At 60.8% G+C, this 55883-nt stretch carries 58 protein-coding genes and 4 pseudogenes (2 of these 62 running past the window's edge); 31 read left to right on the forward strand and 31 right to left on the reverse strand.

What is annotated here, in order from left to right:
• Nucleotides 1-580, reverse strand: the 5' portion of a protein-coding gene (locus tag AU465_RS14710) for a CBS domain-containing protein (RefSeq protein ID WP_312891254.1). Its footprint begins 467 nt before the window's first position; 580 of the gene's 1047 nt are visible here — the first part of the coding sequence; the start codon lies at nucleotides 578-580; its stop codon lies off the left edge, out of view.
• Between the two features lie 131 nt (nucleotides 581-711).
• Between AU465_RS14710 and AU465_RS14715 the strand changes: the two genes are divergently transcribed.
• Both AU465_RS14715 and AU465_RS14720 read left to right on the forward strand, forming a co-directional pair.
• Complete coding sequence (locus AU465_RS14715) at nucleotides 712-1725, forward strand: zinc-dependent alcohol dehydrogenase family protein (protein ID WP_192248592.1); 1014 nt, start codon at nucleotides 712-714, stop codon at nucleotides 1723-1725.
• 85 nt (nucleotides 1726-1810) lie between these two features.
• A complete protein-coding gene (locus AU465_RS14720) occupies nucleotides 1811-2299 on the forward strand; it encodes a cupredoxin domain-containing protein (protein ID WP_192248595.1) in 489 nt (162 codons plus the stop codon).
• Between the two features lie 159 nt (nucleotides 2300-2458).
• On the opposite strand, the gene AU465_RS14725 is transcribed toward AU465_RS14720, so the two are convergent.
• From AU465_RS14725 to AU465_RS14745, 5 genes are all read right to left on the reverse strand, one after another.
• Nucleotides 2459-3049 (reverse strand): NAD(P)H-dependent oxidoreductase, encoded by a 591-nt coding sequence (locus tag AU465_RS14725; RefSeq protein WP_192248598.1) that lies wholly within the window; start codon nucleotides 3047-3049, stop codon nucleotides 2459-2461.
• Nucleotides 3050-3077: 28 nt separating this feature from the next.
• Nucleotides 3078-3464: a hypothetical protein gene (locus AU465_RS14730; protein ID WP_192248601.1), complete on the reverse strand. Its 387-nt coding sequence runs from the start codon at nucleotides 3462-3464 to the stop codon at nucleotides 3078-3080.
• Between the two features lie 85 nt (nucleotides 3465-3549).
• Nucleotides 3550-3999 (reverse strand): thioredoxin TrxC, encoded by a 450-nt coding sequence (gene trxC, locus AU465_RS14735; protein ID WP_192248604.1) that lies wholly within the window; start codon nucleotides 3997-3999, stop codon nucleotides 3550-3552.
• Nucleotides 3996-5885 carry a heavy metal translocating P-type ATPase gene (locus AU465_RS14740; protein ID WP_246506100.1) on the reverse strand — a complete coding sequence of 630 codons (1890 nt, stop codon included), beginning with the start codon at nucleotides 5883-5885 and terminating at the stop codon, nucleotides 3996-3998. Before AU465_RS14740 ends, trxC begins: the two co-directional genes overlap by 4 nt.
• Nucleotides 5885-6271 carry a DUF302 domain-containing protein gene (locus AU465_RS14745; protein ID WP_192248607.1) on the reverse strand — a complete coding sequence of 129 codons (387 nt, stop codon included), beginning with the start codon at nucleotides 6269-6271 and terminating at the stop codon, nucleotides 5885-5887. Before AU465_RS14745 ends, AU465_RS14740 begins: the two co-directional genes overlap by 1 nt.
• 139 nt (nucleotides 6272-6410) lie before the next feature.
• Between AU465_RS14745 and AU465_RS14750 the strand changes: the two genes are divergently transcribed.
• Nucleotides 6411-9092 carry a bifunctional acetate--CoA ligase family protein/GNAT family N-acetyltransferase gene (locus AU465_RS14750; protein WP_192248610.1) on the forward strand — a complete coding sequence of 894 codons (2682 nt, stop codon included), beginning with the start codon at nucleotides 6411-6413 and terminating at the stop codon, nucleotides 9090-9092.
• Between the two features lie 13 nt (nucleotides 9093-9105).
• Here AU465_RS14750 and AU465_RS14755 read toward each other — a convergent pair whose 3' ends face one another.
• Both AU465_RS14755 and AU465_RS14760 read right to left on the reverse strand, forming a co-directional pair.
• On the reverse strand, nucleotides 9106-10665 hold the full coding sequence (locus AU465_RS14755; protein WP_192248613.1) for a bifunctional aminoglycoside phosphotransferase/ATP-binding protein: 1560 nt from the start codon (nucleotides 10663-10665) through the stop codon (nucleotides 9106-9108).
• A gap of 63 nt (nucleotides 10666-10728) precedes the next feature.
• Nucleotides 10729-11130, reverse strand: coding sequence for a c-type cytochrome (locus AU465_RS14760; protein WP_246506102.1), 402 nt, complete (start codon nucleotides 11128-11130; stop codon nucleotides 10729-10731).
• 167 nt (nucleotides 11131-11297) lie between these two features.
• On the opposite strand from AU465_RS14760, the gene AU465_RS14765 reads away from it, so the two are divergent.
• On the forward strand, nucleotides 11298-12134 hold the full coding sequence (locus AU465_RS14765) for a universal stress protein (protein WP_192248617.1): 837 nt from the start codon (nucleotides 11298-11300) through the stop codon (nucleotides 12132-12134).
• A gap of 503 nt (nucleotides 12135-12637) precedes the next feature.
• Nucleotides 12638-12748 (forward strand): annotated as a pseudogene (locus AU465_RS14770) (transposase); the annotation flags it as partial.
• A 137-nt stretch (nucleotides 12749-12885) separates the two neighbouring features.
• Here the strand turns inward: AU465_RS14770 and AU465_RS14775 are convergent.
• The 8 genes and pseudogenes from AU465_RS14775 to AU465_RS14810 form a co-directional block, all read right to left on the reverse strand.
• Complete coding sequence (locus tag AU465_RS14775; RefSeq protein ID WP_192248620.1) at nucleotides 12886-13617, reverse strand: SDR family oxidoreductase; 732 nt, start codon at nucleotides 13615-13617, stop codon at nucleotides 12886-12888.
• Between the two features lie 44 nt (nucleotides 13618-13661).
• A complete protein-coding gene (locus AU465_RS14780; protein ID WP_192248623.1) occupies nucleotides 13662-14390 on the reverse strand; it encodes an SDR family oxidoreductase in 729 nt (242 codons plus the stop codon).
• Between the two features lie 24 nt (nucleotides 14391-14414).
• Nucleotides 14415-15179: an SDR family NAD(P)-dependent oxidoreductase gene (locus tag AU465_RS14785; protein ID WP_192248626.1), complete on the reverse strand. Its 765-nt coding sequence runs from the start codon at nucleotides 15177-15179 to the stop codon at nucleotides 14415-14417.
• A gap of 39 nt (nucleotides 15180-15218) precedes the next feature.
• Nucleotides 15219-16487: a D-tagatose-bisphosphate aldolase, class II, non-catalytic subunit gene (locus AU465_RS14790; RefSeq protein WP_192248629.1), complete on the reverse strand. Its 1269-nt coding sequence runs from the start codon at nucleotides 16485-16487 to the stop codon at nucleotides 15219-15221.
• Nucleotides 16487-17476 carry a tagatose kinase gene (locus AU465_RS14795; protein WP_192248632.1) on the reverse strand — a complete coding sequence of 330 codons (990 nt, stop codon included), beginning with the start codon at nucleotides 17474-17476 and terminating at the stop codon, nucleotides 16487-16489. The genes AU465_RS14790 and AU465_RS14795 overlap by 1 nt, the downstream gene beginning before the upstream one ends.
• Nucleotides 17477-17510: 34 nt before the next feature.
• Complete coding sequence (locus tag AU465_RS14800) at nucleotides 17511-18728, reverse strand: ROK family transcriptional regulator (protein WP_192248636.1); 1218 nt, start codon at nucleotides 18726-18728, stop codon at nucleotides 17511-17513.
• A gap of 124 nt (nucleotides 18729-18852) precedes the next feature.
• A pseudogene (locus AU465_RS14805) lies at nucleotides 18853-19077 on the reverse strand (ATP-binding cassette domain-containing protein); the annotation flags it as partial.
• 110 nt (nucleotides 19078-19187) lie between these two features.
• Nucleotides 19188-20075, reverse strand: a complete 888-nt coding sequence (locus tag AU465_RS14810) for a sugar phosphate isomerase/epimerase family protein (protein WP_192248639.1) — start codon at nucleotides 20073-20075, stop codon at nucleotides 19188-19190.
• Nucleotides 20076-20368: 293 nt separating this feature from the next.
• Between AU465_RS14810 and AU465_RS14815 the strand changes: the two genes are divergently transcribed.
• The 6 genes from AU465_RS14815 (at nucleotide 20369) to AU465_RS14840 (ending at nucleotide 26047) form a co-directional block, all read left to right on the forward strand.
• Nucleotides 20369-21820, forward strand: coding sequence for an extracellular solute-binding protein (locus AU465_RS14815; RefSeq protein ID WP_246506104.1), 1452 nt, complete (start codon nucleotides 20369-20371; stop codon nucleotides 21818-21820).
• 76 nt (nucleotides 21821-21896) lie between these two features.
• Nucleotides 21897-22820, forward strand: a complete 924-nt coding sequence (locus AU465_RS14820) for a carbohydrate ABC transporter permease (protein WP_192248645.1) — start codon at nucleotides 21897-21899, stop codon at nucleotides 22818-22820.
• 3 nt (nucleotides 22821-22823) lie between these two features.
• On the forward strand, nucleotides 22824-23660 hold the full coding sequence (locus AU465_RS14825; RefSeq protein ID WP_192248648.1) for a carbohydrate ABC transporter permease: 837 nt from the start codon (nucleotides 22824-22826) through the stop codon (nucleotides 23658-23660).
• 4 nt (nucleotides 23661-23664) lie between these two features.
• Complete coding sequence (locus AU465_RS14830; RefSeq protein WP_192248651.1) at nucleotides 23665-23916, forward strand: DUF2160 family membrane protein; 252 nt, start codon at nucleotides 23665-23667, stop codon at nucleotides 23914-23916.
• A 4-nt stretch (nucleotides 23917-23920) separates the two neighbouring features.
• On the forward strand, nucleotides 23921-24967 hold the full coding sequence (locus AU465_RS14835) for an NAD(P)-dependent alcohol dehydrogenase (RefSeq protein ID WP_192248653.1): 1047 nt from the start codon (nucleotides 23921-23923) through the stop codon (nucleotides 24965-24967).
• Nucleotides 24968-24985: 18 nt separating this feature from the next.
• A complete protein-coding gene (locus AU465_RS14840; RefSeq protein ID WP_192248656.1) occupies nucleotides 24986-26047 on the forward strand; it encodes an ABC transporter ATP-binding protein in 1062 nt (353 codons plus the stop codon).
• A gap of 430 nt (nucleotides 26048-26477) precedes the next feature.
• Here the strand turns inward: AU465_RS14840 and AU465_RS14845 are convergent, their stop codons facing one another.
• Together AU465_RS14845 and AU465_RS14850 are read right to left on the reverse strand one after the other, a co-directional pair.
• Nucleotides 26478-26774 carry a PfkB family carbohydrate kinase gene (locus tag AU465_RS14845; protein ID WP_192249195.1) on the reverse strand — a complete coding sequence of 99 codons (297 nt, stop codon included), beginning with the start codon at nucleotides 26772-26774 and terminating at the stop codon, nucleotides 26478-26480.
• Between the two features lie 216 nt (nucleotides 26775-26990).
• Nucleotides 26991-27329, reverse strand: a complete 339-nt coding sequence (locus AU465_RS14850; protein ID WP_192248659.1) for a hypothetical protein — start codon at nucleotides 27327-27329, stop codon at nucleotides 26991-26993.
• A 143-nt stretch (nucleotides 27330-27472) separates the two neighbouring features.
• Between AU465_RS14850 and AU465_RS14855 the strand changes: the two genes are divergently transcribed.
• Nucleotides 27473-28474 carry an MBL fold metallo-hydrolase gene (locus tag AU465_RS14855; protein ID WP_192248662.1) on the forward strand — a complete coding sequence of 334 codons (1002 nt, stop codon included), beginning with the start codon at nucleotides 27473-27475 and terminating at the stop codon, nucleotides 28472-28474.
• 78 nt (nucleotides 28475-28552) lie between these two features.
• The gene (locus AU465_RS14860; RefSeq protein WP_246506106.1) at nucleotides 28553-29152 is read left to right on the forward strand and encodes an S-adenosylmethionine:tRNA ribosyltransferase-isomerase; all 600 of its coding nucleotides are present in this window, start codon (nucleotides 28553-28555) and stop codon (nucleotides 29150-29152) included.
• 194 nt (nucleotides 29153-29346) lie between these two features.
• On the opposite strand, the gene AU465_RS14865 is transcribed toward AU465_RS14860, so the two are convergent.
• From AU465_RS14865 to AU465_RS14885, 5 genes and pseudogenes are all read right to left on the reverse strand, one after another.
• Nucleotides 29347-29835: a recombinase family protein gene (locus AU465_RS14865; RefSeq protein ID WP_312891256.1), complete on the reverse strand. Its 489-nt coding sequence runs from the start codon at nucleotides 29833-29835 to the stop codon at nucleotides 29347-29349.
• A gap of 154 nt (nucleotides 29836-29989) precedes the next feature.
• The gene (locus AU465_RS14870) at nucleotides 29990-31828 is read right to left on the reverse strand and encodes a type II toxin-antitoxin system HipA family toxin (protein WP_192248665.1); all 1839 of its coding nucleotides are present in this window, start codon (nucleotides 31826-31828) and stop codon (nucleotides 29990-29992) included.
• A gap of 239 nt (nucleotides 31829-32067) precedes the next feature.
• Nucleotides 32068-32532, reverse strand: a complete 465-nt coding sequence (locus AU465_RS14875; RefSeq protein WP_192248667.1) for an SRPBCC domain-containing protein — start codon at nucleotides 32530-32532, stop codon at nucleotides 32068-32070.
• Nucleotides 32532-32861: an ArsR/SmtB family transcription factor gene (locus tag AU465_RS14880; protein WP_192248670.1), complete on the reverse strand. Its 330-nt coding sequence runs from the start codon at nucleotides 32859-32861 to the stop codon at nucleotides 32532-32534. The genes AU465_RS14875 and AU465_RS14880 overlap by 1 nt, the downstream gene beginning before the upstream one ends.
• Before the next feature lie 158 nt (nucleotides 32862-33019).
• Nucleotides 33020-33350: pseudogene (locus AU465_RS14885) on the reverse strand (dihydrofolate reductase family protein); the annotation flags it as partial.
• Nucleotides 33351-33717: 367 nt separating this feature from the next.
• On the opposite strand from AU465_RS14885, the gene AU465_RS14890 reads away from it, so the two are divergent.
• From AU465_RS14890 to AU465_RS14915, 6 genes are all read left to right on the forward strand, one after another.
• Nucleotides 33718-34494, forward strand: a complete 777-nt coding sequence (locus AU465_RS14890) for an amino acid ABC transporter ATP-binding protein (RefSeq protein ID WP_192249199.1) — start codon at nucleotides 33718-33720, stop codon at nucleotides 34492-34494.
• A gap of 89 nt (nucleotides 34495-34583) precedes the next feature.
• A complete protein-coding gene (locus AU465_RS14895) occupies nucleotides 34584-35357 on the forward strand; it encodes a transporter substrate-binding domain-containing protein (RefSeq protein ID WP_376774858.1) in 774 nt (257 codons plus the stop codon).
• A 54-nt stretch (nucleotides 35358-35411) separates the two neighbouring features.
• The gene (locus tag AU465_RS14900; protein ID WP_192248674.1) at nucleotides 35412-36125 is read left to right on the forward strand and encodes an ABC transporter permease; all 714 of its coding nucleotides are present in this window, start codon (nucleotides 35412-35414) and stop codon (nucleotides 36123-36125) included.
• Between the two features lies 1 nt (nucleotide 36126).
• The gene (locus AU465_RS14905; protein WP_192248677.1) at nucleotides 36127-36846 is read left to right on the forward strand and encodes an ABC transporter permease; all 720 of its coding nucleotides are present in this window, start codon (nucleotides 36127-36129) and stop codon (nucleotides 36844-36846) included.
• Nucleotides 36834-37187: a cupin domain-containing protein gene (locus AU465_RS14910; RefSeq protein ID WP_192248680.1), complete on the forward strand. Its 354-nt coding sequence runs from the start codon at nucleotides 36834-36836 to the stop codon at nucleotides 37185-37187. Before AU465_RS14905 ends, AU465_RS14910 begins: the two co-directional genes overlap by 13 nt.
• 48 nt (nucleotides 37188-37235) lie before the next feature.
• Entirely contained in the window at nucleotides 37236-38567 is a 1332-nt protein-coding gene (locus AU465_RS14915) for an NAD(P)/FAD-dependent oxidoreductase (RefSeq protein ID WP_192248682.1), read from the forward strand.
• 204 nt (nucleotides 38568-38771) lie between these two features.
• Here the strand turns inward: AU465_RS14915 and AU465_RS14920 are convergent, their stop codons facing one another.
• A complete protein-coding gene (locus tag AU465_RS14920) occupies nucleotides 38772-39446 on the reverse strand; it encodes a FadR/GntR family transcriptional regulator (protein WP_192248685.1) in 675 nt (224 codons plus the stop codon).
• Between the two features lie 138 nt (nucleotides 39447-39584).
• On the opposite strand from AU465_RS14920, the gene AU465_RS14925 reads away from it, so the two are divergent.
• The 6 genes from AU465_RS14925 (at nucleotide 39585) to AU465_RS14950 (ending at nucleotide 46290) form a co-directional block, all read left to right on the forward strand.
• Nucleotides 39585-41081, forward strand: a complete 1497-nt coding sequence (locus tag AU465_RS14925) for an NAD-dependent succinate-semialdehyde dehydrogenase (RefSeq protein WP_192248688.1) — start codon at nucleotides 39585-39587, stop codon at nucleotides 41079-41081.
• A gap of 468 nt (nucleotides 41082-41549) precedes the next feature.
• Complete coding sequence (locus AU465_RS14930) at nucleotides 41550-42821, forward strand: ABC transporter substrate-binding protein (RefSeq protein ID WP_192248691.1); 1272 nt, start codon at nucleotides 41550-41552, stop codon at nucleotides 42819-42821.
• Between the two features lie 158 nt (nucleotides 42822-42979).
• Nucleotides 42980-43852 (forward strand): branched-chain amino acid ABC transporter permease, encoded by an 873-nt coding sequence (locus tag AU465_RS14935; protein ID WP_192248697.1) that lies wholly within the window; start codon nucleotides 42980-42982, stop codon nucleotides 43850-43852.
• Between the two features lies 1 nt (nucleotide 43853).
• On the forward strand, nucleotides 43854-44846 hold the full coding sequence (locus AU465_RS14940; RefSeq protein WP_192248700.1) for a branched-chain amino acid ABC transporter permease: 993 nt from the start codon (nucleotides 43854-43856) through the stop codon (nucleotides 44844-44846).
• Entirely contained in the window at nucleotides 44843-45580 is a 738-nt protein-coding gene (locus AU465_RS14945) for an ABC transporter ATP-binding protein (protein WP_210325106.1), read from the forward strand. Before AU465_RS14940 ends, AU465_RS14945 begins: the two co-directional genes overlap by 4 nt.
• Nucleotides 45577-46290: an ABC transporter ATP-binding protein gene (locus tag AU465_RS14950; RefSeq protein ID WP_192248703.1), complete on the forward strand. Its 714-nt coding sequence runs from the start codon at nucleotides 45577-45579 to the stop codon at nucleotides 46288-46290. Before AU465_RS14945 ends, AU465_RS14950 begins: the two co-directional genes overlap by 4 nt.
• 63 nt (nucleotides 46291-46353) lie before the next feature.
• On the opposite strand, the gene AU465_RS14955 is transcribed toward AU465_RS14950, so the two are convergent.
• Nucleotides 46354-46593: a hypothetical protein gene (locus AU465_RS14955; protein WP_192248706.1), complete on the reverse strand. Its 240-nt coding sequence runs from the start codon at nucleotides 46591-46593 to the stop codon at nucleotides 46354-46356.
• A gap of 490 nt (nucleotides 46594-47083) precedes the next feature.
• Between AU465_RS14955 and AU465_RS14960 the strand changes: the two genes are divergently transcribed.
• Entirely contained in the window at nucleotides 47084-47716 is a 633-nt protein-coding gene (locus AU465_RS14960) for a hypothetical protein (RefSeq protein ID WP_192248709.1), read from the forward strand.
• 36 nt (nucleotides 47717-47752) lie between these two features.
• Here AU465_RS14960 and AU465_RS14965 read toward each other — a convergent pair whose 3' ends face one another.
• The 5 genes from AU465_RS14965 to AU465_RS14985 form a co-directional block, all read right to left on the reverse strand.
• A complete protein-coding gene (locus tag AU465_RS14965) occupies nucleotides 47753-47893 on the reverse strand; it encodes a hypothetical protein (protein ID WP_192248712.1) in 141 nt (46 codons plus the stop codon).
• Nucleotides 47893-48225, reverse strand: coding sequence for a beta-galactosidase trimerization domain-containing protein (locus AU465_RS14970; protein ID WP_192248718.1), 333 nt, complete (start codon nucleotides 48223-48225; stop codon nucleotides 47893-47895). The genes AU465_RS14965 and AU465_RS14970 overlap by 1 nt, the downstream gene beginning before the upstream one ends.
• Before the next feature lie 124 nt (nucleotides 48226-48349).
• Entirely contained in the window at nucleotides 48350-48520 is a 171-nt protein-coding gene (locus AU465_RS37150) for a beta-galactosidase trimerization domain-containing protein (protein ID WP_192248721.1), read from the reverse strand.
• Between the two features lie 145 nt (nucleotides 48521-48665).
• Nucleotides 48666-50210, reverse strand: coding sequence for a Fic family protein (locus AU465_RS14980; RefSeq protein ID WP_192249207.1), 1545 nt, complete (start codon nucleotides 50208-50210; stop codon nucleotides 48666-48668).
• 251 nt (nucleotides 50211-50461) lie between these two features.
• Nucleotides 50462-50662, reverse strand: a complete 201-nt coding sequence (locus tag AU465_RS14985; RefSeq protein WP_246506142.1) for a hypothetical protein — start codon at nucleotides 50660-50662, stop codon at nucleotides 50462-50464.
• Between AU465_RS14985 and AU465_RS14990 the strand changes: the two are divergent.
• A pseudogene (locus AU465_RS14990) lies at nucleotides 50636-50892 on the forward strand (cold-shock protein). The gene AU465_RS14985 and the pseudogene AU465_RS14990 overlap by 27 nt on opposite strands.
• Nucleotides 50893-51668: 776 nt before the next feature.
• On the forward strand, nucleotides 51669-52823 hold the full coding sequence (locus AU465_RS14995) for a sulfite oxidase (RefSeq protein WP_192248728.1): 1155 nt from the start codon (nucleotides 51669-51671) through the stop codon (nucleotides 52821-52823).
• Between the two features lie 539 nt (nucleotides 52824-53362).
• On the opposite strand, the gene AU465_RS15000 is transcribed toward AU465_RS14995, so the two are convergent.
• The gene (locus tag AU465_RS15000; RefSeq protein WP_192248731.1) at nucleotides 53363-53860 is read right to left on the reverse strand and encodes a PTS sugar transporter subunit IIA; all 498 of its coding nucleotides are present in this window, start codon (nucleotides 53858-53860) and stop codon (nucleotides 53363-53365) included.
• Between the two features lie 423 nt (nucleotides 53861-54283).
• Between AU465_RS15000 and AU465_RS15005 the strand changes: the two genes are divergently transcribed.
• The 3 genes from AU465_RS15005 to AU465_RS15015 all read left to right on the forward strand — a co-directional run.
• The gene (locus AU465_RS15005; RefSeq protein WP_192248735.1) at nucleotides 54284-54697 is read left to right on the forward strand and encodes a DUF5602 domain-containing protein; all 414 of its coding nucleotides are present in this window, start codon (nucleotides 54284-54286) and stop codon (nucleotides 54695-54697) included.
• On the forward strand, nucleotides 54694-55218 hold the full coding sequence (locus AU465_RS15010) for a plastocyanin/azurin family copper-binding protein (RefSeq protein ID WP_192248738.1): 525 nt from the start codon (nucleotides 54694-54696) through the stop codon (nucleotides 55216-55218). The genes AU465_RS15005 and AU465_RS15010 overlap by 4 nt, the downstream gene beginning before the upstream one ends.
• A gap of 256 nt (nucleotides 55219-55474) precedes the next feature.
• Nucleotides 55475-55883, forward strand: the 5' portion of a protein-coding gene (locus tag AU465_RS15015) for an ATP-binding protein (protein WP_246506108.1). Its footprint extends 272 nt past the window's final position; only the first 409 of its 681 coding nucleotides appear in the window; it begins with the start codon at nucleotides 55475-55477; its stop codon lies off the right edge, out of view.

A 55883-nucleotide genomic window follows, 5' to 3' on the forward strand; every position in this document is an offset into this window, starting at 1 on the left:
TGTTTCCGGGGCCGACGACAAATTCCAGCCAGCGAGGGCGAACGCGCTGGGTGCCGAGCTCTTCACGGCGAAGGAAGTCGCCCTCGCTGATGATGCCGACCATTGCGCCATCGCGTGTGACCGGGAGGCAGCTGATTTTCTTGGTGAGCATCAGGCCGGCCGCGTCGGCGATCGAGGCCGAAGCATCGATTGAGACCACCGGCGTTGTCATGATGTCCTGGGCTTGCATTGCTATCTCCCGCTCTCCGCCAGGACTCTTTGGGACGCCGGGAGCGACTACGCTTTGATCTGCATCAGTTTGATCGCGAAGCTTCGTTGCTGGGCGATCAGTTTGCCTGCACGCCAGCTCGTGCGAGTCAGTTGTTCCCCGCGATTGATCACGATCAAGGTCGGCATGAACTGGCTCGGCAATTATTTGGTCAGAACCAACCAGGGGAATCTGACCATGACCTCCGACATTATCGCCATCTGGGCTGGGATGCTCGGCCTTGCTTATCTTGCCGGCGCGGGGCTTTATTTCGAGGTGATTTCGGCCGGGAAGCGCAGCCGCGTTTCGGCGGGCCATGGCTTCGGTCGTCATGCCCGGCTGCAACCGGTCAGGATCAGGCACTCGCGATAGGAACGGGCACCAGCCTACCGCGTTTTCCATTCTCGTTTGCCGAATGGAAGCGGGTCGGTTCCCGTTCGCTTTATAAGAAATGGGGAAGCGCGATGAAGGCAATGGTGCTGGAAAAGCCCGGCACGCCTCTGAGCCTCGTCGATCGTCCCGACCCCATGCCGGGACAGGGCGAGATCAGGCTGAAGGTAGAGGCTTGCGCGGTCTGCCGGACCGATCTGCATGTCGTGGACGGTGATCTGCCGCGGCCGAAGCTGCCGCTTGTACCGGGTCACGAAATCGTTGGCGTCGTCGATCTTGTTGGCGAAGGCGTGTCGCGGTCCCGGCTTGGGCAGAGGGTGGGTGTCCCTTGGCTCGGGCACACTTGCGGGCACTGCCCTTACTGCACCTCCGGCGCCGAAAATCTCTGTGATCAGCCCCTCTTCACCGGCTACACGCGGGATGGCGGCTTCGCCAGCCATGTCGTTGCCGACGAGCATTTCGCTTTCGAGCTCGATGCCAACGCAGATCCGGTGTCGCTGGCACCGCTCTTATGTGCAGGGCTGATCGGCTGGCGCTGCCTCAAGAAGGCCGGCGACGGCCGGCGATTGGGTATCTTTGGCTTCGGCGCCGCCGCCCATATCATCACGCAGGTGGCGATCTGGCAGGGACGCGAGATCTTCGCCTTCACGCGGCCTGGCGATATCCAGGCTCAGGATTTCGCGCGTTCGTTGGGTGTTGTGTGGGCAGGAAACTCGGATGAACTGCCCGCCGCCGAGCTTGACGCCGCGATCATTTTCGCACCCATCGGTGCACTGGTGCCGGCGGCGCTGCGGGCTGTGCGCAAGGGCGGCCGCGTGGTCTGCGGCGGCATCCACATGAGCGACATTCCTTCGATGCCCTACAAGCTTCTCTGGGAAGAAAGGGAATTGGTGTCGGTCGCGAACCTGACCCGCCGTGACGCGGAGGAATTCTTCCCGATCGCGCAGCAAGCCCAGGTGCGCACGCATACGAAGACATATCCGCTGGAACAGGCCAACCGGGCGCTGGACGATTTGCGGATGGGCAGGCTGAGCGGCGCCGCTGTTCTGACGTCATGGCGCCACGAATGGTTGGCGCTGCCGGTTTGATTTGGCGCAAGGACCGTGGACGACTTCGCGGCCAGTATGCATCGGGATGTGAGCGATTGTGCTGGCGCCCTGAAGGAGGATTGCCATGAAGACCGCGTCAACGTTCGGACTTGCCATCTCTATGCTTATGGCTAGCAGTACCGGGGCAGTCTGGGCTGCATCGCTTGTCCAGGTCTCCCTATGGGACAAGGGCGCGAATACGGAGATGGCAACAGGCCTCGCCTATGCAGCGCCAAGCCTGGATATCGCCAAGGCAACTATGGGCATGAAGGTTTTGCCCGACGCCGTGAAGGCCGGAAAGGTTACATTTAATGTAAAGAATGACTCCGAGGATACCGTTCACGAAATGATTGTGATGTTCCTTGCGAACCCGGGCAAGCCGCTTCCTTACATTGATGCCGAGAACCGGGTCGACGAAGACAAGGCTGGAGACAAGGGCGAGGTTTCGGAGCTCGATCCCGGCAAATCAGGTTCGTTGACGGTTGACCTCAAGGCTGGAAAATACCTGCTGATCTGCAACGTGCCAGGTCACTACGGTGCCGGCATGTGGACCGAATTTACTGTCGATCCATAGGCTGGTCGGCTTCTGGCCGGAAATCCGCGGCTGCCGCAAGTTCGAAGCTTATCAGGTTGGCCCGTGCCGAAATTTCGGCGCTGTACCAGGATTGTTGGCTCCCGCTTTTGTTTGCCGCGCCAGCAATCCAAATTGCCGGCGCGATCCGGCTCAGCGCCCTCAAAACCCTCGCTGACCAAGCTCGCGCATTTGCCCGATCCACTTTGCCCGCCTTGCTTCACTCGCGTTCGCGACCATGCCGAATAAGGTCTCGCGCACCGGCTTGATGCCGACGAAGTTGAGAATGCCGCGTCGCATGCCGGCAATCCCGTGGCTGAAAAACCAGATCCGGTAGACCGGCGCGGGCATGCCCATCGTCACGACCAAGCGCGCGGATCGGCCGCGCAGCAAGGATTTTGCGAAACCTTCACCTTTTTTCGGGTAGGCGAATGCCGTACCCGGCCGCATGACCTGTTCCAGGAATGCCTTGAGCATGGCCGGCATAGTGCCCAGCCAAAGCGGGAAGATAAACATCAAATGCTCCGCCCAGGCGACTGCCTCTGCGGCTTCCTTAAGACTGTCGGGGATCACCCCGTGCTCGAACTCCTGCATTGTCCGAAGCATCGGAAAGTCCAGCAAGGCCAGGTCGATCTTGCGCACGATATGGCCGGCGCGTTCCGCGCTGTCAGTATATGCGGAAGCCAAGGCCCGGCAGAGCCGGTCAGGAGACGGGTCGGGATGGCCGACAACAACAAGTATGCGGCGTGACATGGCTCGCTCCTGCCAGCTTAGAGAGGCGCTATGGCTGCTCGACCCGGGCAACCTGATAGGTGTGCATGGCTCCGTTGCGCTTTATGGAGACATACTCGCCGGTGACGAAGCGTTCCTCGCCGAGATGAAAGCCGACCTCGTCGTCACGGTCGCCCTCGGCATAGTCGAAATACCATTGCCCGCCTGGCTTGCGGCGCAAGCGGCCAACAAGATCGTCTTCGCCGGTACGGAAGCGGCGGACACGACAGACCGCCCGGTGCGACTTCCATTCCTCTGCGTCCAGCCGTCCTTCGTTGGTTAGCGGCGCCAGCACATCGTAGCCTTCTTGGCGGTCTCCTTCCGGATGATCTTTCTCGCGAGCGAGAAGCAGGCGGATGTTCCTGAATTTGGGGGTGAGGTCGTGCAAAGTGGTCATGGCGAACTCCTTCGAGGCCATTCCTATCGCAGCGATCGGATGTGACCTTGATCAGGGTCAAACGGTTCCTAATTCGGCGGGAGGCTCAGCTGGTGCCTGTCGGCACATGACCGCGAGCCCAGCTGACGATCTGGCTGGTGCTCATAGCCCCCGAGATGCGCGCGATCTCCTGCTGGTGGTGAAACAGGATCATGGTGGGGATGCCGCGAATGCCCAACCTCGCAGCGAGGGCCTGCTCCTTATCGGAATTCAGCTTGATCAGCCGAAAGTGGGGTTCAAGCGCTTTGGCGGCGGCTTCATAGGCCGGCGCCATCATCTTGCAGGGACCGCACCACGGAGCCCAGACGTCGACGAGGACTGGTAGGCTGCCGCGCCCGATCTGACGATCGAAGTTCACCGCGTCGATATCCTGTGGGGATCCCGAAAACAGTCGGGCGCCACACTTTCCGCATTGCGCGTCGGCGCCATTTCGGTTGGGCGGCAGGCGGTTGACCACGCCGCATTGGGTGCAAACCACCAGATTCTCCTGCGTCATGATCGCTCAATTCTCCTGTCTCGGTTGTGTTCGAAACGCCCGTCGCCAAGGGTACGCAGTGCATTGAGGATGACAGCGACGTCTATGCCCTCCTGAAGCAGCGCTCCCGCCACTGGCGTTATGTGCCCCGCTGCGGCCAAGACCATGGCAGCGCCTGACAGCGTCAGTCCGACAATGATGCTCTGCAGGGCGATCCCGCGCGTGCGTCTGGCAATCCGCAATGCTTCCGCAACAGGCTTCAGCCTGTCGGTCAGCACGACCACGTCCGCCGCCTCCGATGAAGCTGTTCCGCCGCGAGCGCCCATCGCGATGCCCACGGTCGCAGCGGCAAGGGCAGGGGCATCGTTAATGCCATCGCCGACCATCATTGTCGGCGCCGTCGCCTTCTCGGCCTTGACGGTTTCCACCTTGGTTGCCGGTATCGCATCGGCAATCACAGCATCAAGATCGAGCAAATCTGATACTCTCTCAGCCGCTGCGCTGTCGTCTCCGGTGAGCATGAGTATCCGGCTTACGCCAGCCGAGCGCAAAGCCCCGACGGTGTCGCGTGCATCCTGTCGTATCTGATCTCCGAAAGTGAAGATACCGGCGAGCCTTCCATCGAAAGCCAGAAATACCCTGAGCACCTGCGCATTGCGGTGTCGTTCTTCACCACCTTCCGCCCAGTGAGGCAGCGGCCGATCACCAAGGACGAGCGACTTCGACCCGGCCGCGACCGAAACTCGGTCTACCTCACCCTTCAGCCCTGTTCCTCGATATTCGCGGACATCATGAGGGTGTGAAAGCGCGAGGTTTCCACGGTGAGCAATACGGACAATCGAGTCCGCAAGGACATGATGCGACGCCTGTTCCAGCGAAGCCAGCAACCGCAGCAATTCATCGGCTTGCTGGCCCGGAGCGACGTCGATCTCGATCAACTCGGCGCCGCCGATCGTCAAGGTACCGGTCTTGTCGAAGATTGCGGTGCGTATCTGGGCGAGTGCCTCCAGCGCTGTGCTGCCCTTCATCAGGATGCCTGCGCGGGCAGCGCGTGATATGCCGCCGATGAATGCAACCGGCGCCGCGAGGATCAGCGGACAAGGTGTTGCGACCACCAGGACGGCGAGGGCACGGATCGGGTCATCGGAGAGATACCAGGCAGTGCCGGCGACCAAGAGCGTAAGTGGAAGGAGCAGCAGAGCGAAGCGATCCGCTATGCGGATAAACGGCGCCTTGGCGGTTTGCGCGGCAGCGACCATGCGTACGATCGTGGCATAGGTGCTTTTGTCGGCGACAGCGGACGCTCGCATGACGAAAGCCTCACCGGCGTTGACGGTGCCGCTGCGCAAGGCATCGTCGGCGCTTCGCCACTCCGGCAGGGGCTCTCCGGTAACAGTCGACTCATCGAGCAGGGCCGAAGCGTCAAGCAAGATGCCGTCGACGGGCAGCAATTCGCCTGCGCGCACCAAAAGGTCGTCGCCGACCGTTACCTGACTGACCGGAATGGTCTCGGTGCCGCTCCCGGACTTTCGATGCGCTACACGCGGTGCGCGGTCAGTCAGAGCCCTGAGGTTCCGCTCCGCTCGGCCGCGCGCCAGATCTTCGAGCACTGTGCCACCGGCATACATGATGGCGACAACCGCCGCCGCCAATGCCTGGCCAAGCAGCAACGCCGCCGACATCGAAACGAGCGCGATAGCATCGACGCCGATCCGACCGATCCAGAAATCCCGCAGGATCGAAATGGCAAGAACCATAACAACAGGCAGGGCCGCCGCCGTCCAGATCGCATCAGGTTCCACGGAGCCAATGCCGCTTCGCCAGACACCCAGCCCAAGCACAAGGCCTAGAATGGCAATGGCCAGCAAGACGCGCCGCAGCACGAGCTCATTCATGGCAATCGCCATCAAAGTTCGCCGATCATTTCCTGCAGCAACAGCCGAACATCCTTTGCCGTAGCGACAAGCTGGGGGTTGTCGATGGCTCCCATTGCCGCCATAGGATCGACAGCCGCTACCTCGACCTGACCGGGGGCAGTCTCGGTCACGATCACGTTGCAGGGCAGCATGGCGCCGATCTTGTCCTCGGCCTGCAGCGCGCGCCATGCGAAATGCGGATTGCAGGCGCCAAGGATCATGTATGGCTTGAAGTCCACGCCCAGCTTGACCTTCATCGTGTGCTGGACATCGATCCTTGTCAGTATGCCAAAGCCCTTGCCGGCAAGCTTCTTGGTTACGTGTTCGATCGCCGCGGCGAACGGCATTTCGAGGCTTTTGCTGAGATAGTAGCTCATCGGATTCTCCTTCGACGGCGATCTTTGCCGGAACGGACAGCTTCGCTGTAGTTAGGCGCAAGGGTACGAATGATGCTTTGATTCAGCGCAATGAATGCTCGGCGCCTACGGTGAATGTGGCGGCAAGGAGTTTTCCAGGATGACAATCCGAAATCTTGAGTACACGGTCTCACCGAAATCCGTCGTTGTCGTCGGCGCTACCGAGCGCGTTGGCTCAGTCGGTCGCGTTGTCTTCGACAACATCGTCGGCGGTGGCTTCGAGGGGGAGATTTGGCCGGTCAATCCCAAACATTCGCACCTGGCCGGCCACCGCTGCTACGCAAAAGTTGCCGATCTTCCAGGCATTCCGGACCTGGCCGTGATCGTGACACCTCCCGACACCGTCCCCAGAATCGTACGCGAACTGGCCGAGAAGGGAACGCGTGCCGCCGTCGTCATCACCGCCGGGCTCAATCACAAAAACGGTCTGCGTCAGGCAATGCTCGATGCGGCCAAACCCTCGCTCATGCGGATCATCGGGCCGAACACGGTCGGGTTGATGGTTCCTCCAGTAAAGCTGAACGCCAGTTTCGCCCATATGGCGGCCAGGCCGGGGAACATCGCCCTCATTTCGCAGTCCGGCGCGATTGCCACGTCGCTGATCGACTGGGCGGCCGAAAACAATGTCGGCTTTTCCCGGATCATCTCCCTCGGCGACATGGCGGACGTCGACGTCGGCGACTGCCTCGACATGCTGGCTGGCGATTTTCACACGCGCGCCATCGTGATGTACCTCGAGACGATACCCAATCCGCGTAAATTCATGTCCGCCGCGCGGGCCGCGGCGCGCCTTAAGCCGGTCATCGCCATCAAGCCCGGCCGGCACGAACAGGCGGCGAAGGCGGCGGCGACACACACCGGCGCGCTTTCGGGCGCCGACAGGGTCGTGGAAGCAGCTTTGCGTCGGGCAGGGGTGCTGCGCGTCGAAGACCTCGCCGAACTGTTCGATGCCGCCGAAACGATCGCGCGCTACTCTCCGCTTGAACGTGGCCGCGTCGGTATCCTCACCAATGGCGGCGGCGCCGGCGTTCTTGCCGTCGACAAGCTCGTCGACCGGGGAGGCGAGCTGGCTGAACTCGCGCCGTCGACGATCGAGCGGCTGAATCATGTGCTGCCCCCGACCTGGTCGCATGCAAACCCGGTCGACATCGTCGGTGACGCGGCGCCGGAACGCTACGGGGCGGCGCTCGAAGCCCTGGCAGGGGATCCGGGAACGGACGTCATCCTCGTCATCAACTGCCCCACCGGGCTTGGTTCCTCTCCCGACGCGGCCAGAAAGGTAGCCGAGCTCGGCGACGAGGGCGAGATCGGGGGAAAACCGCTTCTCGCATGCTGGCTCGGCGAGCATACCGCGCGCCAAGGCCGGCATATCCTGACCGAAGCCGGCATTGCCGGCTTCGAAACGCCCGAGGACGCCGCGATCGCGGCGTCCTATCTCAGTGAGTGGTCGCGGGCCCAGCGGTCCCTCCTGCGGACGCCCTCGAGTCGGGTCGAAGACCGGGCCGACGGCAAGGCGTCGGTGCATGCCATCTTCCGGCAAGTGGCAGGCGAAGGGCGGCGCATGCTGACGGAGCCGGAGGCAAAAGCGGCGATAGCCGCCTACGGCATTCCCGTGCCGCGAACCATCGTCGCCGGATCCGTTCAGGAAGTGGCGGAGGCAGCCGACCAGCTTCTCGAAAGCTCCGGAAGGGTGGTCGTGAAATTGTTGTCGAAGGTGGTTTCACACAAGTCGGACGTCGGCGGCGTGGTTCTCGACATTGCGACTGCCGAGAAGCCTGGGAAAGCCGCGCAGTCAATCGAGACACGCCTGCGTGCGCAGGCACCGGGGACGAAGGTGGACGGCTACACCGTGCAAGCCATGGTCGTGCGCAAGCAGGCACAGGAGCTCATTCTAGGCATGAACCTGGACCCGATGTTCGGCCCGGTCATTCTTTTTGGCGCCGGTGGCACGGCGGTCGAGGTTCTCAACGACACCACGATCGCGCTCCCGCCGCTCGACGACGTGCTGGCCGGAGAAGCGATCGACGCGACGCGAATAGGCCGCCTGCTTGCCGGCTATCGCGATCGCAAGCCGGCCGATCGAGCCGCGATCATCGCCGCGCTGAACGGTTTGTCGCAAATGATCGTCGACTTCCCTTGCCTTGTTTCCCTCGACATCAACCCGTTGCTGGCCGACAGCGAGGGTGTGATTGCGCTCGATGCCCGTATTGAAATCGATCCGCGGCGGGTGGATGAACCGGCGCCGAACCCTGCTCTTGCCATAAGGCCCTATCCATCAGGGTGGAGCCGCGACCTTCTGTCGGACGGTATGTCTTTCCACGTACGGCCAATCATGCCGGCGGACGTGGCGCTTTATCCGGCGTTCCTGGCGAAGATTTCCCCCGACGACCTGCGGCTGCGTTTCCTGTCGCCGCGCCGGAATTTCCCGGACCAGATGCTGAAGCGGCTCACGCAGATCGACTATGATCGCGACATCGCCTTTGTCGCACTAGAAAAGGATACGGGAGCGCTAGCCGGAATCGGCCGGCTCTCCTGCGATCCCGATCACAGGACCGGCGAATATGCCTTGCTCGTGCGATCGGACCTGCAGGGCCATGGCCTGGGATGGAACCTGCTGAAACAGCTCATCGACTATGCGAAGGCTGAACGCGTCAGCCGCATCGAGGGCATAATCCTCAACGAAAATCGCAAGATGCTCACAATGTGCCGGGAGTTCGGCTTCTCGGTAGCGCATCACTCCAGCGAGCCCGGCCTGTCGGTGGCGACGCTGGAGGTTAGTTAAGCGCCGGTCAGCTCTATGATCCCGTCTTCCTGAGGCTGACTACAGATGAAGAGATACCCTCCACCAAGGCCAGCATCTCGGCGGTAATTTCGGCTAGGTTGCGGTCGACCTCGATCTTGCGCCAGGTCAACGGACCGGAATCGCGTTGCAATTGCCGGGACAGGATGTCGACCGTAGCATCGGAAGGGCCGCCCTTGCGCTCGCTGATCCGGCGCCAAAGCACCGACGGGTCGGCCGCCAGCCAAAATCCGGCAAACGGGGCATTTGTCTCGCTTGCGGCGCGCTCGATCCTGTCGCGATCCTCCAGTTTGTCGAAAACAGCGTCGGCGACAACGGAGCCGCCTTCGGCAAGGATTAGCTCCGCGCGCCAGGCGATCTGGCGATACACGCGCTCGGACACGCCAGGCCGGTAGGCCTTGTCAGGGAGCCGAGTTTCGGCGGGCACGCCATGCATGGCCTTGCGGATGCGGTCGCTCTCGACGATCCGCGCGCCGGGTGGCGCGCCGACATGGGCAGCCAGCGCTTCGGCGACCGTCGTCTTGCCCGAGCCGCTCAGACCGCCGATCGCGACGAGCCGAGCGGGCGTCTGGGTGAGCAGGGCTTGGGCGAGCTCGAAGTAGGATCGCGCTTCGGCGCTAAGCTTCACGGAGTCCGGGCTGCCTTCCTCAACCTGCGTTGCCGTGACATGCGCGCGCACTGCTGCCCGCACAGCCATGAAGAACGGGAGCAGGATGAAGCCGTCTTCGTCGTCGGCGTCATCGAGGTAGCGATTCATCACCAGATTGGCGAGTTCTGGAAAACCGCGATGCCACATATCCATCAGCAGGAAGGCGAGGTCATAGAGCACATCGACGGTGGCGATCTGGTCGTTGAACTCGATGCAATCGAACAGGCGCGGTTCGCCGTCGAACAGGCAGATGTTGCGTAGGTGGAGATCGCCATGGCAGCGACGGACGCGGCCTGATGCCTCGCGCCGGTCAAGCAGGCCGGCATGGCGGGCGAGGGCCGCGCGAAACGCGTCGTTGAGCGTCTCGATCTCGTCACGGACGAACACGTGGCTGGTTGCAAATCCGGCCGAATTGATTTCAAGCACGCCGCCAATGTTCGCCGACCCGCTGCCAGCGTGGATCACCTCGGCGTTGCGGTGATATTGCGCGATCATGCGCGCCACGCCTGTCATCAGCGCGGGTGTCAACTTGCCAGCAACGGCCATGCGGTCGAGAAGCTTCGACTGATCGAAGCGAACCATTTCGATAACGGCGTCGACCAGGTCCCCCGGCCCATCCAGGGCAAGCCGGTTTCCTTCGCGCGTGATGCGGCGCACACCGAGATAAAGGCCAGGCGCCGTCGGGGAGTTCAACTCCATTTCCCTTTCGCAAGCGGCGAACCGCAGCTCAGGCGTCGAAAAATCGACATAGGGCAACTTGACCGCCCGCTTCAGCTTGAAAGCGCGGCATCCGACAAGGAATATCCGGGAAATATGAGTTTCGATCGTCTCGACGGGGCCAGCCTCGCCATAGGCGGAAGGATCCTTCAACATCTCGACCACGACATCCTGGTTCTCAGCGATCATAGCCTGCGCCCTTGGTCCTAGTTGCATCATCGTTCGGTCTCGCAGACTGAAGCCCTACGAGTTTTACTGGCGTTGAAGCGTTTGGACGTAACCGGTGAGGTTATGGATGCGTTCCGTAGTGACGGCTTCCCCACCGTAGGGGCCGTAGCGCTTCACGTCGTCGGGCAGGAACTGATTGCCCCAGACCGGCATCTCGCGCTCGCCGTGCTCCGCTACGAAGCCGCGGCCGTCGATCGTCGCATAGACCCGCCAGTAGGGAAATTCCCCGCCATTGCGCTTCGTCAGCGTCGTCAGATCCGCGGGACGCTTCCGTAGCTCGTCGGCCAAGGGGCCGTCGCCCTTGCCGTCCACGCCGTGACAGACCGCGCAGGAATTCAGATATTCCTGCTGCCCATTGCTCATCTCCTGTGCCGCCGCGGCGCTAAAGGTCAGCGCCAAAAAACCCATCGTCGTCCATAATCTCATTGCTCTGCCTCCAGCCATCAATGTCAGGCTAAGGCGTGCGAGGCACGCGCACGTTGACCAGGATCAATCCTGCGAAGGATCAGTTTGATTCAGCGCAAGGAAGGATTCCGACCGGCTCACTACTCCTATGTCCACTGTGAACCTTTCTCGAACGAGGAGTCGCCGCCATGCTATTCAAGACATTGCTCACGGTTACAGGGCCGGATCACGGGGACGATGATCTGAAGCTCGCCGCCGGTCTGTGCGACGAAATCAACGCACATCTCTCCGTGCTTGTTCTGGTCATCGCTGCGCCTCCTTCGGGCGGAGAATACGCTGCGGTCGTCTCGCCGGCCTGGCTCGCAGAGCGCGAAGCCGAAATGGAGATGCTGGAGCGGCGCAGCTCGGCGGTTTCCAAAATGCTGTCGGAAAGCCCCGTATCGGCCGATCTCAGCAGCGACTACCCGGAGCAATCCTGGGCGGATGAAGTCATCGGTCGGCGCGCCCGCTACGCCGACTTGACCATTGTCGGCCCGGAAATGCTCGCAAGCCATATGCTCAAGGAAAGGGTCATTGCTGGCGGTCTATTCGCGTCGGGGAAGCCCATCCTGCTGGTTCCCAGGGGCGCGCGCGCGACTTTGAAACCGAAACGCGTCCTTGTCGCGTGGGACGCAAGCCTGGAAGCATCGCGTGCCGTGCGAGAGTCACTCGACATCCTGCCAGGTGCCGATGAGGTGCGCGTCGTTATGATCGACCCTGTCGAGGACGAACGGCACCACGGCGCGGAACCCGGGGCGGACGTGGCGACCTATCTCTCCCGGCATGGCGTGAAGGTCGCAGTGGACCGTCTGCCGAGCTCGAACCATTCGATCGCCGATGTTCTTCGTCAGCACGCGGTCGACATTGGCGCCGATCTCACCGTCATGGGTGCCTACGGCCATTCCCGGCTGCGCGAGCGGATATTCGGCGGCGTGACCAAGTCCATGATTGAGGACCCGGGGCTGCCGATTCTCATGGCTCGTTAAAATGCATCATGCTCGCGAGTGTGCGACGATGCCAAGCATCGTTCGGGACGTCATCTAGGATAGCGGCCTTGGGGGTGGATTGGAACCCTGCCGGATAGTGACCGTGATATCAACAAGCAACGGCTGGGACCTTGTCCCGAAGACGCTGGGCGCATTGGTGGACTGGCCGAAAGCTGGCGCGAAGTCGTTTCCCATGAGCCGACGAATGGTTGGTATCAGAATGCCGCAGCTTAATTGGGAATGTCCAGGACGTGGTCGACGCCGGAACGGCAGCTTACCGCAAAACGCCCTTGCCCGCCGAAAGCGGGATAGTGGTGCAGCCGCTACGGGCGGCGACCGGATGTGAGGTTGATCAGGCCCGTTTACCGGGCCGCGTCATGCTACCGGGCTCAGACCGTGGATGCCGTCTCCGAATTAGGAATGTATTATGTCGCCATGATGCCCCGCCTTGACGTGGTGACCCTCATGTGAGGACTATCGCCGCCCAGGCGCCGACCCGGCAGCAGGTCATGACGCTCGCCACCGACGAGTTCATCCGTCAGTTCCTGCTACACGTCCTGCCGCGCGGCTTCCATCGCATCCGGCACTATGGGCTACTTGCCAGCAGTTACCGCAAAGCGTCGCGCTCGCCCGCGAACTGCTGGCGGTCGCGCCTCCTGTCATGAACGATCCTCCGGCGGAACCAGACAGCTTCCGCCCGCTGTTTGATCTGGAGGAACGCCAGATCGAGCCATTGCGAGCGACAAAGCCTCTATTTTACGCTGAAGCCGCCATCAACCATTAAGACCGCGCCGTTGATCATTCCGGCCTCGTCGGATGCGAGATAGCGTGCTGCGGCCGCGATCTCCGAAGGCTTGGCAAAGCGTCCGACAGGAATATCCCGCTTGGCCTTTTCTCCCTTTTCGCCAGACCACCCGACAAGCGCCATCGGCGTTTCGACTACCGTTGGTGCGATTGCGTTGGCGGTAATGCCAAAGCTGGCCCATTCAATAGCCATCACCTTTGTCAGGTTGATCAGGCCTGCCTTGCTGGCGCCATAGGCAGCATGCTCCTCGATGGCGATAACGCCGGCTTGCGAGGAGATGTTGATGACGCGACCTCGCCCCGAGGTCTTGAGATAGGGCAGGGCAGCGGCGGCGACGAGCCAAGGACCTCGGAGGTTGATCCGCATCGTCTTGTCCCAAACCTCGACATTTGCTTCTTCCGCGGGGAAAACAATGCCCAACCCGGCGTTGTTGACGAGGATGTCGATTCCCATCGCCGCGCCGATCTGGTCGACGACGGAAGCGATGGAAGCCGGATCTTCAAGATCGAGGACGAAGCTTCTATGGTGGGCCCCAAGGCGCGATGCCAACCCCGACGGGTCGTTGATGTCGACAAGGGCAAGTCGTGCCCCGGTCGCCGCGAAACACTCCGCCATTGCCTTGCCAATTCCGCCGGCGGCGCCGGTAATCACGACCGTACGACCCGCTAGGTCATTCATGGGAACGCTCGCTCCTGGTCACGCGACGGCTGCCCGCTTCCGGTTCAGATGTCGAAATTGGTCGGCAGGACGACCACGTCCCGGATCGTGACGTTGCGCGGTCGGGTCAGCATGAACATAACCGCATCCGCGACCTCCTTCGGCTCAATCAGGCTACCATTCTCCTTGGCCTTGCGGAGATTTTCTTCCGGCCAATCGGCAAGAAGGGCGGAGATCACTGGACCCGGAGAAACCTGTCCGACGCGAATCCCGTGCTTGTTCAACTGGCGGCGCATCGTCTGCACAAAACAGGTCATGGCCCATTTGGATGCCGAATAGACCGGCTCCCACGGCACTGGAAAATGACCGGCAACAGAACTGGTGACGACGATGTCGCCACCGCCGCGTTCGATCATGTGCGGGATTACGGTCCGGACGTTCTTCATGACCGCGTTGACGTTCAGGTTCAGCATCCGGTCGATGGCATCGAGGTCCGTCTCGGTCAAATCGCCCCCGATGTATGAACCTGCATTGGCATGAAGGATGTCGAGATGCCCCGCTTTCTCGACAATGCCATTCAGAAGCGTTGCGCAACTCGCCGGATCGAGCAGGTCGATCGTGAGCGGAATGGCCTTTTTACCCAGCTTCTCGCAAAGCGCTTCCATAGCCGTCTGGTTACGATCGATCATGACCACGGTCGCGCCTTCACCAAGCATGGCCTCCACGCTTGCCAGTCCGATGCCCGACGCGCCTCCAGTAACTGCTGCAACCTTGCCTTCTAGTTTCCCTACCATGATGTCGCTCCGATCCCTGTTGGTTCAGTGAGTGGTGTAGCCGCCGTCCGCCGTGAGCACGGCGCCGGTGACATAGCTTGCAGCGTCCGAGCACAGGAACAGCGCGCAGGTGGCCATTTCCTCTGGTTCAGCGAAGCGGCCCATCGGCGTATTCTCGGTCCAGACGCTGTTCCACTGCGGGTTGGCTATGCCGCCTTCGGTCATGTCGCTGATCACATAGCCAGGTGCCAGCGCGTTGACGCGTATGTTGCGGCCGGCGTACTCGAAGGCCATGACCTTCGTCATTTGATGGATTGCGGCCTTCGAGGAGTTGTAGGCGACTTGCAGTTGCGGCTTGTTGGCCACATCGGCGGAAATCGAGCCGATGTTGAGAATTGCGCCGCCAGCCTGGCGCAGCATCGGCTTTATCGCCTCTCGCGCAATGCGAAAGGGAGCGACAAGATTTGTCTCGAGAATGAAGTTGAGGCGCTCGTCATCGAATTCATGGAAATTGCCATTGTCGGCAACGCCGGCGTTGTTGACGAGGATGTCGAGCTGACCGAACCGTTCGAGCGTCGCGCTGACCAGTCTGCCGGGCGTTTCACGATCGCGGACATCCCCCGCGCTCCAGGCGACACGGTCGCGATGCTCCTCCAGAAGGTCCTTCACCGCATCTGTGCAGGTCCGGCCTGTGATCACCACGTTTGCGCCGGCCTCCACAAAGATCGTCACGATGGCCAGGCCGATGCCACGGCTTCCGCCCGTAACCAACGCGGTTTTTCCGTCGATCCTGAATTTGTCCAACGCCACCGTTTGCCTCCGTTTGCGTTTATGCGCAGCGCTCGCCGGTCAGGTGCCACACGCCCGACCATAGGTTTCAATGCTTTGCCGGATGTGACCGATCGCGATCTCTTCGCCATCACAGGCCCGCTCGGCCCAGGCAGCTGCCGACGGCAGGTGCTGTAGAAAGAGAGTCACCGGCACGATCCGACCTTTCAGCGTCTTGAAGAGCCGGTCGCAAGCTTCTCCGGCTTGCGGGGTGGCCCAATAGTATCGGATCCGATCCGAGTAAGAGTAATGGCGCAGGACGCGCTTTTCGGCATCGTCGCCGCGATAGTGACTTTCCCAATTCTTCGAGGCGACGCGCATCAGAGCCTCCATGGCATGATAAAGCGGGCGTTCGCCATAGCCGGGCACGAGGTCGGAAGCGATCAGGTCGAGTGCGTATAGCGCTTCGCGCAGCTTGAAGGTCAGTTCCGGCCCAACCTTCAGGATGCCAAATCCGTCCTCGACGAGTTCACGCAATGGGCCTTCGCCCTGATAGTCCGTCGAATGGGCTTCGAAAATCAGCGTCGGCAATTCGCTTAGCGTAGCCGCCAGAGCGTGGGCTTTCACCCGATCGTAGAAAATCACGTTCTGGTTGCCGAACTCCACGCCCGGCTGCACCACAAGGCCAATGGCGCGGGAAAACGCGTCCTCGAGCCCGGCGGACCGGAACGCTTTCGCGTGAACGGCGTGCGTTTGACGGGCAGCTGCGGTGCTGGTCGGAGTGATAGCATCCAACGCGTGATCGGCACCACCGGGTGGCGGCACTTCAGTGCCAATGATGTAGATCGGACTCGCCCCACCACTTTCTCTCGCCGCCCGTTCCGCGACGCCCGCCAGTCTGGCCGCGCGCTCAGCCACGATGTGGTCATCGAGCGCGATGGGTTCCCCCTTGCAGCCCATCGAGGCATCGAGATGGATCTTTCGGAAGCCCGCTCGGACATAGGCATCCACCATCGCCCCCGCTTGCCCCATTGCCTCACTGGCATCCCGGTCCTTCCACGGATTGGGCCCGAGATGGTCGCCGCCAAGCACAATCAGGTCCTTCGGACATTGCTCCGTCGCTGCGAGCGTCTCCACCATGGCCGCAAAGTCAGACGGCGTCATGCCGGTATAGCCACCCAGATGGTTGACCTGATTGCACGTCGCCTCAATCAGGACGGTGGTGCCTGTGTCCCGGCCGCGGCGAAGTGCGGCTTTCAGCACCAACGGGTGTGCGGAGCAGACCGAGGTCACCCCCATTTTCTTTCCTTGCCTATGCAGGGACGGCAAATCTTCGATCGCCACGCGCATCAGCTTCTTCTCGCCGTTCGTGCAATGAAGTCTTCCAGTTCGGCGCGCGTGCCGGCGCCCTCCATTGGACCCAGGCGCGTCACGTTGCGTGCGCCGGCCGCATTGCCGAATTCGAGCGCCCGCTCGATGGGCATGCCCAGCCGCCGGCACGCGACATATGCTCCTCCGAAACAGTCGCCGGCGCCGGTCGGATCCGTCTCATCGACGAGAAAGCCGGGACATTGCGCATGCGCGCCGGATCGATGATAGGCCGACGATCCATCCTTGCCGCGCTTGATCGCGATCTCCTTGACGCCGCGGTTGAACAGCGCCTTTATCGCGGGCTGCTCGGTGTCCACACCTGCGGCGAGGAACAACTCTTCGCCCGACGGCAGCAACAAGTCTGCCTTGTCGACGAGGGCCGCGAATTTCTCCTCGGTCTGGCCGTGGGTCAGCAGTTCCTTGCGCAGGTTCGGATCAAGCGACATCGTGCCGCCGCGCGCCTTGATCACAGCGATCGCATGTTCGGTGATCTCCCAGGCTGCCGGGCTGGCGAAGACGGTTCCCATGACGTGGATATGGCCGCAGCGTGTGATGAGCGCCTCGACCTCGCGAGTCCATTCCAAGCGGGCCGCTGCGGACTTGGCGATGTTGTATACAAAATCTCGGCTACCGTCCTTGCGGTACCGGACGAAGGCGCTGCCGGTCGGGAAATCCGACGAAACGGCAATAGCGGAAATGTCGACGCCGTCCCGCTTCAGACGTTCGGTGTTGACGACACCGAAATCGTCATCGCCAACCGCACCGACAATCGCGGCCGCTCCGCCCATACGAGCGCATTGATCAATGAAGATTGCGGGCGCGCCGCTCGGGAACGGGCCAATGAACTCGATGGGCTCCCTAAAGCCAGCGCCGGCTTTGCTCGCGACGATCTCGACCAGTATCTCTCCGACAGTGACGGTCGGCCCGAGTGAATCCGGCGCCAGTGTTTGGTTAGGGTCGTTCGTCAAATGTCAGATCCTGCGTTTGAGGCCGTCTCGCATTTCAGGCCTCGGAAGTCTCGGAGCCCGAAACCGCGTCCCTGCTGAACATCTGGTTGTCGAGCGACATGAAGCGCTGGTGCATGATGCAAGCGGCTCCGAAAGCGGATCCGTATGCGGCGCTCTCGTTGAAGACGATCTCTGGAATGGGAAAGGTTTCGGCCTGAAGGCTGCGGATATGCGCGTCGACCCGTGCGGCTGCCAATGGGTAGAGTTCTGCTACAGACCCGCCCAAAACGATGCGGTTGGGATCAATCAACCGCGATATCTGAACGACGGCAAATGCAAATAGGGTGGCCCATTCCTCTGCGAGTTGCACTGCTTGCGGGACGCGGTCGCGGACGTTGCGCAAAAACGCGTCAAGGTCGGCGTCCGGATTGAATTGTCGGTAGGAAGACAGAATTCGATCGCGTCCGAAGGCCTGCTCCAGATTGCGGTACGTCGGGTTTCGTGTCTTGAGGTGGCCGACTTCGCCTGCAAGACCATTGCCGCCACGAAACAGCTTGCCGTCGATCACGATTCCGCCGCCGACGCCGGTCTCGATGACCATGAAGAAGGTCACGCCGCTCGCCGCTTCCGGCTGGCTGTAAGTGATGCCGATGCCGAATGCATTGCCGTCATTTTCCGCGCACACCGGAATTTCAGCGGGAAGAAGGCTTCGGGTGAGGGCTGTGAGATCAAGATTTCGCCATCCGAGTATAGGTGCGACATGGATGAAACCGTTCTGATCCATTTGCCCCGGCACCGTAATCCCGAGCCCTTGGCACCGCACCAGCCTGTCCTTGCCGATCTCGGCGAAAGCTCGGTTGATGGCGACGCGAACCGCGTCTTGCGGATCGCTATTGTGCCCGTCGAAGCGGTTTGTGGCGCTGTGGATGATCTTGCCGGCAAGGTCAATCTCAACGCAGGTCATATGCTCAACGCCTATTTCGACGCCGATAAAGAAAACAGCCTCGGGTACAATTTCCACGAGGATGCCCGGTCTCCCGGCTCTGGGTTGACCTGCCGAATTCGTAAGGTTGGTCTCTGGGACCTCACGAACAAGCCCGACCTCCACGAGTTCCAGAACGATATTGCCAGCCGACGAACGGTTCACCCCCATGTGCCTGGCAAGTTCTGCCCGGCTCAGCGGACCGAAGCGATGGAGGGCGTTCAATGTCGCCACCGCGTTGCTCTGACGAATCCTGCGCGGAGAGCTGCTGGCAAAGGTCGCATGGTTCATGGCAGGCTCCTGCATATTCGCTCCCAGCCTATACCGCACCGGAGCCCGGTTTGCCGCCTTACGACGGCAAACGCCGGACCGTTTTGTCTCGATAAACTGCCGCGCGCCGATAAAATGTGCGCTATACCGCCTCGGCTGGTGAGGACAAGTTCACCTCGCGACCCCTGACCACTACAGACCCTGCGTCGCGTCGCAGTATGCCCATCAGAATACCGAGGAAGGTCGACTTGCAGGCGCCGTTCCCGCCGCAGAGCGCATTGACCGTGCCGGCGCGCAGCTGGATCTGGCCGTCGATTAGCGCCGGGACGCCGCCAAAACTCTTGGCGACATTGCTGGCGCCAAGGAGCAACGGCGCAACACCGGTGCCTCGTTCGTCGGCATTGGCTATTCCTGTTCCATCCTCCCATCCTCTTCGATCCCGGCGGCGCGGGTCGCGACCGGCCCACAGTCCTTGACCCCTCAGGCAGCCTTGTTGATCTCGGCCCGGCGCACGGCCTCCGCCCAATGGCTTTCGATGAAAGCCCGGGCGTGCGCGGCGAGCGGATTGTTGTCATCCCAGGTATCGCGCCAGATAGCACAGACGCGTGACAGCGCTTCATCGACGATGGCGCTTGAGAAGCTTTCGAAGGTGATATCGCGGTTGTGAAAGCCGATATCGACCAGCGCGGAAAAGATGCTCGGAAAGTCGATCGTGCCGGTGCCGAGATAGCCACGGTAGTTTTCGTTGAAGTGGAAATAGGCCACCTTCTCGCCGGCCATGCGGAGGGCGCCGGCCGGGCTGGCCTCCTCGATGTTCATGTGGAACGTGTCGAGATGCAGGAAAACGTCGTCGCGACCGGTATCCTTGATGAATTTCAGACCCTGCGCGGCCGTGTTCAGCAGGTTGGATTCGAAGCGATTGACCACTTCGAGAACGATTTGCACGCCACAGTCCTTCGCTACGTTTGCGGTCGCGGCAACGGCTTCGGCACTGTTCATCCAGCCACCGCGTGTCGGCATCCGGTCGTATTTGCCGTGCTTCGAATACAGGATGCCGCCCAAGCGGATTCCGCCAATGTCGCGGACCGCCTTGACAGCGTCGGACAGCATCAATGTTCCCTTGGCGACCACGGCCTTGTCTTCGCTTGAGACGTCCGCGTCTGCGGGCAGGCCCATCGTGACGACGACCTCGACATCCAGTGCCTTGGCCTTTTTGGCTAAGCGATCAAGGTCGAATTTTTCGGGGCGCAGGTAGGCGAATTCGATCAGGCGAAAGCCATGCTCCGCCGTCTTGTCGAGCGCCATTTCGAGGCCTTCCTGGGTCTGGCCGTTTGTCCAAACAAACGAATGGATACCGAGACGCCGCATTGGTTCCCCTCCTCAAATCATATTTGCATGATGAAGATACAAACTGGGAGTCAAATGCTCCAATTTTGACATCGACGCAAGAGGACTCCGTAGCTTTCCGCATCGTCATCAGAATCGCCGCGTCGAAAAAAACCTTTTAGAATCATGCAGATACGAGGGAGAAAATTGGCGTCAAAAATTTTTCTCTTCGCAGTTGCAGCAAAAATAATATGCAGCCTTACACAACAAACGTTGCGCGAATTAGTTTTTTGTTCTAGGGAAAAGGCAGTCGGCGGCATTGGGCCGCTCGTTGTTTGGGAGGAATGCAGATGAACGTTCGAGTGAAGCTCGGCGTGACTGTTCTTGCGGTCGCGCTGATGTCGGGAACCGCGCTGGCAGCCGGTAATGACGACTTCTGGGCAAAGGCAGCCGAACCCTACAAGGGCGTCGTCCTGCATGGCGTCACTGAAAGCACGCCGCCGTCAAATTACATCAAGGACGTTCTCGCGCCCGAATTCGAGAAGAAGACGGGCATAAAGGTCGACATCGAAACCACCTCATGGGACCAGATGTACGACAAGGCCATCAAGGATATGGAAGCCGGCACCGGCATCTACGACGTGGTCTATATCGAGCAGGACATCATCTACTCATACCTGGCGCGGAACTTTCTGACCGACATCACGAAGGCGCTGAAGGACAAGCCTGAACTCAAGGCGTCGACCTATGACGATGCCAAATTCACCAGCTTCGCCAACTATTTCAAGCAGGATGGCGACCTCTATGGCGTGCCGATGGAGGCGTTCCTGAAGGTCTACTGCTATCGCAAGGACCTGTTCAACGACCCGGAGATCAAGGCCGCATTCAAGAAGCAGACCGGGCATGACCTGAAGCCGGCCACGACCCATGAGGAATACACCGAAATCGCCGACTTCTTCACCAAATGGGGCAAGGACCACAATCTGCAACTCTGGGGCTCGACCGCGCAAGCCCACACCGGTCATGCGGCTTCATGGTATGAGTTCTTCGAGTCGGTCGCGCCAACCTTTGGTGTCTACAGCTGGGGTATCGACGCGAGCAAGAACTACGCGGCCACCGTCGAGCATGGCGGCGCAATGAACAGCGACAAAGCCAAGGCTGCCCTGAAATGGTGGTTGCACTTGCGCGACATCGCTCCGCCGGAATCGGCGCAATCGACCTGGAGCGAGGTTGCCACGACCTTCGCCGCCGGTCGTGCTGCTCAGGGTCTGGTCTATGGTGAGAACGCCGCCTGGATCGAGACGGACACTTCGAAGTCAAAGGTTACAGGCCAGGTCGGTTTCGCCCTGCCGCCGCTTTCGCCGGGGGTGATGGATGACGCCAAGTCGGGCAAGGGCTACGTCGGCTATTACGACGGCGGCGCCTTCGGTCTTCCGGTCACCTCGAAGAATCACGAAGCGGCGCTGCTGTTCCTTGAATATATCGGCCAGGACGAGGTGCAGCCCGGTTGGGCGGTCGCTGCGCCGCGGATCACAAACACCGCGACCTTCGATGCTCCTGAGGTCAAGGACATGGATGTCAAGCTCGGCGGCTTCTATACGATGCTGAAGGACGAGGGCAAACTCTTTGCCGGCGCTCCGCCCTATCCGTTCCACGCCCAGGTCCGCGAAGCCACGGCGCCGATCTTCTACGACATCCTGACCGGCAAGATCGGGCCTGACGAAGGTCTCGACAAGATGGCGGCCAAGGCCGAAGAGGAACTGACCTCCCTCGGCTACCGCAAGTAAGCTACATCCTCCCGGTAGTCGAGCGGGCCGCCGCCCTCGCGAGGCGGCGGCCCAACCCGTCACGGGACATGGTAGCATGCGACAGGTGCCGGACAGGTTGATCGCAAGGGGAGGATGGGAAGTGAAATCCAACACGTTTGGCTGGATACTGCTGGCTCCGACCATAGTCGTCCTGTTCTTCTTCGGTGTCCTGCCGTTCCTCTACGTGGTTTATGTCTCGTTCCACCAGTGGAACCCCTTCGCCGCCAATCCGTACATGATCTACAACGGCGCCGGAAACTTCCGGCAGATCGTCTTCGACGGCGCGTTCCTGGCCTCGCTCGGCGTGACCGTCGCCTTCGTGTTCTTCGCCGTCCTGACCGAGGTCATCGTCGGCTACCTGCTTGCGCAGGCCTTCATGTCGGACTTCCCGGGCAAGGCCTTCTTCCGCACCATTCACACCTTGCCGCTGATCATCGCGCCAATCATCGTCGGCTCGATCTGGAAGCTGATGACGACACCATCCATCGGCATCATCCCGCATCTGCTCCAGTCAAGCGTCGGTTTCGACTTGAACATCGGCCAGAGCGCCGCCGCCGCCTTCATCATCACCATCATCATGGACGTTTGGCACTGGACGCCTCTGGTGACCTTGACCCTGATCGCCGCGCTGGTTTCGCTGCCGCCCGACCCGTTCGAGCAGGCTCAGATCGACGGGGCGGGCAAGTGGCAGATCTTTTGGCACATTACCCTGCCGATGATTGCCCCCGCCGTGATGGCCACCGTCTTCATTCGCCTTATGGATGCTCTGCGCATCGTGGACGAGGTGCTCATGCTGACAGGTGGCGGCCCGGGCTCGGCCACCCGCTACATCGGCGTGCACATCTTCCGGGAGGTGTTTCCGCGAACGAACTACGGCTACGGGTCGGCGATTTCGGTCGTCGTCCTCTATCTCACGATTGTGGCCTGCTGGCTGCTCTACACGGGCATGCTCGCGCCGCGTAAACCCAGGAAGGGCTGACCCATGAAAAAGAAGACGCCCTGGCCCTATGTTTTCTTCTGGGTCCTCATCAGCTTCCTGACGCTGTTCCCGATCTATTGGCTGTTCGTCATCTCGGTGACGCCGTCGTTCGAACTGTTTTCGACACCCAGCGTGATCCTGCAGCATGTCGACTGGCAGAACTACACTGAGGTCATCGGCAATCCCACCTTGAGGGGATACATGATGAACTCGCTGCTTATATCGTCGGGTAACGCGATCCTGACCACGACGTTCGGCTTCTTTGCCTGCTACGCGCTGTCGCGCTTCAATCTGAGTGGCAAGGAGAGTATCTTCTTCTGGACGATCACCAACCGAATGGCGCCGCCGGCGGTGTTCCTGCTGCCACTCTTCCTCTTGCTGACCAAAGTCTACAGAATCGAGGGGTTCACGCTGCTCGATACACGGATCGGCATGATCCTAGTCTACTGCACGTTCAACTTGCCCTTTGCGATCTGGACGCTGCGGCCGACCGTGGACGGCATTCCGAAAGAGCTCGATGAAGCCGCCTTTGTCGACGGTGCAAGTCCGTGGAAGGTGATCACCGAGGTCGTCTTTCCGCTCTGCCGTCCCGGCCTTGCGGTCACGTTGATCCTCACCTGGGTCTTCGCCTGGAATGAATACTTGCTGGCGGCCACTCTGACGAACTTCAACGCGCGTACGCTGACGACCGGCCTGTCGGAGTATGTCACGACGACCGGGACCGCCTGGGGCATCATGGCGGCGATCTCGATCTTCACGCTGATCCCAGCGCTGATCGTCTTTTCAGTCGTGCAACGGCACATTGTGGCCGGCCTGACATTCGGCGCCGTCAAAGGGTGATCTCATGGCCAGCAAAATGGAAAACATCGACAAGCCGATCGACATCCTCGACGATGCGAATGCTCCGCCGATAGCGGAAAAGAGCGGCTTTCTGCCGATCGAAACGAACTGGTTCGATCGGCTCTTCATCTCCGTCGTCATCTGGGTGGCGATGTCGCTTCTATGGTTCCGATTCATCGAACCCTTGGGCTTGTCGATCTGGATCTCCAACGTGATCGCACTGGCTCTGGCAGCGTTCATCATCGCAAAGGGCTGATCACATGGATGCGCTTGTTCTCGAGGAAAAACTGAATCTCTCGCTCCGCGATTTTCCGATTGAGCGTGAGGAAAAGCTCGGCCCGCGCGACGTGCGCATCAAGTTGCACACGGTCGGTATCTGCGGCTCCGACGTCCATTATTATACCCACGGCAAGATCGGCCCCTTCGTTGTCAGGGAGCCGATGATCCTCGGCCACGAGGCCTCCGGCACGGTCCTCGAGGTGGGTCCCGAGGTGACTACGCTGAGGGAAGGCGACCGTGTCTGCATGGAACCGGGCATCCCTGATCCGAATTCGAGGGCGACGCGACTCGGCAAATATAATGTCGACCCGGCCGTGCGGTTCTGGGCAACCCCGCCCGTCCACGGAATCCTGCGGCCGACCTGCGTCCATCCCGAAGCGTTCACCTTCAAGCTGCCGGACAATGTGTCCTTTGCGGAGGCAGCTATGGTCGAGCCGCTTGCGGTCGGCGTTCACGCGGCCACGAAAGCCCGTATCAAACCGGGCGACATCGCGGTCGTGCTCGGGGCCGGGCCGATCGGCCTCGTAACCGCACTCTCCGCCCTGGCTGGCGGCTGCGCGCGCGTTTATGTGAGCGACCTGGCCGAAAAGAAGCTTGAGATCGCTGAGAGCTTGAGCCGTGCCATCATCGGCGTGCAGGTGGGCAAGGACGACCTTGCTGAACGCGTGAAGCGCGATACTGACGGTTGGGGCGCGGACGTATTGTTCGAGGCGTCCGGCTCACCCAAGGCCGCCTCGACTGTTTTCGAACCACTGGCACCCGGCGGATGTGTTGTCATGATCGGCGGCCAGTCGGATCCGATCTCATATGATACCGGGGCGGCGATGGTCCGCGAGGCGCGCGTGGAAAACATCTTCCGCTACGCGCATGTCTTCCCGCGCTGCGTAGCGATGCTGTCGTCCGGCGCGATCGACGTCAAACCGTTGATCACGCGCAAATTCGAATTCAAGGACAGCGTGCGGGCGTTCGAGATTGCCGCGTCGGCCCCGCCGGCGGACGTGAAAATGCAGATAGAACTGCCGCAATGACCATAGGGAGACGCGTTCGTGGCTGATGTCAAAATCGAAAAGGTCTTCAAGCGCTACGGCAGTGTGCAAATCATGCATGGTGTAGGCGTCGATATCGAGGACGGCGAATTCGTCGTGCTCGTCGGACCGTCGGGCTGTGGAAAATCCACGCTCCTGCGCATGATTGCCGGTCTCGAGGAGATCAGCGACGGCACGATCAGCATCGGCGGGCGCATCGTCAACGACATGCCGCCGAAGGATCGCGATATCGCGATGGTCTTCCAGTCCTACGCGCTCTATCCGCACAAGACCGTGTTCGACAACATCGGCTTCCCGCTGAAGATGGCCAAGCGCTCGCCAGCGGAAATCAAGGAGAAGGTCCACAAGGCGGCGGAGATTCTCGATCTGACGAAATACCTGGGCCGTTATCCTAAGCAGCTGTCCGGCGGTCAGCGCCAGCGTGTCGCCATGGGCCGTGCCATCGTTCGCGATCCACAGGTCTTTCTGTTCGACGAACCGCTATCGAACCTCGACGCGAAGCTGCGTGTGACAATGCGCGTCGAGATCAAGGAACTGCATCAGCGCCTGAAGACCACGATCGTCTATGTGACGCACGATCAGATCGAGGCGATGACCATGGCGGACAAGATTGTCGTCATGCGTGACGGCCGGGTCGAGCAGATCGGCGCGCCACTCGATCTGTACGACAATCCCCAAAACGTCTTCGTCGCCGGATTTATCGGGTCGCCGTCAATGAATTTTGTGCAAGGCACTATCAAAGGCTCCGGGACAAACAAGCAGTTTGTGTCCGACAGTGGGCTGGCACTGCCGGTCCCGGCTACCGCTGCTGCCGATGGCCAGACAGTCACCTACGGCGTCCGGCCCGAACATATTTCCGTTGGCCCGGAGGGTATTCCGCTCAGAGTCGTTGTGACTGAGCCCACTGGAGCGGAGACTCAGATTTTCGCAAAGGCTGGCAAGGACATGATGGATGCCGTCGTGAAGGAGCGAATTTCCGCAGCTCCAGGAGAGGAAATCGGCTTCGTCATCGATCCAGCAAATGTGCACTTGTTCGATCGCAAGACCGAGCAGCGCATATGAAACAGGGCGCCATAAGCAAATCCGAAAATCTCGTGAAAGATTGAAGGGGTTGCGGCCGAAAATGTGCGCAGGGGACGGCTTGCGCGTTATCGGATAGCCGATCACAGTTAAAACCCTTCGCCGCCGTGAACGAGAGGGGCGCCCTTAGCGACAGTGTCCTGAACGAAGTCATCCATAATGGAGAGCCGCCGGCTGGTGATAAGCGGGCCTATCTGAACGTCCGCTCAAGACCTTTTCCGGCAATTATCCTTATGTTCCGTTCCATGAAACCGACGATGAACGATTCGTAGACATCTTCGTGAATGTAGAAGCGAGTATCGCCGAATCCGTCATCGGCCTCTACCTCATCTGTCACAAAAATGCTCGGTCGATACTCGCGACGCTTACGATCGTGGTGCAGAGCATGTAGGACTGCTCAGGAGCCCGCGCCTCAACAGCTCAGAAAGTCAGGTTTGGGAATCCCCGAAGCGATAAGGGCACCCCGAACTTGAATTGCGGCCGCTGCAGCAGCGTGCGCCTTTTTGACGGCGCTTTCTTCGGTGCCAGCAAGCAGTCGGGCGGCGAGGTAGCCACCATTAAACGCATCATCCGCCCCGGTGGTATCAAGGGGAATATCGACAATTTCTGCGGGTATCTTTACTCTCATTCTCCCTGTGTGGAGATGGGCCGGATCGGAGCCACATTTGACGACAATTTCGGAAACGCCTGCATTCAGGCATCGTTCGATAGTCGCGAATCACCGAATAGCTCGCACTCGTCGCTGAAGTTGGCAAAGCAATGTCCGCAATGCAGAGCGCGCTTAGGATGTTCTGTCTCGCCTCCTCAGTGCTCAACCAAAGACGTTTCACCCTCTCGAGCCCGGCCGATCTCATTCAGTACTGATTCGCGGTCGGCCGGCGCGAGTATTGCAAGGCTAATTCCGGAAAAATAGATCAGGTTCCGCTCACTCAGGCCTGTTGCGGAGCGCCTCGGGATCGTCCGCAAGACGCTCTGCTGCCGAGCCTTCCCACCAATATGTGAAGCTGCGTTCATACCTATCCTGTTCCGGCCGGTTGTTACTCTTCAGTCGTGCCTTCGAAATCCAGAAGCTTCCCAACCGGAACATATTTCTGGCCGTCGAACTGGTAGAGCTGCAGGGCTTCGATGGGAAGACGTCGGAGCCGGCTTTGGTGTTCAGCTTGATCCCATCCAGCAGCAGCGGATTGTCCCACTTCTGGATGTTGAAGACGGCCTCCAGGAGCGCAGCACGGGTCGGCTTATCGGTGGCTGCGTGTCCCCGCAACCACTTTCATCATAAATCCATAACCGCCCCGATCTGATCAATCGGGGCGGTTCTTTGCGTTTGAGAGGAACGCCGACTTTCATCTTCGGAACGAACGGCACGCGTCCTGAGTTTTGGAGGATGCAACTCTTGCCTTCCCTATCATGACTCTTCTCGTCCAGCCGCGCTTAGTGAATGAGCCGTTTTCCGACCCGGGACTGCTTCTCGATTTCCGCTTCAGCAGTAGGGCAGTCCTCTTTGACCTCGGCGATCTGTCGGCGCTTTCGCCACGTGAGATCCTGCGCGTTTCGCACGTGTTCGTGTCGCACATGCACATGGACCACTTCAGCGGGTTCGATCGCTTGCTCGGGGTGTCGCTCTACCGTGACAAGCAGGTCCATATCATCGGCCCGCCCGGACTGACGGATGCCGTCGAGGCCAAGCTGCGGGCTTACACGTGGAACCTCCTCAACGACCGGTCGCAGGACTTTACGATCTTCGCTTCCGACTGGACGGAGGAAGGCTTTGCCACCGCAGCCGTCTTCCGGGCGCGCAGGGCTTTCGCGCGGCAAGATTGGCAGAACTCCAGCACTCGGATTCCCTTGGATGATCCAGATTTCGCTATCGAAGCCGTGACGCTCGATCACGGCATTCCTTGCTTGGCCTTCGCCTTCCAGGAAAAGCTGCGGGTCAATGTGCACAGGTCGCGCCTGGATGAACTCGATCTTCCTGTCGGACCTTGGCTTGCAAACGCCAAGCGGGCGGCGCGACGCGGCGCCGGTGCGGCTACCGAGTTCACGCCGAGTGCAGGCAAGAAGGTAACGCTTGGGGAACTGCTGCGGGACCAGGTGCTGGTCTGTGCGCCGGGCCAACGCATCGCCTATGCAACCGATTTAGCCTTCGGTCCGGAGAACGTCACTCGTCTCTGTAACTTGGTGCGCGGCGCCGATCAGCTTTTCATCGAAGGCGGATTGCTGGAGGAAGACCGAGACCTCGCGGCGGCGAAGAAGCATCTGACCGCCGCGCAGGCAGGCGCGATCGCCAGGCAAGCCGGCGCGATCTCCGCCCACCAGATACACCTTTCGCCGCGGTATCTCGGACGCGAAGACGAGCTGCGGGCCGAATTCGAAGCTGCATTTCTCGGAGGTTCCGTTACAGCGAGATAAGGCTCGTTCCCCTCGTGAGCCCACACTGGTTGTGTGCACGGTAGGAGTAGGTAAGCGCCTACGAGCTTGATCCACCCGTTGGCACTGTGGGATGTTTGGACGAAGATTGCCGCCGGGCCGGTCGCCTTCGAGGCGCCATCGGCAGGCTTTGCACTCGACTGGCTCACGCTCCAGGCTTTGCGTCGGCGCGACGTCGGCTTCGCAATACTCACGCGTGCCCCGGGCGTTTCTTCCACCGGTGATCCCGCGCTCGACTCGCGCCTCCCTTTCGACGAGCCGTACCGCATCCCTGGGCGCACGGCGATGCAGCTCGCGCGGGCGAAGCTCCGTGGCAGCCGCATCATCGCGATCGGCACGAGCGTGGTGCGTGCGCTTGAGGCAGCCGCCAATCCCGACGGCAGTGCGCGTGCAGGAAATGGCATCGCGACAGGGCGCATCGCGCGGGGCACGCGGCTTCGGGTGGTTGACGCGATTCTCACCGGTGTCCACCAGCCCGGCGAAAGCCATTTCGAGCTCCTGCGCGCCTTTACCGACGATGCTCAGCTCGCCAAGGCCTCCGCAGCCTTCGCCGCGTACCGATACCGCACGCATGAATTCGGCGATTCCATGCTGCTTCATCGCCAACAGAACCGGGCCGAGGTGCCCGAGACGAAGGCTCTACTCGAGGCGTGGCTATGATGTCGGCAGGATCGGTGGCATTTCGGGCGCTCGGTGCGCGAGGAAGTCGGAGCTATGTTGCGGCGGACCAGGAGTTGGAATTTGACGTAAAGACGGACTTCGTTTCCTGCAGGACCAATGGCGGCTTCGGCCAATTCCGGTTGCTCTTCGCAAGTGCCCTTGTTGCGCGCTGTCGAGAAGCCGATCAGCGTGGCTCAAATCGCTGAATAGCCGCCACCGCAGCAAGCGCACTTAGTGAGGCCGGAAAAGAGATATTTCGGGCGTCGGCGGCTTTTAATCGCACTCACATTGGCGCGGCCGTGATCGTCCCGTTCGATCTTGTTTTCCTGTTGACGCGCTTTCACCGCCTGCCAAAGGTCGTCATCAATGATGCGAAGCTCGGGCGCCTCCTGAATGACCCATTGGGCCTCGGGGTTGGGGCGTGCCTGCCGCATGCCTGTGTCAGGTTCCTTCACGAAGCGCTGCCGGTTCCAGACGATCTTACCGACATAGATCTCGTTGTTGAGGATGCCGTTCCCGCGCTTCGGGTTACCGTTGATCGTGCTGAAACACCAATCCCCGCCGGACGGAGCGGGGATTCTCTCCTGTCTGACGCGCCATTTGCCTGCCGAGCAGGCGGTCGTCGTCTCGCAAAGGGACCGAAGCTCCGGCAGGAGATTGCTGAGGATCTGGATCGCGCGCACGGCGCGGGGTAGTCACGGCCGCCCTCGAGGCCAAGAAGACGACGAACCCCATGCCGATCAGCTCGATATCGCCAGGCTGCTCCTGGTCAAATATCAGCTCGCGTATCAGTACGCCGTCTTTCTCCGCCTTCAGGCGGGAGCCGGCGGCCAGGGTCTAGCCGAGGCTCTCCAAGCGCTCGGCGACAAGGCGGCGGATCGTGGCGGCGGCTTCAGCGGCGGGACTGCCGCGAGCGATCAGCGGCGGCACTGTCAGCTCCGCGGCCGCGGCGCCGACGGACTGGGCTATGGCATCGATGGCGCGGTCGGCGTCGCTGGCCTTGATTCCCACCGTGGCGGCGAGGGCTTTGAAATCAGCGCGGCGTAGCCGGTCGTCCTTGCCGTTTAGCTTGAGAGCTATGCGGTCGCGCTCAAGGCGCGGGAAAACCCGCGTCGTCACCGCGTCATAGAGCGGCGCCAGGCGCACGCTGGCAAAGCGTTCGCTACCGGGCTCGGCGATCTTGAGCAGCGCGAGGTTCTTGAGGTGCATGTCGCCGTCGGCGATCAGCCAAGCAAAGACCGCCCGCCGCAGTACGAGCAGCAAGTCTTCCTCAGGCGCGGTCGACAGCGAACGCAGCGAACGGGCGACGCGCTCGATCGTGCCGTCATACTTAGCCTCCGTTGGTACCCCAAGGACCGACGTGAAATCCTCGAGCGCCAGCATCCGCGTGTCGTTGCCGCCCCGGCGAATGTCGAAGCGCTCGACAATCAGCGCCGGCGGCATGCCGTCGGGCATCGGCACGAGGGCCATGGCGGGGGCGTTGAAGCCCGCGGCCGCGCCAAGCGTAAGCGACAGGTACTCGACTGTGGGCAGGATCTCGAACCCGCTGGTGCCCGCGGGCTTCAGGATGTGTGTGAAGGGCAGGCCGGTGCTTGGCCGCAGCACGCCATCCTCCGCAAGGAACATCGGCGCCTTGATCTGGATGCCGGAGAGCCGTGGCGTATCGCTGCGTGCGAAGATCGCGGCGAGATTGCGCTCAAAGCTGTCCTGAAGCGACCCGCGTCCCGGTCCTTCATAGCGCCCGGTGAAGATACCGTCCGTCTTGAAGCGGGCGAGCGGCGTTGTCAGCACGTCGGCCGGGAACCCGGCGAGCTCGCGCGGATCGTCGACGATCGTAATGTTCGACATGTAGCGCTTGCCGGATTTCAGCTGCGCGCGTTCATCGCGGTTCTTCAGCACCGACGCCAGCCAGCCTTCTGGCAGCAACGCGGTGATGAAGGGCGGCAGTCGGCCGGGGGTGGTCTGACGGATCAGCGGTGGGCCGCGCCAGTCCTGCGCGCGCCAACGCCACTCAAATCCGTCATGGGTCAGGTGGCCGACCGGCGCACCGTGCCAAGCGACGGTAAGATCGAGTGCGGCCTCATTGCGCACTGGGGCGGCAGCGGGGCAGTGGAGCAGGTAGCGTTCTGCCTGCTCGCCCTCGCGGTACCACTGGTTTTCGCGGGCGAGAGACCAGAGCGCATCGGCGGCGCCTTGCGGCGTGCCGTACTCCTCGACGAGCCGGTCGGCGATCTGCGCGCGCATGGCGTCGTCGATGGACGCGGCGTGTTCACTGCGCAGGCGGAAGGCTTCGAGAAAGCGCTGACGGATGGCCGAGACGTCGACGCGAAACTCGCCCATGCCATCACCAACGACGGCCGAGGCCACCGCGGGATGATCGGGGGCAATGTTTTGAATGATCTCAAGACCGCGCAGGCGCGTGCGCTGGTTGCGGCGTCCGCTGATGAAGAGGCGCCCGTCGCGGGTCGGACCCAGCAGGACCGCGGTTGCTGCCGACAGGTACGCGTGCGGATAGAGGTAGCGGGCGATCCGGACCGCATGGCGCAGGACGGTCGTCTCGACATCGTCGCCCCGGTCGACATAGATGCCGCGCATCAGCTGCACCAGCCGGCCGGTTTCGGCCAGATAGTGACTGCGGGTCTTGTCGATCGTCTCTCCGACGAGGTAAAGGCCCATGGAGCCTAACTTTCACGTATTTCACATACGGGAAAGTTAGATCGGAAAGCGCCAGAGTTCAAGGCATTCCTAACTTTCGCGGTTTTCATGTACGCGAAAGTTAGGACAGCAATTTAAGACGTCGGACAGAGCTATTATCGCCAAAGCCTGCTAGCCGGGTCTCTTTTCGCAGAGCCGGGCCGGGGGCGGCTGCGAGGTTCTGAAGCCTATTCGTTCAGGGCCGAGTTTTCTCCGCAACGTCATTCATGCCTACGCGGTCTGTCGGTATCGGAAGCAAGATAACCAGTCAGACTATCTAGCAATGCGCTCCATCCGTGCTGACGGCCTTCCATTCCGTCGCTCGGCGGCATCACGCACATCTGTTCGGTATAGGTAAGTCGCGTTCCGCCGCTTGCATCCTCAAAGAGGATTGTCGCCAGCGAAACTGTATGGACGCGCCCGTTCACCGCCATCGAATAGGCCAGCACGATGCGTTGCCCTTCCTTGATCTCGAAATAGCGACCTTCGTTTGTATGCTCGCCCATGAAATTGCGAAAACTACTCCGCTCAGCCCCACCGGGAGAGAAATCCATCTCCAGCCCCTCGCTTCCGAGCCAGGCCGCTTTCTTTTCTCGAATGCTCCAAGCGGCCCAAACGTGCTCCTTGCAATTCGGATAGAGGCGTTCGAGCGTGAATTCGCGGTGGTGTTGTGACTGCTCGTCCATCAATTATCTCCCTGAGCGAGAAAAGATCCCAAGTTATCGAGCCGATGCTCCCATTGCCGTCGATGCTGGCCGACCCATTCATCCACCCATTGCAGCGCATTCGGCATCAGCATGACCGAACGCACCCGGCCCCTTTTTTCCGACCGGACCAACCCGGCGCTCTCCAACACCTTCATGTGCTTGAGAAAGGATGGGCCTGCCATTTCGAACGGCGCGGAAAGCTCCGAGATCGAGGCTGGCCCCATTGCCAGGCGCTCGATGACCTTGAGCCGCGTCGTATCCGACAGCGCGGCGAAAATTGCGGGCAGTTGAGGATGAAAGGTAGCCATTAGGCTATGTAACGTGAACTGGCGGCGCCGTCAAGACAGGTAGCTATATGGCTATGTATCCGATTGTCGTGCGCGTGACGTCGCCGCCGGGCGGGACGAACGTAGATGGGCGGGTATAGCCCTGCCGTGCCAGCGCGATCCGCCGGCGCTTTGCGCGTTTAAGCAGGAACGTAGGTTAGTTTGATCGCGTCCTCGCCCATTCGATCGCTGGCCACAGGGCGCAGCGGCGGCCGGGGTCCGGCGAAGAATGGCTTGCCCGACCAAGCACGATGGGGCGGAAGTAGAGTCGATACTCATCAATAAGCTCAAGATCGGTTAAGCTTCGCGCCAGTTCTGGTCCACCAACTTGAATTTCGCCTGAGAGCTTATCTTTCAGATCGCGTATCACCGCCTCGACGTCATCCGCGACAAGTGTGGCGTAGGGGCCAACCGACTTCAACTAGCGCGACACGACCATTTCGGTTGGCTACGCCACGCCCGCGAGATCGCGATCGGGAGGCAGCCGGTCGCCTGGTTCAAAATAACCGTCATACAGCCACTTCCGCAGACGTAAGCAGATTTTTTCCGCAACCAATTTGATCTGTCTTGACACCGGTTGCGATACCAATTTCATATTGGTTTCATAAATCCAAGAGATTGGTTGCGCGTAATTGCTAGAGGCAGCGAGCCGATGAATGTGACTGACAGCAAGGGATATCGAACCGTTTCGAGGCGATGCGTTGAAGACGGCGGCGTCACCTACCGCAGCGGGAGCGATTGCCAAGTAGCAATCAGCGAACTCGCGCAGACGTCGGACAACCGGGCCCAGTCCGGTGTTGAGAAGATGCAAGCTGAATGGAACCGAACACGCCATGACATGGCCCCGGTTCTAAAGGTCCATGAGCTCAGCAAGGCTTTCGGCGCAGTCAGGATCCTTAACGACGTCACTTTCCAGATGGCAGAGGGGGAGGTCATATCCCTTATCGGCGCGTCCGGCTCGGGAAAGAGCACGCTGTTGCGCTGCATAAATTTTCTGGAGACTCCGACCTCCGGGAGGATCGAGGTGATGGGCGACGCGATCTCCATCACCTCCAATCGACCGGGCAAGAGCGAAATCACCAACCGCGCGAAGATCCGGCTCTTTCGCCAGCGGACTGGCATGGTGTTCCAGAGCTTCAATCTCTGGCCGCACCGAACCGTGATCGGCAACGTGACGGAGGCGCTCGTCTACGTGCTCGGGAAAGGAAGGCGGGAGGCCGAGGACATGGCGCTTTCGGCGCTTTCCAAGGTGGGCATGGCCGAGTTCCGCGATCGCTATCCCAGTCAGCTTTCGGGCGGTCAACAGCAGCGCGTTGCGATCGCGCGGGTGCTGGCGATGCGACCAAAGATCATGCTTTTTGACGAGCCCACCTCCGCGCTCGATCCGGAACTGGTAGGCGAGGTGCTGAAGGTGATCCGCACGCTTGCCGAGGAGGGTGCGACCATCCTTCTCGTCACCCATGAAATGCGGTTTGCGCGCGACGTGTCGAACCGAATGATATTCCTGCGCAAAGGTATGCTTGAGCAGGACGATGCGCCGGAAGAGTTGTTTCGCAACCCCGCCTCGGAGGCGGTGAAACGGTTTCTCTCCAGCGTCATGCCAGCCGCCGCGTGAACGCGGTTTTCTTCAGTAGAACAAAGAAAAAAGGGGTAACACTCATGCTTTCAGTTCAAGCGTTTCGCTCGATTTTCCTGTCGGGTTTCATGCTCGCCGCCGCAGCCGGAGCCGCGCGCGCCGAGGAAGGCGTCCTACGCGTCGGTACGGAAGGCGACGCGCCGTTGTTCAGCATGGCCGACGCAAACGGAAACGTCACCGGCTTCGACGCCGATGTCGCCAACGGTATCTGCGCCGAACTCAAGATGAAGTGCAAATTCGTGGTGCAGGCTTTCAACTCGCTGGTTCCCTCCATGGATAGCGACCGCTTCGACGTGATCATTTCCGGCCTTGGCATCACTGCCGAGCGCCAGAAGAAGATCGACTACTCCATCCCGTACGCCACTACGCCGCTCTATTTCGTGGTCCCCAAAGACTCCCCCCTTGCCGGGCTCAAGAGTCTCGAGGAGATCGAAAAGGCGCTCGCTGGAAAGAGCGTCGGCGTCGTGACAGGCACGACCTACGCCAAATTCATCGGCAAGCGCGCGACCAGCGCCGATCTCAAGACTTATGATGCCACCACTCAGCAGACCGCCGACCTTGCCGCTGGCCGTCTAGAGGCTGCTTTCGGCGACTCCCCGACTTGGATGGATTTCCTCGCTACGCCGGACGGTGCCAACTTCACTAAGATCGACGTGAAGATTACGGCGATGAACGATCCTGAAACCCTCGGCCACGGCATGGGCGTCGGTTTGCGCAAGGGCAATGCCGAACTCAAGGCCAAGGTAGATGCCGCGCTCTGCAACTTGATCAACGGAGGTAAGATCAAGGAGTCTTCACTCAAGTGGTTCAAGGACGACTACACCATTCCCTGCAAGAAGTGATCGTCTCGCAACAACCGGCCGTCGCAGCCCGCGACGGCCCGACGGGTGTCGTCCATGTTTGAAACTTTCTGGTCGCTGATTGTGGAGCAGGGCTGGGGGCTCGCTTTGCTGCGCGGCGCCTTCGTGACGATCTGCATCGGGCTGGTCGGCATGGTGATCGGGTTGATCGCAGCCGTCCCGTTTGCCATCGCGCGCTGGCAGCGGGTCCCGGTGCTGTCCCAGATGGTCGATGTCTACAGTATCGTCGTCCGCGGCGTGCCGGGCCTTCTTGTGATCTATCTCCTGTTCTTCGGCTCCGTCGACTGGGTGCAGAAGATAGCCGTCGCCTTCGGCTACCGAGACGTGGCTGAAAGTGCCTACCCTTCCATCATCGGCATCCTCGCCATCGCGACCATTTCCTGCGCCTATTCGATCGAGGTGATGCGCGGCGCTTTGGAAGCCGTTCCCAAAGGCCTTCTTGAAGCCGCGAAATCTCTGGCGTTGCCTCCAGGGGTCGCCTTTTTCAGAATCACGTTGCCACTCGCGTTGAGACTTGCTCTCGGCGGGATCAACAATGTCTGGCAGATGACGATCAAGGACACCTCGCTCGTTTCAATCGTCGGCATGCAGGAACTCATGCGTATGGCGGCTATCGCGGCCGGCATCACGCGCTCGCCACTTCTCTTCTACTGCATCGCAGCTTCGCTGTTCTTCGCCATGACAGCGGTCAGCCAGACCCTGTTCGGCCTGGCTGAGCGCCATATCAATCGCGGCTTCAGCGGAGGTTAGAATGGATTTCACCATTGTTGCCTATGCGATTCCGTTCCTTCTCACCGGCGCAAAGACCACGCTTCTGATCTCGATATTCGGCGTGGGCTTAGGACTGCCATTCGGCATCCTGGTGGCGCTCGCCCGCACTTCGCGCAATCGTTTGGTTTGCAAGGCGGCCGACGCCTATTGCGCTGTCTTTCGCGGCACGCCCATGCTGGTGCAGATATTCGTGATCTACTACGGATTAGGGCAGGTCGGGTTCCTTCGCGCCAATCCGGTGATTTGGTGGCTTATCGGCGACGGCTTGCACGCAGCCATTCTCGCGGTCTTGTTGAACACCGGTGCCTACACAGCCGAAATCTTTCGCACCGCCTTCCTGTCGCTGCCGCGCGGGCTGATCGAGGCGGCGGAAGCCTGCGGCATGTCGCCTTGGATTATCTTGCGCCGGATCAAGTTCCCGTTGGCTTTGCGACAAGCGCTGCCATCCTACAGCAGTGAGGTTGCCATCATCGTCAAGGAATCCAGCCTCGCCTCAACCATCGCTGTGCTGGAAATCACCGGTTGGGCCAAACGCCTGATGAGCGAAACCTTCGCCATTATGGACATCTTCATCATCACTTCCGTCTTCTACCTCACCCTCAATGTCGTTGGGCTGACCGCCTTGAAGCTTCTGGAACGGCAACTTTGGTGCGAACGGCGTTTAACCCGCAGAAAGGCCACATCCCCATGTCCAAGTTGACGTTCATCGACCAGAATGTTCTTCCGCGCCCACGCGAAGGGCAGCCTCTGCCCGACCGCCTTGTGGAGGGCGATCCACGTTTTCTGAGCTGGGATATCGCCCAGACCGCAGACGGCGCCGTGAAGGCAGGGGTCTGGGAGGTCACGCCCGGCGCCTATCGTTCGATTAAGGGCGAGACTTTCGAGTTCTGCTACATCCTTTCGGGTGTCTCCGAACTCATTGAGGATGGCTGCCAGCCGCGCCGCATCGCGGCTGGCGACGCCTTCGTCATGCATCCGGGTTTCACCGGCGTATGGCGCGCCATCGAAACCACACGCAAACTCTGGGTCTCACGTGATTAACCGGTTGTGCTTGCCCGCGCTTATCCGACCAAAAGCTGGTATATTCCCATGACCGCTGATTCCGCTGGCCCCTTCAAATCCACGCCCTATTGGTGGGACGATTGCACCTTCTCTCCTCCCATAGTCCACCCGGTCGTCCCCAAATGCGACGTGGCGATCGTTGGGGGAGGCTATGCAGGACTTTCAGCGGCCATTGAGCTTGCTCGTGCCGGTCGCAGTGTCCAGCTTTTTGATCGCCAGACGCTGGGGCAGGCGGCTTCCAGTCGTAACGGCGGCATGGCGAGCGGGAGCATTCGACCCGGACGCAAGGAGTTGATCAGAAGATTCGGCGAGGCCCGCGCCACCGAGATCCTGATGGAGGGAAAGGCCGCGCGGGAAGACCTTTGGGCCTTTCTGAAGGAGGAGAAGGTGGACTGTGACTTCCATCTCTCCGGCCTCTTCGTCGGCGCGATCAACGCGGATGAATGCGAAGAACTCAGCCGCTCCGCCGATCTGATGCGGCGTTTGCTAGGCATCGAGGCTCATCCCGTCGCCCGGTTGGACGTGCCGACCTACATCGGGACGGATTTCTACACGGGTGGATTCGTGCGGATGGATACCGGTGGCCTGCATCCGGCCAAGCTGCTTGCTGGTATTCTACGGGTGGCAACGGCAACCGGGGCGGTGATCCATGAGAACACAGCCGTTACGGGAACGATCGCCGAGGCCGGCGGGGTCCGTTTGAGAACGTCGCGCGGCGACGTCTTCGCCAGGAAGGTGCTGGTCTGCACGGATGCCTATACGGACGGCTTCGATCCTTGGCTGCGTCGCCGTATTGTGCCAGTGCGCAGCCGCATCATTGCTACCGAGCCATTGGGCGAAGGCGCGATGGACCGGTTGATGCCGAAGCGCATGATGTATGGCGACATGCGCCAGCTCAGCTATTACTATCGCCCTTCGGCGGACGGATCGCGCATCCTCTTCGGCGGCCGGGACGGCACCACGGCGGGTGACGCGCTGGCGCCGACCACCCATTTGCGCAGCGAACTGGGCCGGATTTTCCCCGAGCTGGAGGGCGTTGGCCTGACGCATAGTTGGTTTGGCCAGGTCGCCATGCATCGCGACATGGTGCCGCGGATTTTCACCTCGGGCGATACGGTCTACGCCACCGGGTTCTGCGGTTCCGGAGTGGTCTGGGCCCGCTGGCTGGGCAAGAAGGCTGCCTTCAAGATCCTCGGTGAAGCCGAAAAGGCGCAGTCCGCCTTCGATTTCGACCCCGCACCGAAGGCCATACCATTCTACCGCGGCAAGCCGTGGTTCATCCCGCTTGTCTATTCCCTTTATGAATGGCGGGATAAGCGTGCCATGCGCCGCCGGCAGCCCGAAGGAAAGCGGCCATGACCTTGCTTGCGGGCAGGCCCGGGTGCACATCGCCGCAACCTTTTGCATTGCATCTGCCTGACACTCATTTCTCCAGGACTGACGGGCGGACAATCCGCGCGCTGCGGGTATGTTAAAGAGTGTCAGGTGCTCCGCCTTGAATAGAAGACTGCCATCCCGCTCGAAAGTGTACGGCAGTCTGATAGTATTGTTGGCCATATCTTCTTAGGCCATTGTCTCTGATCCGAGAATATTGGCTCTCGCGGTCAAGATATGGTTATGCATTCTTTGTTCGGCCTGCCCACCATCCCGGTCAATGATCGCCTGCAAGATCGCGCGATGATGAGCCGTATACTCCTGCATACGCTCTTTCGTCAGAGACTGCTCTTTCATGCGTCCCCAAAGCCGCCCCGCCCGAAGCGAGTGAATACCTTCGTAGAGCGAGGCCAGCAATCCGTTGCGGGCCGCCGCCACAACTAATTGATGGAACGCGGCGTCCCAGCGCTCGAACTCCGCCAGCGTCGCGGCGGTACTGCCATGCTGGATGACCTTCTGCATCTCTTCGGTTTCGTAGGGCGTCGCCCGCAACGCCGCGAGCGAGGCCACCTTCGGCTCGATGATTAATCGTGCTTCGAAGACCTCAGCGGGATAAGTCCACAGTTCCTTCCGGGAGGCATTCTGTGCGCGGTACGGAGTGCTTGCAGTTGCGCCGCGCTCGGCGACGAAAGTGCCACGCCCCACATGACGAAGAAGGCGCCCCTCTTGCTCCATCTCGGCCAGCATGCGCCGCAGGGCCGTGCGCGGCAACCCGAGCTTGACCGCTAGATCGCGCTCAGGTGGCAGCCGGTCGCCTGGCTGCAATCCTTCCGCCTCAATGAAATCCCTCAGAACGACCGTCATACGGCCCACTCCAGAAACGAATCGGCAAATTTCTCCGAAACCAATTTGATCTATCTTGACACCGGTTTCAATACCAATTTCATATTGGTCCCAGCAATCCACAGATTGGTTGCACGGGTTTTCTAAAGCCGCGAGAGGATGAGTGTGACTCAGCCAGCAAGGGATATCGAACCTTTTCGCGCGGATGCTGCGGCTATCATTGCAGGCGCTCCTGTAGAGCTGCTGGTGGGCGGCCAATGGACAAGGGCAACCGGCAGCAATCGGTTTGATGTCGCCGATCCATCCAATGGGCGCACGATTGCGTCTGTCGCAGACGGCGCCGTCACCGACGGAATCCGGGCGATCGATGCTGCGGAGGCCTCTGCGACGATGTGGAGGCAAACACCCTCACGCCGGCGATCGGACATCCTGATGCGCTGCCATCAGCTCATGCTCGATCGTGCCGAATGGCTAGCGCAACTGATATCTCTGGAGAACGGGAAGGCGCTCCCGGACGCTCGCGCGGAGGTAACCTATGCCGCAGAGTTTTTCCGTTGGTACGCTGAGGAAGGGGTGCGCACTCTCGGCGACATAGGCTATGCGCCGGGCGGCGCAAATCGAATCCTGGTTCAATACCAGCCGATTGGCATTGCCGTTCTCGTCACGCCCTGGAATTTCCCCGCTGCCATGGCGACCCGCAAGATCGCGCCGGCGCTCGCGGCGGGTTGCACGTGCGTACTAAAGCCGGCGGCTGAGACCCCGCTGACCGCGTTGGCGATCGGCGCGATCCTCATGGAAGCTGGTTTGCCCGAAGGTGTCGTCAACATCGTGACGACCACGGCCGCGGGGCCTGTGGTGAGCGCGATGCTGCATGACAGTCGGGTGCGTAAACTGTCATTCACGGGTTCGACGGCCGTTGGGCGCATCCTCCTGCGCGAGGCTGCCAACCGGGTCATCAGTTGTTCGATGGAACTCGGTGGCAACGCACCTTTCATTGTGTTCGATGATGCGGATCTGGAGGATGCCGTCGCCGGCGCCATGGTCGCCAAGATGCGCAACGGCGGAGAAGCCTGCACTGCGGCGAATCGCTTCTACGTGCAGCGCGGCATCTATGACGCTTTTGTCCGCCGGCTTACCGAGCAAATGTCGTCGCTTTCAGTGGGGCCGGGTCTTCAAGCAACGACCCAGCTCGGGCCGCTCATTACAGCGACCGCGGTGGAGAAGGTCGATCGCTTGCTGAAGGATGCCGTTGCCCGTGGGGCGCGTATCGAAACGGGCGGTAAACCGGGGTCTGGCGAGGGCTTCTTCTATCCTCCTACAGTCCTAGCTGACGTATCTCTCGATTCCGATATCGCGAAGGAAGAGATCTTTGGGCCGGTCGCAGCGGTCACGCCCTTCGATACAGAAGACGAGGCTGTACGGCTAGCGAACGACACCGAGTATGGCCTCATATCCTACGTCTTCAGTGGTGATCTCAGGCGCGCCCTGAGCGTCGCCGAACGCATCGAAAGTGGGATGGTCGGTATCAATCGTGGCGTAGTCTCGGACCCAGCAGCGCCGTTCGGAGGGATGAAGCAAAGCGGGCTCGGCCGGGAGGGCGGGCATCACGGTCTGCTTGAATATCTCCAACCAAAATACATCGCGACCAACTGGTAACGACAATGACCAGACCCAGCAACCGGGATCGAAAACGGCCGACACTGGGCTCACATATGGCAAAATTTCCGAGCAAAACGGCCCAAAATGCCGCCGCCTGACAGAAAAGTTGCAAGGAGGGAAAATTGTCCAGGCGACGACTGGGACGTGGGAACTGCCAGGTTGGGAACTATATATGGGATTGGCGAGTGGGCGATCGAGGTAGGTGTTGGGCGTTCAGCGTGTTTGGCTGGAGTCCGTGTACGTCAAATCGATCTCGTATGCATAAAAGCGAGTGGAATTCCAGCTGGTTACGAGATTGTCCGATGAGCAGAGTCGTCTTGATTTGAAACCGGCGTCGACGCTGAGCGAACGGGCGCTGCCCATGACGAAGTAAACGAAAGTGCCACCGGTTTTCCAATCGGAGTACCGGTGGGAAGTTATCGGAAACGGCTTCACCGCCATGACAAGCAAGGGAGGATTTACAAAATGGCTCCAATCGACCGTTCTTTCTCGCGCCGTCGGTTCCTTGGCGGCAGCGCCATGGCCATCACGGCCAGTGCATTGGGCACGCCATTCGTGCGAACGGCGCGCGCCCAAGCAGCGACCTTCAAGGCGGGCGTGATCACCTCGCTCTCGGGCGAGAACATTCTTGGCGGCAACCTGACCAAACAGGGCTATGATCTTTGGGCGGATGCGATCAACGCCAAGGGCGGGGTGGAGGTAGCTGGTGACCGCTTCAAGGTCGAGATGTTCTACGGCGACGACCAGAGCAGCCCGGCGACGGGTGCAGACGCCGCCGAGCGGCTGATCGTGCAAAACGGGGTCGACGTGCTGTTCGGTCCCTACACCAGCGGCTCGACCATTGCCGTACAGCCGATCTGTCAAAAGTACCAGGTGCCGATGATCTCCGGTTCGGCGGAATCGCCCAATGTTTGGAAGGCGAAGCCTGAGTTCAATTTCGGCATTATCCCGGCGGTCGATACAACTTCGGGCCTGTCGCTCGGTGTGCTGGCGAAGCTTTCCAAACCCGCCGCGAAGACCGTGGCTGTGATCAGCGTCAACGAGCCGTTCTCGAAGGAGACGGGCGAAGGTTTTCGCGACGGCGCCAAGGCCGCCGGCCTCGAAGTGGTCACCTACGAGCTGGTGCCGCCGGAAGGGGATCTCACGCCGGTCATCTCCAAGATCGCCGCGCTCAATCCCGACGTCATCGCGGTCGGCGGCCATGAGGAGGTACTGCTCAACGTGGTCAAGACTTCGAAGTCGCTGAATTACCGGCCGAAGGCGCTGATCATGCACTACGGTATCACCAATCCCGCCTTCGCGCAGGCGCTCGGCGCCGACGCCGACGGCACGACGGGCGTAGTGGTATGGCTGCCTACCGTGTCCTACAAGGACGACGTATTCGGCACGGCCAAGGACTTCGCCCAGATGGCGCAGAAGAAACTGGGAGGGGAGCCAGACTATACGGCCGCCGCCTGCGCGGCCAGCGGTCTGGTGCTGGGCGATGCGCTGAAGCGCCTCGGCAAGAAGCCCGCGCTGACGCCGGAGAACCGAGTGGCGCTGAAGGATGCCATCGCTGAAACCGACATCCAGACCTTCTACGGGCCGATCAAGTTCGAGAAGGACGGCCCGCACTACCACGACAACATCCAGCCCGTGCCGGTCCTGGTCCAGATCCAGGGCGGCAAGACCGTTGCGGTCGGGCCGAAGGAGGCTGCGGCAGCCGACTACATTTACCCACTGCCGGCCTGGAAATAGGCGTTTCGAGCAGATGCGGACGGTTTCGCCGCCCGCATCTGCCGATGGGTGCGGTACGAATGCGCATAGCTGTAAAACGACGGATCGTTCCGCTTCGCTCATGCGGGCTTGCCAGAATATCCACCTTCTCGGTTCCCTGACGAAAAACGGATGCCGCCTTGGATCTTTTTCTCCAGACCTTGCTGAATGGCCTTCTGATCGGAGGTGTCATCGCCACATTTACCATCGCCTTCCAGCTCGCCTTCGGCGTGTTGCACGTCATCGACTTCGCGGTCGGCGGCTGGGTCGTGCTGGGCGGCTACCTGGGCTACTATATCACCGCCTGGCTCGGGCTCGACGGCTTCATCGCGATTCCGCTGGCTTTCGTCCTGTTCGGCACCCTCGGGTATTTGATCGGCCCGGTGCTTTATAATGTTCGTAACAGCCGCACGGCTCGGCCGGAGTTGATGGCCCTGGCGCTCAGCTTCGGCTTGTTCACGCTACTGCGCGGCGGCATGCTGACCGCGTGGGGCTTCAATACCCGCAACGTCACAACCACGCTGAGCGGCGAAAGCCTGGCGATCGGCCCGATCACGGTTCCATTGATCCGGGTTGTGGCAGCAGCGTTCGCCGCGGCGATCGCCGGCGGGCTCTTCCTGTTTCTCTATCGCACCCGCTACGGACTGGCGATCCGCGCGACGGCCGAGAACCGGCACAATGCTGCGCTGATGGGTGTCAACATCGGACGGCTGAGCGCCAATGTCTATGGCCTTTATGCCGGCATCACCGCCATGGCCGGTGTCCTGATGGGGGCGATCTATTCGGTCAATCCGGAGGTCGGCTTGCGCTACACGCTGTTTGCCTTCTTCGTAGCCGTGCTTGCCGGTCTGGGTTCTGTCGAGGGCGCGCTGGTGGCGGCGCTTTTGCTAGGCGTCATCGAAGCTTTTGTCTCGACCTATGTCGGTGCCAGCTATTCGCTGCTGGCGATCTTCACCACGCTGTTCTTAGTTCTTTTGGTATCCCCGCGTGGGATCCTGCGGCGGGGGCTCTGATATGGCGCTACTACCGACAAACCCGCAATGGCGAGGCCTCGTTCTCCTCGCCATCATCATTGTCGTGCTAGGCGTCCTGCCCTGGACGGTGAACAATTACTGGCTGCGCATTGCCACCGGCGCACTGATGTGGGCGGGGCTCGCTTGCTCATGGAATATGCTGGGCGGATATGCCGGCTACATCAATTTCGGCCAGTCGGCCTTTTTCGGCCTCGGCGCCTATGTGACCGCGTTCCTGATGGGCGATCCGTTCGGTTTGCCTTTCTCGGCTACGATTCCCGCCGGCATGGTGGTGACCGCATTGTTCGCGGTCATCATCGGCGCACCGACACTGAGGCTGCGCGGCGCCTACTTCGCCATCGCCACCTGGGCCTTTGCCGAGGTCCTGATCCAGTTCGCTTCGGCGATGGACTTCACCGGCGGCATCGGGGGTATCGGACTGCCCCCGTATCTCAACGAACGCTTCTTCTATTTCGCCATGTTCGGTACCGCCGCGCTGGCGTACTTCCTCACCTGGGCGCTGTTCGAGCGTTCCCGCTTCGGGCTGAAGGTGAAGGCGCTACGCGACCACGAGCCAGCGGCAGAGGCGATGGGCATCAACACAGCCCTGGTCAAGCTGCAGACTTTCGTGCTCAGCGCTGTCACCGCGTCCGTCTTCGGCGCCATCTTCGCTTACTGGGTCACCTTCATCAATCCAAAGTCCGTTTTCGGCGGCGACATCACCGACCAGATGGTGGTAATGGTGCTACTGGGCGGCCTGGGCACACTGTGGGGACCGGCCATCGGCGGCGTCGGGTTGTTCGTCGTGAACCGGCTGATTTGGATGTATTGGGGCGACACCGCGTTCTACATCGCCATCCTCGGCACCGCCATCGTCTTGGTGGTGCTGTTTCTGCCCAACGGCATCGCCGGGCTGTTCGCAAGGCGCAAGAACGACGCGCTGGACAAGGTCATGGACAAGCTGGTCGGCACCGGTGCGGGAGGGCATCCATGAACGGCGGGATGCAGTCGGCAGCCGATCCGATCCTGAGTGTGCGCGGGCTCTTTAAGCATTTCGGCGGCATCAAGGCCGCCAACGGCGTCGAACTAGCGGTCGGGCGGCACGAGATCGCCGGACTCATCGGCCCAAATGGTTGCGGAAAATCGACGCTGTTCAGCCTCGTCTCCGGCATGGTGATGCCGGACAAGGGCGAGATCCGCTTCGACGGCCGTGCCGTCGCCGGAATGAGCGCGCACAGGATCGCCCGGCTCGGCCTGGCCCGTACCTTCCAGATCCCGGCCCTGTTCGACAATATGACGGTGACCGACAACCTTCTTGCAGCGGCGGCGGAAGGTCACTGGCAGGGCGCATACGAGCGCGCGGCCGAGACGCTTTCCCTCCTCAAGCTCGATCATGTTGCCGACAACCGCGCCTCGGACCTGTCCGGCGGTCAGCAGAAGCTGCTGGAATTTGGCCGCGCCGTCATGCGGCAGGCATCGCTGATCCTGCTCGACGAGGTAACAGCAGGAGTCCACCCCAACATCCGCAAGATCATCCTGGAAGCGATTGCCCGGCTACGCGAACAGGGCGTGTCCTTCCTCGTCATCGAACATGACTTGGAGATGGTTCGCAACGTCTGCGACCGAATTATCGTCATGGATTCGGGACGGGTGGTAACCAGCGGCTCTTTCGAGGACATCGTGCGCAATTCTGAAGTCATGCAGACCTACCTGGGGCGCCCGCAATGAGCACGCTGGCCTCCGAGAACATCATCACCGGCTACGGCAAGCAGGAGGTCGTCCATGGCATCTCACTGACGGCTGAGCTCGGGAAAATCACTTGCATCTTCGGGCCGAACGGCTGCGGCAAATCCACCTTGCTAAAGGCCATCGCCGGGGCGCTGCCGGTGTGGAGCGGCGCCGCCCGCCTTGGCGACACTGTGCTTTCCAATCTGCCCGTGCACCAGGTGGTACGGCAGGGACTGGTGCTGATGCCGCAGGGCGGCGGCGTGTTCCCGCGCCTGACGGTGATGGAGAACCTGCGCATGGGTGGTTACGCTATCGCCGACAAGCGGCTGGTGGAAAGTCGCATTGAGATGTTGATCGGCCAGTATCCGTCGCTGGCTAGGCGGCGCAAGACGGCGGCCGGCGCGTTGTCGGGCGGCGAGCAGGCGATGCTGTCGCTGGCCCGCGCACTGGTTTCGGAGCCGCGCTTTATCCTGCTCGACGAGCCTTCCGCCGGCCTGTCGCCGGCCATGGTGATCGAGACGCTGGAGCGCATCACGACGCTGACGAAGCAAGGCATTGGCATATTGATGGTCGAGCAGAACATCCGCGAAGCCATGCCGATCGCGGACAAACTCTACATCTTGGCCGCCGGCTCGAAACGCTTCGAGGGCAGCCCGCAAGACGTGCGCGACGACCGTCAGATCATGGATATTTACATGGGCGGAGCCTGAAGTGTCGAAGACTGACGTCTTCTTCCCAGCCGTCCATGAACGACGCGATTAACGCAGCGCCTTTCAAGCCAAAGGGCGAGGTGTAATAGTATTCGCCGACATGCCGAACGCTGAGAAGTCTGCCCGGGATTCCCCTCCCCAGTTCAGGCTCGAAATCATCGCCTGATATTGCTCCTTGGCGATCGGAAGGAAACGGTCCCATTCTTCGCCCTTTTCATCAACACGCCGCGGAATGCGCACAAGAATACGCTTTGGATTCGACGAACCGACGCCTTTGTCGAAGCAAGATTGTTCCGTCCGCATGTCGTTGACGCGAAGCGACGGGATGTCGCCTTGACGGCACTGGTGACGCCGTGGCTGATAACCGCAATTCGTCGAACACGGCAAGTGTCCTGCGCCACAGCTCCTGATAGGCGTCGCCGGTCATATAGGCCGCGTGCGCTGTTAGCGTCACGTTGTCGAGTTTGCGGTAGGCGTTTTCTCCAGGAAGCGGTAGCGCGACGGCCAAAGCGGTGGCGCTGCAATTCCTTGATGATCTGGGTCAGGCGAGCATTCTCGACGTCACGCGCCAGGACCATCGCCTTCAGCACATCCGGATCGTCGGGAAGCTGGTCCGCCGTCATCGCCATGACTGGATGAGACCATATTCGCCGGTGCCAAGCGACAGCGGAATCGAGGCTGATTCACTTGGTCGCGGATCAGCCTGCCTGCGCCGGAACGCGCGTCCGGCGGGCTTCATGGACCCGCCGCCTAGTGTGCACAGTCCGCGACATGAACCGCAGTCAGATCAAGCATGGCGTCCATCAGTTCGGCCGCCATCGGATCGTTCGCCACCGCGCGCCGTCGGAGTGGTGATTGCGTTCGCCGGGCAGCGCTGGCGCATCGATCGGTGGACGACCGCAGCAAGGTGCTCGAGGTCGAGCGGCATCGGTCCGGGAAGATTCGTCAGTTCGACAACGTGATGAGCGAACCTGTCCACGACAGGCTCTCGGCCGAGATGCGAGCGGTCCTGGAAGGCGGCGACATTCCCGCCTATCTCGATGCGGCCGCCGTTGACTTCCAGCGTCAGGGGAGGGAGCTCGGATTGCCGCAGATCAGATTCCTCCCGGCAGGGAAGGATACGCACGTCCCGACCTGGAGAGGCACCGAAGCCAATGCCGTTCTCGCCATCACGATGGTTTCGGCAGGTCTTGAATGCGCTGTGCACGAAGTGGGCGTGACCGTTCTGGAGACGACGCCTGAAGAGGCCGAGGCGGTCCTTCGACAGCTAGCCGAACGCCCACCGGACATTCAGCCCATTTCAGAATTCGTCGAGAATATTGAGACAGCTAGATTTGACGGAATGGTTCCTGAGCAGGTGCCGCGGCGGCTGTGGGCCAAGGCACGAATGAACATAGGACCAGAGATACGAACGAACTCGGCGTGAATACCTGAACGCGATGGCCCTGTCGGCCATACCTTCTCAAGAGCTGAGTGAAATCACCGCACAGCCATAGGCTTCGAGCTGCAAGGGCCCGACTGCTGGACGGTCGGTCAGCAGGTCCAGGCCCCGGGGCACGCCCGGCACCACGACGGAAACCCCCGTGGTGTTTTGAATGAACATCAGTTGTCGGTCCTCAGCCTCGCGGACCGACACCTCCACTCCATCAGGCAATTCAGGAAGCAGAGGCGCCACGCCCGCCCGACATCGGCAATGGCTTCGGCAAGGTCGGGCGTAAGATAGGTGCCGACATAGACGACGCGGCCTTGGCCGACTTGCCGGGAAGTGATCGCAGGTTGTCCGGCGCAAAAGCGGTCCGACCATGTGCCGAGAACCTCGGTGTCCGGCCCGACCTCAAGCAGTTCGTAGAGGTGGGCGGCCTCGAACTCTCTGTTGCCGAAGGTGAAGTGGTACTTGCGCTCCGCCGACGAGGCCGGCAGTGGCGCCGGAGGCACATAGGCGCCCGCCGCGGCCTGGCGGAACAGCGGAAACAGGCCGGCGCCGCCTCGCGGAACGAGGCGGCCGAACTCGGCGACCTTGACGCCGCTCAGCGCCGAAAGCCCGCGCCCGGGTGCCTGCTCACGAACGATGTGGTTGGCCCGTCAGCGCCGACAGGATCAGCGTGCCGCCGCCCCGGACAAAGGCCTCGATCGCAACATTCCATTCCTGCTTCCACATCACCCAATGCGGAACATAGAGCGCCTTGAGCCGCGACAGGTCACTGGTCGGCGAACTACCCGTTGCCCTCACACACGCGCACGAACCACTCGCCCATGGCCTCGACGAGTTCAACTGATATGGGCTGACACTGCTATTCTGCATGCCGCGCGGATCGAGATCCTTCTTTTACGGTATTCGGTCCATTCGGGATAAATTGACGGCGCTCGCCCTCGCGTCAGTCATTGCCGAAAACCTCGCGATAAATCGCCTCGATGCGTTCTTCTTCCGCATCCGTTAGGGCAGCAAATTCCCGTTCGCGTGCGCGGTTCGAAAGCCGGCCGCCGTTTTGCTTCAGGAAGCGGAAGAGCAGGTCAGTCAGCCGTTCGGGCATGTCGATGAAGGCGTCAACTTGCTGCCGGAACTGATCATAGCGCTGCAGGAAGGCAGTTTCGTCGGGAAGATCCCGCTCAACGGTTCTGCGCACGCAGGCATAGAGGAATTCGGCGTGCGGCGTTGCGTCGAAGAAGCGGTAGAAATCGCCGGTGTCATTCAGGACCCGTACGTTGAATTGCGGTGTCGGCTCCCATTCGATCAGCGGCAGCAGGCGCCGCGAATAGCTCTCGAGCACCCGCCGGTACTCATTGATCTCATCGAGGATGGCGGCCGAGACCGGGAACACTACGCCGGGCGGGTTGAAGCCGCGTATGCCAAGCACGTGGTGGATCAGGTAGCGGTGAATACGCCCATTCCCATCCTCGAAGGGATGGATGTAGACGAAGCCGAAAGCGAGGATCGCGGCGGCGATGACGGCATCCAGACCTTGCGCCGGGGCGCGGTCGAACGCGACCATGCCGTCAATGAGCGAGGGCAGGTCTTCGGGCCGGGCGCTGATGTGATTGGGCAGCGGCACGCGGCTGTCGCGGTCGTGCTCACCGACGAAGCCGCCTTCCTGGCGAAAGCCGGGTCTCACGAACCGGGTATCGCCAAGAACGATTCTTTGCAGGCGCAGCAGTTCGTCGCGATCGATAGGCTGGCGGCCGGCTTCGCCGATGGCGCGTCCCCAGCGCTGGATGCGGTCCTGTGGCGGACGCTCGCCTTCGATGGCATAACTTGAGCGCGAGTCCTTGAGCAGGAGGAAGGCGGCGGTTCTTGCAAGAAGGTCGCGCGGCACATTGGCGACGATTGCCTGCGCGCGCTGCGGCAGCGCCATGCCGATGAATTCGTTCAGAGCCTTGGTGCGGAAGACCAGCGGGCAGAAATCCGGCGTACCGGGCAGGTTGTCCTTCACGCGGTAGCGCGACGCCGTGATTCCCGGCGCCGCCCATTGCAGTTCGGGATCGATCACCGGAACGTAGCGTCCGGCGTCCGCGTCCGGCATATCGAGGCGCGTTCCGGTGAGCCACTCGTATAGAAACCAGATGCGGCGGGCATAACTGCCGGTCGGACTTGCGCGAACAAGTGCCTCGATCGTCGCGGGGCCAGTCGCCTGGAATAATCGCTTGAGGACGGCGAGATCGAGTCCCTCGTACTTGAGCGCAAAGGTCAGGTGGCCTTCGAGCGTGGGATGCGGCGCGTGGCGCGGCGTCATGATGCGCCAGCCGTCCCGCTCGGTGATGCGGTGATGCTCGCCGGTGGCGGAAAGCATCCGCGGCAAAGGCACGGCGAGCCCGTAGGCGCCGATCAGCGCGCTGTAACCAGCCGGGGTCGCTGTTTCAGGAAGGCGTATTTCCTGAAAAACGTTCACAGGCCCTGAAAACTGATGCTGCTGTGAGGCAGCCATGAAAACCGTACCTTGTCGAATTTTGGTCAGACTACCCGAATTCATGAAAAACGATTCTAGTGCATGAAAATCGTTACTAAAAGGAGAAATGTCCGAAAAACGGTTCTCGCAGCCGGGTGCTGTCCCCCAGACTCTGGCGGTCAAGGCCGGCGCGATGCTGGCCTTACCCCGCTAAGCTGAAACGTGCCGGCCGCTGCTCAGTTTCGGCATAACCGTCTAGACCCGCTTGGGAGCGGTGCTCTGAAATGCGTCTAAGATTGGAGCAGGGCGCCCTGCGCCCACAACCGCTCGCAGTCCCATTTTCTTAGACTTGGCGTTCCGGGCTCACCATAGAAAACCATCGCGCCACGAACGTCATAGCCAAGGACCGACGCATTGGCGACGAACTGGATGGCGCGTCCCAAGTTGATTGCGCCGATCTGGGCATCAATTTTGCTGGTGAGGTCGATCACTCCAAAGACTTCCGCGCTCGCGCCTCTGCCGGAACGGTAAAATGGTTCAATTCGCAAAAGGGTTTTGGTTTCATTCAGCCTGATCAGGGCGGTCCGGATGTTTCGTGCATATTTCTGCCGTCGAGCGCTCCGGCTTGCGAGGCCTCAATGATGGCCAGAAGATCAGCTACGAACTGGTACAAGACGAACGTTCCGGAAAGACGTCAGCCGGTGAGTTGCGGACGATCTGATGGGAGTTGACCGGCTCAGCTGTCGGTCTCATCCCTTCCACATCGTTGAGTGGAGAAGAGCCTGCACATGCTCGGGCAGGTCGAGTTCACCGCGCGCCTCGATCTCCAAAAGATATCAGGCCTTCAAGCGTGATCCGACCAGATCATAACAGAGAGCTGTCACGCAAGAGCGTGTCGTCCGGATCGCGAATCTCGCGTGTTCATTCTGGGAAGCCCGGCCGGCTGCAACGCGCCTCTTGTCGGCCGTTGAGGCCCGCTTCGCCACCGCCAAGCTAGGGGTCGCGATTGCGCCAGATCCGGCCCTACGGATCGGGATCGGTCGGCGCAGGGCGCTCGTTACGACGAACTGAATGAACTGCAGCTTTTCAACCGATCCGGATCTCTATGGTGATTGCTTGGAAAGGCAGCGTCGGGTCATGGGCCTGAATTGGTCACGCGCAAATTGAGCTTTCGATTAGCCTGGAAGTTGCCATCCCGCTCGATAGCGATCCGAGGCGCTCCGACTTTTGGCAGGACCGGGAAACCAAGTCGAACACCGCAAAGTCACTATCCCGTCCAAGTTGTGGACACTTCAACTTCAAAGGCGCACTCTCCAGGGGCGAAACCCAAGTAGAGTTTCGTCCAATGCTTCACATGCTTGAGATGCCTCGCTGATTGCCTGATACCTGTCCGGACATCCGGGTGGGGCGGTCATTCATTGTGCGCCTGTCCGTGATCAGGCTACGGCTCAAAAGGACGCTGCAGCCCGTTCCGGATCAACTGGGAGGGAAAACAGCATGCCTCATCTTCAACGCAGAGAACTTATTCAAGGAAGCGCGGCTCTTGCCGCAATCGCCGCTCTCCATGCCTCGCGGGCTTACCCTTTTCCTACACGGCCCGGCGAGGAAGTCGTCAAATGGACCGATCAACTGCCGCCGAACCCGGTGCCGGAGGTCATCAAGAATCAACTCGTCTGGGAGGACCTCGATTCATGGGTGACGCCCAACGACAGGTTCTTTTCAATTGCGCATTTCAACAGGCCGGTCATCGACGCAGGCACGTGGAAGCTCGAAATCAGCGGCCTAGTCAAAAAGCCGATGGCCCTGACGCTCGCCGACATCAAGGCCCGGCCGCGCCAGGAAGTGACGTTCACAGTCGAATGTTCGGGCAATACCGGCCTCCCGTTTTTCAACGGCGGCATCGGTAATGCGCGCTGGGCGGGCACGCCGCTCGCCCCGATCCTAAAGGAGGCCGGCGTTCTCGACGGCGGCATCGAGGTCGTTTTCTGGGCCGCCGACGAAGGCGAGATCAAGCGGGCCGATGACGTTAAGTTCAAGCAGAACTTTGCGCGCAGCATGTCGCTCGCAGACGCCATGGATCCAAAAAACATCCTTTGCTACGAGATGAACGGAACTCCCTTGCCGGCCGATAACGGGTTCCCGGTTCGGCTGATAGCGCCCGGCTGGTACGGGATCGCAAACGCGAAATGGCTCAAGCGCATCGACGTGCGCGACCAGCGCTTCGAGAACCGGTTCATGGGACGCGACTACGTCACGCTCCGCGAGGAAGACCACAATGGCGAGACCGTGTGGGTAGAAACGTCCGTCGGACGGGCGCACCTCAAATCGGCGCCGGCTCGGGTGACTCATATCGGCAGCGATTATCGGATCGTCGGAGCGGCCTGGGGTGCGCCGATCGACCGGGTCGAGGTGAAGATCGACGATGGGCCGTGGATGCCGGCGACCATGGACGGCACCGAAGAGGCGGAGTTCGCCTGGAAGATGTGGTCTCTGGACTGGCCCAAACCGTCCGCTGGGGAACACACCGTCACCTCGCGCGCGATCGATAAGAGCGGCAACATTCAGCCGGCAATGAGCGATCCGTGGATTGCCAAAAAACACACCTATTGGGAGAGCAACGGACAGGTGACCCGCCGTATTCAAGTCAGTTGACGGCTCGGCGCCTCGAGCGGAGCAGCCTGGAAAGCTGTGTTGCGACGGGATTGAGTGCGACCCCGTTACGCCGTGGGCAGGCGGTAAGGTCGCAGAAATGATTGATCAGGTCGATAGAGGAGGCGTACGGAACGCTGCGCGCGATTTCGCGCTCCACGTAGCCATGACGTCGTTGGCGGCATATGCGCGAGTCTAAAGTCGCCGCCGTCGCCTTCGCCTTTGCGAAGCATGCCCCGGTCCGAATTCCCTGATGGTCTTCGTTGAGGCCTGCGATCGTGAGTCAAAACGGATACATAGCTCGGCGGCGAGGCTGATGGTTCGCAGTGCCCGCGGGGAACCAGACCGCGCGTTGCCGCAGCGCGGCACGGCCCTCGGAGGAATGTGACGACGCGACATTCTGTTGGGGTTGCCGCGCAGAAAGGGATCCGAAGATGCTGTAATGTCGCGCGAAGGCCGCCCAATCGGCTGGTAGCGAGCCCCTATTTGACTGGGGATGCGCCGGGTCAATGGATTCTAGGCATTACTGAGCTGCCCAGACATCACAAGGCCAGGCCCGACGCGGGAAGTGTGCAGATTGGTGGAAATTCCTGATGCGGCTCAGTTTCGAGAATCGCCAACACCTCATCAGATGACCGTGCCTGCCGGAGCTGCTCCCGAACCTGAGATGTCCGAAACAGCCGGCACATCTGCGAAAGGGCGGGGAGAAAGGCGGAAGTGGCAGAGCGCGGCCAGAGCACAGTGTAAATGAGATCGACGGGGTCATCGTCCGGGCCCTCGAAATCGATGCGCGGGGCCAAGCGTGTCAAAGACGCGACAGGCGAATAGATTGTGCTGAGCACAGCGTGGGGGATCGCGACACCACGACCGATGCCCGTGGAGGCGAGGCGCTCGCGGTCGAAAAGACCGCGCAGAACCATCTGCTCGTCGAGCCCAGTTCTCCGCGCAATCCTGATCGCAATTTTTGACAAGGCTGATTGCTTTCCCTTGGTCACAAGGTCAAGCGAAATGTCTTCTTCTTGCAAGATGGCGGAGATCATCCGGGTCAACCTCCATGTCGATCCAAACGCGATCGCAAATGAGCGTTAAGCCGCACTGGTTAAACAGGTGCAGGGTTCACAGTGGACTGAGGGTGGAGATCCTGACTGTCCCGGACGCGAAGCCAGGGCTTCTCGCGTCCGGCTAATGGCCCGTTTTGAGGAGTTTCGGCCCCCGCCGGAAATCGAGATTGAAAATATTCATAGCAATTCAGAGGTAGTGAAAGATTCTTCGAAATCAAGCAAACAGGTGCACACCGCAGAAATAATGCACTAAAATGCCAGTTAATTTCGTTTGACGACCAGAACAGTCTCCTGCTTGCTGGTCAGACGCGAACAGGCCGCGCCAGCAAGTGAAATCGGTTTTTGGACTTTCTCCCAGATCTTCGGCCATCGCGATTTTTAGTTCAACGTGGAGATGTCGTGATGAAAAAGCTCGTCCTCGCAGTTGCCCTGACAACGGGCGGTTCCCTTTGCGCCATGGCGGCGGATGAGGTCACCAAAGCCCCGCCAGCCGCACCTTACGAACAGGTCAGCAAGCTTGTGAAGCTGCCCGACTTCCTACCGGGCATGGGCCAACTCTTCGTTGATCCCACGACATTGCCGGCCGGCCCATTCCTTGCCTATGACCACGATGGCAAGCTTGTCAGCACGATTTATATGCTGCCGATCAGGGACCTCAATCCGGACAAGCGTTTTGACGACCTCACGTCACCCGGCGGCAATGTCGACCATGTCGACGTCTACTACAATGCCGGCCATCCGGGAGTAGCAGAGCCGCATGTCCACGTCGTGCTCTGGCATGTTTCGGCGGCTGACGAGGCACGGGTCGCCAAATGACACTGACGCGTCGTGAGATCCTGGGCGCGGGCGGCGGGCTCGCTGCCGCCCTTTCCCTCTCTTCACTGGCCGTGTGGGGCGGCGAGATTGTTGAAATCAAGATGCAAGGGAACGAAGACGGGTCACACGTTTGGTTCGACCCGATAGGCATTCTCATCAAACCAGGACAGACGATCCGCTGGATCAACCTCAATCCCGGCAATTCCCACACGACGACGGCTTACAATCCCGCAAACTTCGAGCGACCGCTGCGCATGCCTAAGGCCGCAAAATCCTGGGATTCCGACTATCTCCTGCCCAACGAGAGCTTTTCGGTCACCTTCACCGAACAGGGGGTCTATGACTATTTTTGCATTCCGCATGAGCATGCTGGAATGGTCGGCCGCATCATTGTCGGCGAACCCGAAATGCATGGCTGGACTGAACTGGTCGGCACGAATGGAGACCTCCCAGAGGTGGCCCTCAAGGCGTTTCCGACGGTCGAAGACATCATGACGAAAGGGATCGTCCGGCACGCCTAGATCTGCGTCTAGGCGGCATGAGGACCAGCGACAAGGAGAACCCAAAATACGACGATGTGATGGGGGCGCGAGTTTCCTGCTTGTCGTCAGTGATCGATAGGGACGGACCATCATGACAGGCAGCGCGTTTCCATACGATAATAAACCGCGGGCGAAGCGCGACGCGCGCTCTCAGGTGGCGGAAAGGCGTCTCAGTGCTCGGTCCGCTGCCCAGCAACGTCAGCGAGCCACACATCGGCTTGCCGCCTTAGGCGAGATGACCGGCGGTATTGCCCACGATTTCAGAAACCTCCTAACGGTAATCGAATCCGGCTTGAGGTCCGCCGCAAAAAGAGCCGACGAGCCCGAAACCGTGCGGGCCTACATTGCGGCAGCGCGGGAAGGAATCGATCGAGGGGTCGAACTAGCGTCACAGCTACTGGCTTTCGCAAAACATCAGGAACTCGATATCCATGCTGGCAATTTGAATGAGTTCCTCAGGTCTTTCGAGCCTTTCCTGAGGTATGGCGCAGGACCCGATGTCCGCGTCAAGCTGGAGCTTGGTTCCGATATCCCGGACTGCTTGATCGACCCGGCGCTGTTCGACGCTGCAGTGCTAAATCTCGTCATGAACGCACGAGATTCAATGCCAAGTGGCGGGGAGATCCGCGTCAGCACTGAGCGAT

The sequence above is a fragment of the Mesorhizobium silamurunense genome, assembly GCF_014843905.1.
GTDB classification, from domain to species: domain Bacteria; phylum Pseudomonadota; class Alphaproteobacteria; order Rhizobiales; family Rhizobiaceae; genus Mesorhizobium; species Mesorhizobium silamurunense.

Bases quoted from the DNA above. Each gene is read 5' to 3' on its own strand.
- AU465_RS14715 (WP_192248592.1), top strand. From the start codon at position 712: ATGAAGGCAATGGTGCTGGAAAAGCCCGGCACGCCTCTGAGCCTCGTC.
- AU465_RS14720 (WP_192248595.1), top strand. From the start codon at position 1,811: ATGAAGACCGCGTCAACGTTCGGACTTGCCATCTCTATGCTTATGGCT.
- AU465_RS14725 (WP_192248598.1), bottom strand. From the start codon at position 3,049: ATGTCACGCCGCATACTTGTTGTTGTCGGCCATCCCGACCCGTCTCCT.
- AU465_RS14730 (WP_192248601.1), bottom strand. From the start codon at position 3,464: ATGACCACTTTGCACGACCTCACCCCCAAATTCAGGAACATCCGCCTG.
- trxC (WP_192248604.1), bottom strand. From the start codon at position 3,999: ATGACGCAGGAGAATCTGGTGGTTTGCACCCAATGCGGCGTGGTCAAC.
- AU465_RS14740 (WP_246506100.1), bottom strand. From the start codon at position 5,885: ATGGCGATTGCCATGAATGAGCTCGTGCTGCGGCGCGTCTTGCTGGCC.
- AU465_RS14745 (WP_192248607.1), bottom strand. From the start codon at position 6,271: ATGAGCTACTATCTCAGCAAAAGCCTCGAAATGCCGTTCGCCGCGGCG.
- AU465_RS14750 (WP_192248610.1), top strand. From the start codon at position 6,411: ATGACAATCCGAAATCTTGAGTACACGGTCTCACCGAAATCCGTCGTT.
- AU465_RS14755 (WP_192248613.1), bottom strand. From the start codon at position 10,665: ATGATCGCTGAGAACCAGGATGTCGTGGTCGAGATGTTGAAGGATCCT.
- AU465_RS14760 (WP_246506102.1), bottom strand. From the start codon at position 11,130: ATGAGATTATGGACGACGATGGGTTTTTTGGCGCTGACCTTTAGCGCC.
- AU465_RS14765 (WP_192248617.1), top strand. From the start codon at position 11,298: ATGCTATTCAAGACATTGCTCACGGTTACAGGGCCGGATCACGGGGAC.
- AU465_RS14775 (WP_192248620.1), bottom strand. From the start codon at position 13,617: ATGAATGACCTAGCGGGTCGTACGGTCGTGATTACCGGCGCCGCCGGC.
- AU465_RS14780 (WP_192248623.1), bottom strand. From the start codon at position 14,390: ATGGTAGGGAAACTAGAAGGCAAGGTTGCAGCAGTTACTGGAGGCGCG.
- AU465_RS14790 (WP_192248629.1), bottom strand. From the start codon at position 16,487: ATGCGCGTGGCGATCGAAGATTTGCCGTCCCTGCATAGGCAAGGAAAG.
- AU465_RS14800 (WP_192248636.1), bottom strand. From the start codon at position 18,728: ATGAACCATGCGACCTTTGCCAGCAGCTCTCCGCGCAGGATTCGTCAG.
- AU465_RS14810 (WP_192248639.1), bottom strand. From the start codon at position 20,075: ATGCGGCGTCTCGGTATCCATTCGTTTGTTTGGACAAACGGCCAGACC.
- AU465_RS14820 (WP_192248645.1), top strand. From the start codon at position 21,897: ATGCGACAGGTGCCGGACAGGTTGATCGCAAGGGGAGGATGGGAAGTG.
- AU465_RS14825 (WP_192248648.1), top strand. From the start codon at position 22,824: ATGAAAAAGAAGACGCCCTGGCCCTATGTTTTCTTCTGGGTCCTCATC.
- AU465_RS14830 (WP_192248651.1), top strand. From the start codon at position 23,665: ATGGCCAGCAAAATGGAAAACATCGACAAGCCGATCGACATCCTCGAC.
- AU465_RS14835 (WP_192248653.1), top strand. From the start codon at position 23,921: ATGGATGCGCTTGTTCTCGAGGAAAAACTGAATCTCTCGCTCCGCGAT.
- AU465_RS14855 (WP_192248662.1), top strand. From the start codon at position 27,473: ATGACTCTTCTCGTCCAGCCGCGCTTAGTGAATGAGCCGTTTTCCGAC.
- AU465_RS14870 (WP_192248665.1), bottom strand. From the start codon at position 31,828: ATGGGCCTTTACCTCGTCGGAGAGACGATCGACAAGACCCGCAGTCAC.
- AU465_RS14875 (WP_192248667.1), bottom strand. From the start codon at position 32,532: ATGGACGAGCAGTCACAACACCACCGCGAATTCACGCTCGAACGCCTC.
- AU465_RS14880 (WP_192248670.1), bottom strand. From the start codon at position 32,861: ATGGCTACCTTTCATCCTCAACTGCCCGCAATTTTCGCCGCGCTGTCG.
- AU465_RS14890 (WP_192249199.1), top strand. From the start codon at position 33,718: ATGGCCCCGGTTCTAAAGGTCCATGAGCTCAGCAAGGCTTTCGGCGCA.
- AU465_RS14895 (WP_376774858.1), top strand. From the start codon at position 34,584: ATGCTCGCCGCCGCAGCCGGAGCCGCGCGCGCCGAGGAAGGCGTCCTA.
- AU465_RS14900 (WP_192248674.1), top strand. From the start codon at position 35,412: ATGTTTGAAACTTTCTGGTCGCTGATTGTGGAGCAGGGCTGGGGGCTC.
- AU465_RS14905 (WP_192248677.1), top strand. From the start codon at position 36,127: ATGGATTTCACCATTGTTGCCTATGCGATTCCGTTCCTTCTCACCGGC.
- AU465_RS14910 (WP_192248680.1), top strand. From the start codon at position 36,834: ATGTCCAAGTTGACGTTCATCGACCAGAATGTTCTTCCGCGCCCACGC.
- AU465_RS14915 (WP_192248682.1), top strand. From the start codon at position 37,236: ATGACCGCTGATTCCGCTGGCCCCTTCAAATCCACGCCCTATTGGTGG.
- AU465_RS14920 (WP_192248685.1), bottom strand. From the start codon at position 39,446: ATGACGGTCGTTCTGAGGGATTTCATTGAGGCGGAAGGATTGCAGCCA.
- AU465_RS14925 (WP_192248688.1), top strand. From the start codon at position 39,585: ATGAGTGTGACTCAGCCAGCAAGGGATATCGAACCTTTTCGCGCGGAT.
- AU465_RS14930 (WP_192248691.1), top strand. From the start codon at position 41,550: ATGGCTCCAATCGACCGTTCTTTCTCGCGCCGTCGGTTCCTTGGCGGC.
- AU465_RS14940 (WP_192248700.1), top strand. From the start codon at position 43,854: ATGGCGCTACTACCGACAAACCCGCAATGGCGAGGCCTCGTTCTCCTC.
- AU465_RS14945 (WP_210325106.1), top strand. From the start codon at position 44,843: ATGAACGGCGGGATGCAGTCGGCAGCCGATCCGATCCTGAGTGTGCGC.
- AU465_RS14950 (WP_192248703.1), top strand. From the start codon at position 45,577: ATGAGCACGCTGGCCTCCGAGAACATCATCACCGGCTACGGCAAGCAG.
- AU465_RS14955 (WP_192248706.1), bottom strand. From the start codon at position 46,593: ATGCGGACGGAACAATCTTGCTTCGACAAAGGCGTCGGTTCGTCGAAT.
- AU465_RS14960 (WP_192248709.1), top strand. From the start codon at position 47,084: ATGGCGTCCATCAGTTCGGCCGCCATCGGATCGTTCGCCACCGCGCGC.
- AU465_RS14965 (WP_192248712.1), bottom strand. From the start codon at position 47,893: ATGTTCATTCAAAACACCACGGGGGTTTCCGTCGTGGTGCCGGGCGTG.
- AU465_RS14980 (WP_192249207.1), bottom strand. From the start codon at position 50,210: ATGGCTGCCTCACAGCAGCATCAGTTTTCAGGGCCTGTGAACGTTTTT.
- AU465_RS14995 (WP_192248728.1), top strand. From the start codon at position 51,669: ATGCCTCATCTTCAACGCAGAGAACTTATTCAAGGAAGCGCGGCTCTT.
- AU465_RS15000 (WP_192248731.1), bottom strand. From the start codon at position 53,860: ATGATCTCCGCCATCTTGCAAGAAGAAGACATTTCGCTTGACCTTGTG.
- AU465_RS15005 (WP_192248735.1), top strand. From the start codon at position 54,284: ATGAAAAAGCTCGTCCTCGCAGTTGCCCTGACAACGGGCGGTTCCCTT.
- AU465_RS15010 (WP_192248738.1), top strand. From the start codon at position 54,694: ATGACACTGACGCGTCGTGAGATCCTGGGCGCGGGCGGCGGGCTCGCT.